This window comes from Kitasatospora sp. NPDC088346, assembly GCF_044740765.1.
Taxonomy (GTDB): Bacteria; Actinomycetota; Actinomycetes; order Streptomycetales; family Streptomycetaceae; genus Kitasatospora.
Genome location: NZ_JBIURH010000025.1, coordinates 56,358 through 110,277, shown reverse-complemented (window position 1 = coordinate 110,277; position 53,920 = coordinate 56,358). Strand labels below are relative to the sequence as shown.

Below are 53,920 nucleotides of genomic sequence, written 5' to 3'. Positions count from 1 at the left end.
ATCGCCCAGGCCCTCCTCCCCGCCTTCGACGACGCCAAGGCCACCGCACTCAAGGCCCGCGTCACCGCCCTGGCCGAGAAGTACCCGCTCTACCCCGCGCTGTAGCTCTACCCCGCGCTGTAGGCGGGCCGTCCGCCGGTCCGCCCCGCGCGGGCCGGCGGATCAGGCGTTCCCGCCGTGCCGGTAGAACGCGGTGCGGTCGGGTTCGAGCGGGGTGTTGCCGAGGATGAGGTCGGCGGCCTTCTCGGCGAGCATCATCACGGGCGCGTAGATGTTGCCGTTGGTGACGTACGGCATCGCGGACGCGTCGACCACGTGCAGCCCCTCCAGGCCGTGGACCTCCAGGGTGGCCGGGTCGAGCACCGACATCTCGTCGGTGCCCATCCTGGCGGTGCACGAGGGGTGCAGGGCGGTCTCACCGTCCTTGGCGACCCACTGCAGGATCTGCTCGTCGGTCTCGACCCCGGGGCCGGGCGAGATCTCGCCGTCGCTGAAAGGGGCGAAGGCGGGCTGGCCGAGGATCTTCCGGGTGACCCGGATCGCCTCCACCCATTCCCGGCGGTCCTGGGCGGTGGAGAGGTAGTTGAACCGGAGGGCGGGGTGCTCGCGCGGGTCCCTGGACCTGATCTTCACCGAGCCGCGCGCGTCGGAGTACATGGGGCCGATGTGCACCTGGTAGCCGTGCCCGCCGGCCGGCGCGGAGCCGTCGTAGCGCACCGCGATCGGCAGGAAGTGGAACATCAGGTTGGGGTAGGCGACGTCGTCGTTGCTGCGGACGAAGCCGCCGCCCTCGAAGTGGTTGGTGGCGCCCGGCCCTTTGCGCAGGAAGAGCCACTCGGCGCCGATGAACGGCCGTCGCCACATCTTCATGGCCGGCTGCAGGGAGACCGGCTGCCGGCACGCGTGCTGGACGTACACCTCCAGGTGGTCCTGGAGGTTCTCGCCGACGCCGGGCAGGTGCTGGACGGTCTCGATGCCGAGCGCGTCCAGCTCCGCCGCGTTGCCGACGCCGGAGAGCTGGAGGAGCTGCGGGGAGTTGACGGCGCCTCCGGACAGGATCACCTTGCCGCCGCTCACCCGGTGCAGCGCCCCACCGCGGCTGTACTCCACGCCGACCGCCCGCCTTCCGTCGAACAGGACACGGCCGACCAGGGCCCGGGTCTGCACGTCGAGGTTGCGGCGGTGCATCACCGGGTGCAGGTAGGCGCGGGCGGCGCTGAGCCGGCGTCCGCGCCGGAGGTTGCGGTCGAAGGCGGCGAAGCCCTCCTGGCGGTAGCCGTTGACATCGTCGGTGAGCGGGTACCCCGCCTGCTGCACGGCCTCGAAGAAGGCGGCGAACAGGGGGTTGGTGACCGGCCCGCGCTCCAGGACGAGGGGGCCGTCGTGTCCGCGGAAGCCGCCGCCGCCCGCTGCCGCGCCGCGGGCGTCCCGGTCGGCGAGACAGGTCTCCATGCGCTTGAAGTAGGGAAGGCAGTGGGCGTAGTCCCAGTCCTTCATGCCGGGGTCGGCGGCCCAGCGCTCGTAGTCGAGCGGGTTGCCGCGCTGGAAGATCATTCCGTTGATGCTGCTGGACCCGCCGAGGACCTTGCCGCGGGCGTGGTAGATCCGCCGGTCGTTCATGAAGGGTTCCGGCTCGGACTCGTACTTCCAGTCGTAGAACCGGCTGCCGATCGGGAAGGTCAGCGCCGCCGGCATGTGGATGAAGACGTCCCACGGGTAGTCCGGCCGGCCCGCCTCCAGCACCAGCACCCGGTTGGCCGGGTCGGCGCTGAGCCGGGCCGCGAGCGCGCAGCCGGCCGAACCCCCGCCGACGATGATGAAGTCGTACTGCTGCAAGGTCATGGTGTCCTGCCGTTGCTCTCGGGGCGGTGACGCCGGTTCTGCGAGTCTGGCGAGGGTGCTGCTGCAGGGTCTGCGAGGGCCTGGCGGCGCGGTGCGGCCGGCGCGGACATGGACGGCGTGTTTCGCTAGGGGAAACCGCTTTCACAGTGCGCAACAGTTTCCGGACCGATTCGGGCCCCGTCAAGGCCCCCTCACCACCCCCTTGCCCGACTGTTGTGTTTGGCGCAACCCTGTGCGTAGTCTGAAACAGCATCGGCACCGTCGCCCTCGACTCACACCAGCAACGACTGGCCCAGACGCCGCACCTCTCCAGGAGTCCCGCGATGTCCCACCAGCTGCCCGAGCACCCCGACTGGCTGTGGCGCACCCCCGACCCCAAGCGCTCCTACGACGTGGTCATCGTCGGCGCCGGCGGTCACGGTCTGGCCACCGCCTACTACCTCGCCCGCAACCACGGCATCACCGACGTCGCCGTCCTCGAACGCGGCTGGCTGGCCGGCGGAAACATGGCCCGCAACACCACCATCATCCGGTCCAACTACCTCTGCGAGGAGAGCGCGGCGCTGTACGAGCACGCGCTGAAGCTCTGGGAGGTGCTGCCCCAGGAGCTGGACTACGACTTCCTGTTCAGCCAGCGCGGCGTGCTCAACCTCGCGCACACCCTCCAGGACGTCCGCGAGGGCACCCGGCGGGTGAACGCCAACCGGCTCGGCGGCGTCGACGCCGAATGGCTCGACCCCGACCAGGTACGCGCGTTCTGCCCGATCGTCAACACCTCCCCCGACGTGCGCTACCCGGTGCTCGGCGCGACGCTGCAGCGCCGGGCCGGCATCGCCAAGCACGACCACGTCGCCTGGGCGCTGGCGCGCAGGGCCGACGAGTACGGCGTCGACCTGATCCAGGGCTGCGAGGTCACCGGATTCCTGCGCGACGGCGACCGCGTGGTCGGCGTGCAGACCAACCGGGGACCGATCAGCGCCGGGAAGGTCGCGCTGGCCGCCGCCGGGCACAGCAGCGTCCTCGCCGGCCTGGCCGGACTGCGACTCCCCGTGCAGAGCCACCCCCTCCAGGCGCTCGTCTCCGAGCTGCTGGAACCCGTGCACCCCACCGTGGTGATGTCCAACCACGTGCACGTGTACGTGAGCCAGGCCCACAAGGGCGAGCTGGTCATGGGCGCGGGCGTGGACTCCTACAACGGCTACGGCCAGCGCGGCTCCTTCCACATGATCGAGCATCAGATGGCCGCCGCGCTCGAACTGTTCCCGATCTTCGCCAGGGCCCACGTGCTGCGCACCTGGGGCGGAATCGTCGACGTCACCCCCGACGCCTCGCCGATCATCGGTCCGACACCGGTCGAGAACCTCTACCTCAACTGCGGTTGGGGAACCGGCGGTTTCAAGGCGACGCCCTCGTCCGGGTGGGTGTACGCGCACGCGATCGCCACCGGGGAACCGCACCCCCTGGCCGCGCCCTTCGCGCTGGAGCGGTTCACCACCGGCGCGCTCATCGACGAGCACGGCGCCGCAGCCGTGGCCCACTGACCCCGACCCCCACCCGGCAGGAGTTCCCCATGCTGCTGATCGCCTGCCCCTGGTGCGGCGAACGCGAAGAACTGGAGTTCCACTACGGCGGCCAGGCCCACGTCGCCCACCCGGCGGCCCCGGAGCTCCTGTCCGACGGCGAGTGGGGCGAGTACCTGTTCGTCCGCGACAACCCCAAGGGCCCCTTCGCGGAACGCTGGTCGCACGCCGCCGGATGCCGGCGCTGGTTCACCGTGGTCCGCCACACCGTCACCCACCAGATCCTGGCCGTCCACCCGGCCGGCGAGCCGAAGCCGGTGATCTCATGACCCAGTCCCACCGCCTCCCGTACGGCGGACGGGTCGACCGCTCCGCTCCCCTGCGCTTCACCTTCGACGGGGTGGAGTACACCGGCCTGCGCGGCGACACGCTCGCCTCCGCCCTGCTCGCCAACGGCGTGCTGCACGTCGCCCCCGGCCTGTACCGGAGGCGGCCCCGCGGCATCGCCACGGCCGGGGTGGAGGAGCCCAACGCCCTGGTCCAGCTCGACGGCCCCTGCTCCGAGCCGATGCTGCTGGCGACCACGACCGAGCTGTACGAGGGCCTCTCGGCGACCGGCCTCGCCGGCCTCGGCCGCCTCGACCCGGGCCCGGACGAGGCCGTCCACGACAAGACGCACACCCACACCGACGTGCTGGTCGTCGGCGGCGGCCCCGCCGGACTCGCCGCGGCCCTCGCGGCCGGGCGTTCCGGCGCCCGGACCGTCCTGGTCGACGACCAGCCGGAACTCGGCGGATCCCTGCTCGCCGGGCGGGAGTCGATCGACGGCCGCCCGGCGCTCGACTGGGTGGCGGACGTCCGTGCGGAACTCGCCGCGCAGGCCGACACCCGGATCCTCGGCCGGTCCACGGCGATCGGCTACTACGACCACAACTACCTGCTCGTCGCCGAGCACCGAACCGACCACCTCGGCCCGGCCCCCGTCCCCGGTGTCTCCCGGCAGCGCCTGTGGCACATCCGGGCCCGGCGGGTGGTCCTGGCGACCGGCTCCCACGAGCGGCCGATGGTGTTCGCCGGCAACGACCTGCCCGGCGTCATGTCCGCCGCCGCCGTGCGCACGTACGTGAACCGGTACGCCGTGCTCCCCGGCCGCCGGGCCGTGGTCCTCACCACCAACGACCACGCCTACGCCACGGCGCTCGACCTGGTCGCGGCCGGGGCCGAGGTGGCGGCACTCGTCGACACCCGGCCCGAGCCGCCCGCCGACCTCGTCGACTCGGCGCGCGGCGCCGGGATCGAGGTGATCACCGGATCGGCCGTCGTCGGCACCCGGGCGGACCGGGCGACCGCCCGGCCCGGGGCCACGGGGAGGATCTCGGCGGTCCGCGTCGCCGGGCTCGACGCCGACGACGCGATCGACGGCCCGGTCCGCGAGGTGGCCTGCGACCTGCTCGCCGTCTCGGGCGGCTGGAGCCCGGCCGTCCACCTGTGGAGCCAGTCCCAGGGCACCACCCGCTACGACGACGGCCTCGCCGCGTTCGTCCCCGCACAGGCCGCCCAGCACGTCGACAGCGCCGGGGCCGCCCGGGGCGTCCTCGACCTCGCCGGGTGCCTCGACGGCGGGTTCGCCGCCGGAGCCGAGGCGGCCGCCCTGGCCGGCTTCCCCGCCGCCGCACCGGCCACACCCCCCAGCTCCGGTGACCGCCCTCCCGCCCCGCCCCGACCGGTGTGGATCGTGCCCGGTGAGAGCGGCGAACCCGCCGAGTGGCACGACCACTTCGTCGACCTCCAGCGCGACGCGACCGTCGCGGACGTGCAGCGCGCGATCCGGGCCGGCATGCGGTCGGTCGAACACATCAAGCGCTACACCACCATCGGCACCGCGCACGACCAGGGCAAGGCGTCCGGCGTGAGCGCCACCGGCGTCATCGCCCGGCTGCTCGGCGCCCGCTCACCGGGCGAGGTCGGCACCACCACCTACCGCGGCCCGTACGTGCCCGTCTCCTTCGCCCTGCTCGCCGGGCGCGAGCGCGGCGCCCTCTTCGACCCGGTGCGCACCACCGCGATCCACCCCTGGCACGTCGGGCACGGCGCGGTCTTCGAGAACGTCGGCCAGTGGAAGCGCCCGTGGTACTACCCGCGGCCCGGGGAGTCCATGGAGGCGGCCGTCCTGCGCGAGTGCCGCGCGGCGCGCGAGGGCGTCGCCGCCATGGACGCCAGCACCCTCGGCAAGATCGACGTCATCGGCCCCGACGCGGGCGAGTTCCTCAACCGCGTCTACACCAACGCCTTCGCCAAACTGGCCGTCGGCTCGGCGCGGTACGGCGTCATGTGCCGCGCCGACGGCATGGTCCTCGACGACGGCGTGACCGTGCGCCTGGCCGACGACCACTACGTCATGACGACCACGACCGGGAACGCCGCCGCCGTCCTGGACTGGCTGGAGGAGTGGCTGCAGACCGAGTGGCCCGACCTTCGCGTGCGGGTCACCTCGGTGACCGAGCAGTGGGCCACGGTCGCGGTGGTCGGCCCCCGGTCCCGCGAGGTCGTCGCCGCCCTGGCCCCGGACCTGGACGTGTCGAACGACGCCTTCCCCTTCATGACGGCCCGCACGACACACCTGGCGGGCGGCGTACCCGCCCGCGTCTGCCGGATCTCGTTCTCGGGCGAGCTGGCCTTCGAGATCAACGTCGCGAGCTGGTACGGCCTGGCCGTCTGGGAGTCCGTCATCCGGGCCGGCGAGCCCCTGGGCATCACCCCGTACGGCACCGAGACCATGCACGTGCTGCGCGCGGAGAAGGGCTACCCAATCGTCGGCCAGGACACCGACGGCACGGTCACCCCGCAGGACCTCGGCATGGAGTGGATCGTCTCCACGAAGAAGGAGTTCATCGGCAAGCGCTCCTTCCGCCGCGCCGACACCGCGCGCGGCGACCGCAGGCAACTGGTCGGCCTGCTGCCCGTGGACCCCGCCGTGCTGCTCCCCGAGGGCGCGCAGCTGGTGGCGGACGCCGAGGGGGTCCCGCCCACGAAGGCCCTGGGACACGTCACCTCCAGCTACCGCAGCGCGGCGCTCGGCCGCACCTTCGCGCTGGCCCTCGTCTCCGGCGGGAGGGCGCGGCACGGCGAGACGGTGTACGCGCCGCTGCCGGGCGGCACGATCGCCGCCACGATCACCGACACCGTCCTCTACGACCCGAAGGGGACCCGCCGTGACGGCTGACACCCTGCGCCACACCCTGCGCCGCAGCCCGCTCGGGCACCTCGACGACGTGCTCGCCGCGCACTCGACCACCGGCGAGCGGGGGGTGCGGCTCGGCGAGGTGCCCTTCCTCGCCCAGCTGGACCTCCAGCTGAGCACGCGCGACGCAGCCGCACGGCGCATCGCCTCGGCGCTCGGCACGCCGCTGCCCACCGACCCCGGCACCGTCGGCGAGGCGGGCGACCTGCGGGTGCTGTGGCTGGGTCCGGAGGAGTGGCTGGTGGTGGGCCCGGACGGCTCCGCACCCGCCACGGCCGAACTGCTGCGCGCGGCGCTGAGGGACGAGCCCGGGTCCGTGGTGGACGTCTCGGCCAACCGCACCACGCTCGAACTGTCCGGGCCCGCCGCCCGCCCGGTTCTGGAGAAGGGCTGCGCTCTCGACCTGCACCCACGCGTCTTCGGGCCGGGCCGCTGCGCGCAGACGCTGCTCGCCGGGGTCAACGTGATCATCCAGCAGGTCGACGCGGAACCGACCTACCGGCTGCTGGTGCGGGGTTCGTTCGCGCAGCACCTGACGCACTGGCTGCTCGACGCGATGGAGGAGTACCGCCACCCCCCGCTCACGGTCTGACGCTGTCGGCGGGTGCTCAGGCGTCCCGGTCCCCTGCCGCTGCGACCACGAACCAGCGGGCCGGCAGGGCGACCCGGGTGCCGTCCGGGTGGCGCTCGCTCATCGCGAGGCCGGTCTCGCCCTGGTCGAGGATCTCCAGCCCGGCGCCGTACAGCAGCGCGGGCAGTTCGTCCGAGGCGACCTCGGCCGGGCGCAGCTGGTGCCTGCGGACCCGGCGGAGCTTCTCCGGCGGGCCACCGGGCCGTTCGGCGACCTGGTGGAGCACCGCCTTGGCGGCGGCGGTCGGTTCGACCACGAACCCCCGGCCGCGCCGGCCGAGCAGCAGAGCGACGGCGGCCGCGACCGGCGCCCGGTCCGCCGGGTCGCTCTGGTGGAGCACCGCCCGCAGGTAGGCGTTGGACTCGCCCAGCCGGTCGCCCAGTCGCCGCACCGCCACCAGGTCGGTGAGGTCGAGCTGTTCGAACTCGGCCACCGCGTCGCCGTCCGTCCGACGGGCGTGCGCGACCGCCGCGGCGGACAGGTCGACGCCCACCGCGCGCGGGAAGTACCCGGCCAGGTAGCGGGTCTGGGTGCCGTTGCCGCAGCCGAGGTCGACGATCGGCAACGTGCGGTCGGCGTGGGCGGCGAGCAGTGCCGTGTGCGGAGCCGCCGTCAGCGTCGCGTCCGCGTCCCAGAACGCCTCACCCGGCTCCCCCGTGCACTCGGCCCAGAAGCCCTCCCACGCGCGCACGTAGCGCTCCGAAACACCCATCAGCACTGTCTCCCGAATTCCGTGGCACCGACAACGACCTCCATACCGGCACCCGCCCGGGCGGAAACTCGTACAGACCGACCCTTCACACCACGTTCGACCCCGCACCACCGCCGGGTCGGCACCGTCGTGGGCCGCCAGGTCGTCGACCCCGTCGGGGGAAGACCCCGGTGGGCCACGACGTGACGATCGGGCACGAAGGGTGGCCCCACCGGGACCCGGCCGACACGCTACTCGCCGTCCCAGGCGGTGGCGATCAGCACGGCGCCGCCCGCGTGGCGCGCGTAGCGGCAGCTGACGGGATGGTCGAACACCACCCGGGCCGGGCCGTGAACGGGCCGCAGGTCGGCGAGCAGCGCGTCCGCGGGCAGGCCGGCGGCGGCCTCGCGCAGCAGGGGGTCGGGCCCGGCGCCGGCCTGCGCCGCGGTGACGGTTCCGACGTCCGTGGGGTGCTCGTCCAGGGCCGCCCAGGCCTCGGCGAAGCGGTTGCCGAAGGCCCGGACGGCGGCTGCCCCCTCAGGCCCGGACGGGACGGCGGTTCCCGCGACCGTCTCCTCCAGCGCGCCGCGAAGGCAGCCGGTGAGCGCGTCGAGCCAGACCGGAAGCGAGGGTGCGAGCCGTACCGTGTCGGTGGCGTCCCAGAACCGGAACACCGCTCCCCACGACCCGGTGGCCGGGTCGACGTCGACGTAGTCGTGGCCGTCACCCGTGTCCGTGTGGACGAACCAGTGGGTCCCGGCGCCCCCCGCGTGGTCCAGGTACCAGCCGGCACCGGCGTCCGCGACGTTGTACGGGTGGGCCAGGTCGACGTGCTCGACCGACTCGTGACCGTTCAGGGCGGACCGCGAGACGGTGATCCGCACCCCCGCGACGGAGCGGAGCAGTACCCGGATCTCCTCCGGCACGGGGACCGGCCAGCCGTCCATCACCGCGTCCGGCAGGCCCGGGTCGAGCACGACCAGCCCCGCGGAGGCCCGCGCGACCTCGCGCAGCGTCGCCGCCGTCCGCGCGCTGTCGAACCGCGCCGCCGTGTCCTCCATGTCCCCTCCCGTTCCCGGCTCCGGTGACGTGGGACCGGGGCCGACGGTTCCCGACCCTAGGCCGTGCCCCCGACAGGCCGGCCCCGCAGGCCGGCCCCGCAGGCCGCCGCCCGGCGGCGGCCCGGTCGTCACCGTGCGGCCGACCGCGCTCGCCGGGCGTCAGACGCGCAGGGCGGCGGCCTCGGCCTCGGGGGTCAGGCCGAGGACCGGGCGGTCGGGGCGCTGCGGCGAGACGCCGTCCAGGGTCTTCAGCCACTCCCAGGTGTCGGCGACGGTCTCGGTGACGGGTCGGCAGTGCAGCCCGGCCGCGAACGCCTTGGAGGTGTCGGCGCCGTACAGGAACTCGTGGAGTTCGCCCGGCGGTGCCCAGATCGGGAGCTCGGTCCACGGCGCGATCTTGGCGGCGGCGATCCGTCCGGGGTCGGTCCAGCGGAGTTCCGCGTCCGATCCGGTCGCGGCGACGCACGCCTCCAGGAGTTCGCCCATGCTGGCGTGGCCCGGCCGGCTGACCAGGTTGTACGGGCCGGACAGGCCGCGTTCGGCGGCGTCCAGGGTCCAGCTCGCGAGGTCGCGGGCGTCGACGTACTGCAGCGGCAGGTCGCGGGGGCCGGGGGCGAGCACGGGGCCGCCGCGGGCGATCCGGCCCAGCCACCAGGTCAGCCGGCCGACGTCCTCGCCGGGGCCGAGGATCAGCCCGGCCCGCACCAGCAGCGAACGGTCCTCGCCGAAGGCGCCGGTGACGGCGAGTTCGCCGCCGCGCTTGGCCTGCGGGTAGGAGACGTCGCCGTCGTCGGGTGAGCCGTCCAGCAGGAGGCCGTGCTCGGCCGCACGGTGGTCGACCGGGTCGGCGTAGACGGAGCCGCTGGAGACGTACACGTACCGGCCGGCGCGCTCGGCGAGGGCCGCCGCCGCATCGCGGACGGCCGACGGCCGCGCGGACCAGGTGTCCACCACCAGGTCCCATGCGCCGTCGCCGAGCGCGGCGAGTCCGTCGGGGGCGGTGCGGTCGCCCCGCAGGACGGTGGCTCCGGCCGGCGGGCGGCGGCTGCCGCGGTGCAGGAGGGTCACGTCCCAGCCGCGGGACAGGGCGTCGTTGACAAGGGCGCGTCCGACGAAGCCGGACCCACCGAGCATGAGAAGTCGCATGCAGGCCACTGTTCCCAGGGTGGAGCCGATCGGTCCACCCCCATCCGCCGTCAGCGGAATCGCCGTCAGCGGAACTCGGGGGGACGGCTTCCGGCGGTACGCGACTGCTGCCCGGGCTCGTGAACGGACGGGACCCCCGGGCCTGCGGTCCCACCCCTCCCCGTGTGGCCTACATCCGGGGTCGTACCTGCGAGCCGCCCGAATGGATCGTACTCGATCCGTCATGGTCGGTAGCGAACCGTCCGCCCGCACCAGCCCTCGGTCGTGGCCGCCGTCCGCTGCTGCGGGCGGCGGCGACAGCGCCGAGGCCGCCGTGCGGACGGAGCGCACCCACGACCCATCCAGCACCTGCACGAGCCCTGCCCAGGAAAGGACAGTGAGCCCGATGACCGACGAGATCGCCTACGCGAAGATCCACCCCGCGATCGGGGTGGCCCGCGTCGGCAACAGCAGCCGCGAGGACGGCTGGTTCCACGGCCCCGAGACGCCCTCACCCGAACCGGCGCCGGTCGGCTTCTACAAGGACGGCACCGGCGCGATCAAGCGCGAGGCCGCCCGCTTCCGGATCTACGGCTACGACGGCTCCGGCCGGGTGGTACGGGAGCTGAAGCCCTCCGAGGCCGGGGTGGAGGTCGCGTGGACCGTGCACGTCGCCAACCGGAAGGCGGCCTGGTACAACTTCGACCTCGCCCTCGACATCCCCGACATGAAGGGCAAGGCCTCCGCCCGCCGCAACAACAAGGTGGACGGCCCGGCCGCCCGCAACGCGCTGGTCATCGACCCCGGCCGCAAATCCCTGGTTCCCGGCGGCGCGGAGGTCGTCGAGTTCACCGGCGGCACCTTCCTCGGCGTCGACGTCCCCCTGGGCCGCATGCAGACCGACGAGGAGGGACGGCTGGTCGTCCTCGGCGGCCACGGCACCTCCGGCGCGCCCGGCGGCGAGGAACTGCACTCCTTCGGCAACAACGACGGCTGGTACGACGACACCTCCGACGGGCCGGTCACCGCCACCCTCAAGCTGAACGGCAGGGACGTCGAGGTCAAGGGCGCCTGGGTGGTCGTCGGGCCGCCCAACTACGCCCCCGACGTGAAGACCCCGCGCACCCTGTGGGATCTGCTGCACGACGTCTTCCGGCCGCAGCCGCCGGGGGGAGCGACCGAGGAGGTGTCGTTCGAGCGGGACATCAAGCCGATCCTGTACCGCTTCTGCGAGCTCCAGTGGGTCAACAAGGGCTACGCCACCCACCACGGCTTCGGCGGCCCCGAGGACTTCATGGCCCCCGCCCTGCTCGGCCGGCTGTCCAGCACCGCCGAGCGCAACCGCGAGCTGCGCCGGCAGGTGTTCACGGCGATGCGCGACCACGAGCGTGACGGGCTGTCGCCGCAGCCCTGGCCGTGGTTCTACGGCGACGGCATGGCCAGCAAGCCGAAGTCGCAGCTGCAGTACATGACGCTGTCCGACACCCAGATCGCGCAGTTGGAGAAGTGGGCGTCCGGGGAGTTCAGCACCGCCGCGGTGCCCGGCTTCCCGAGCCGGCTGGAGGACGCCCCGGTCGCCGACCAGCCCGGCCTGCTGGACCGCGCCGCCCTCGACTTCTGCCTCGCCGACGCCTTCCACCCCGGCTGCGAGGTCACCTGGCCGGTCCGGCACACCACCATGTACCAGGAGCCGTTCCGGATCCTGCACCGCGCCGACAACACCCCGGAACCCGACTACGGCCCGCAGCTGAGCGCCGAACGGGCGCTGGGCGCGGACGGCCCGCTGCACGCCCAGCCGCCCGGCGGGCTGACCCGCTGGATGGCGATCCCGTGGCAGACCGACACCGCGAGCTGCCGATCCGGTTACGAGTCCAACGCCCTGCCCAAGGGCCGCTACGACCCCCACCTGCCGACCTTCTGGCCCGCCCGGGTGCCCAACCACGTGCTCACCGAGGACGACTTCCGGATCGTCAACAAGGAAGCCGGCGGCGCGGGTTCGCCGGAGGAACGCGAGGACGCGTTCGCCCGCCGGGCCTCCTGGCTGCGCGGCCTGCACGGCGAGTACAAGCAGCAGCTCGCCCAGGCGGCCGAGGAGTGGCACCACTTCGGCATCGTGGAGACCCGCCGCTACACGGTCGGCGACGGCAGGTTCCCCGACGTCGTCCAGGTCGAGTCCGTCCCCGGCTTCCCGCTGGACGGCGTCTCGCCGAACCGCAACCTGGTGACCGTCCACGTCCCGGAGGCCACCGCGCTGGACAGCAGCGCCTACGGCGACGTGCTCGGGGACGTCGCCGAACGGACCGGGTACGCCACCGACGAGATCACCATCGGGTACATCGACAAGCTCGACCCGTTCGGTGAGGAGTCCGCCAACGGCGGCGGCGCCCGCGCCGCGGACGGCGGCTCGTGAGGCCCGCCGCACCCGCCGGGCCTCCCCCGGCCGGCGGCGCCCGCTACGACGTGGTCGTGGCGGGCGCGGGCCCGGCAGGTGCGGCCGCCGCGCTCGCCCTGGTCCGGGCGGGCCGGACGGTGCTGCTGGCCGACGCCGGCCGCGGACCGGCCCCGGTCGGCGAGGCGCTGCCCGCCGCCGCCCGGGTGCTGCTGCGCGACCTCGGCGCGGACCGCGCCCTGACCGGCGGCCACCTGCCGTGCCGCTCCAACCGGTCCGCCTGGGGCAGCGCGGCACTCGGATCCCTCGACAGCATCCTGGACCCGCACGGCCACGGCTGGCACCTCGACCGGCAGCTGTTCGACCGTCAACTGCGGGCCTGCGCCCGGGCACAGGGCGCACGGCTCGCCACCGGGACGGCGGTGCGGCCCCGGGCCCGCACGAGCGACGGCGGGTGGACGGTCGAACTCCGCGGCCGGGGCACGGCCCACTGCCGATGGCTCGTGGACGCCACCGGCCGCGGGGCCCGCATCGCCACCGTCTGCGGTGCCCGACGGCTGGTCCGCGACCGGCTGCTCGCCGTCCACCTCACCCTCGGTGCCGCCGCGCCGCCCAGCGCCGACACCACCACCACCGTCGAGGCCGCCCCCGACGGCTGGTGGTACACCGCGCCACTGCCCGCCGGCCGCCGTCTGCTCGCCTGGTACACCGACGCCGACCTGCCCGCCGCCCGCGGACCGCTCGCGGACCGGCTCGCCGTGACCCGGCACATCCGTCCCCTCACCGGCGGCCACCCGTGGCCCCGGGATGTCACGCCCCGGCGCGCGCCCGCCCACACCGCCCGCCTCGACACCTTCTCCGGCGACGGCTGGACCGCCGCCGGGGACGCCGCCGTCGCGTTCGACCCGCTGTCCTCGCAGGGCATCCTCACCGCCCTCTTCACCGGCATGAGCGCCGGCCAGGCGGTGCACGCCCACCTGGCCGGTGACCCGGCCGCGCTCGACGAGTACGCGCACACGGTCGCCGCGGTCGGCACCGCCTACCTGCGCAACCACCGCACCCACTACGCCGCCGAACGGCGCTGGCACGACCGGCCGTTCTGGCAGCGCCGGCACACCCCGACACCCGAGGAGATCTCCGCATGAGCATCCACCCCCTGCCCGACACCGTCAGCGCCACCGCCGACCGGCACGGGCACCGCTTCCTGCTGATCGGCAGGAGGAACGTCTTCAGCTACCACCTGGGCCTGTACCACGTCCCGATCCACGCCTTCCAGATGATCACCAGGTTCGGGCTGCCCGACGGCCTGCGCGAGACGTACCTGACCGACCTGGCCGCGCACGAGGACCAGCAGGTCTACTACTCGCTGTTCACCGAGGGCCACTGGCCGCTCCAGGACATCGTGGACGGCAGTCGGACCTCGCTGCCCGTGGAACTGGAGCGGGTCACCGTCGACGCCCAGGGCAACCGGACGTTCACCCCGCTGCTCCCGGTCACCGACGCGACCTGCCGCAAGGAGGACGTGGTGCACTACCGGCCGCTCGAAGCCGATGCCGGCTACCCCGACTACGTGACCGCCCTGTCCTTCGGCCAGGGCGACGAGGTGCACCTCGCCCACCGGCTGGCCGGCGCCCCGAACTGGGACGAGGTCATCACCACCGTCGACCCCCGGGGCTTCCAGCCCGGCGACCTCGCCCCCGCGGCGACCGTCACCGTGCCCACGGTCAAGGACCCCCACGGCGCCGCCCCGAAGAGCCCGCTGACCACCGGCACCGGCTACGAGGGGAAGATCGGCGACCGGACGGTCACCTTCACCGCCGGACGCCAGGGCTGGTGGAACCACACCTCCCTCAACACGGCCTGACCGCGCGAGCGGCGCCGCCCACTCTTGGGAGCAATGGACCGACCTGCCGGTCGGTCCATTGCTCCTTTCGGTCGATCTGATGTACGTTGGGGTCGTTCCACCGGACGGTAAGGAATGACCCGTGATCGCTCTGCTGCTCGCCCTCGGCAGCTCCGTCGCCTACGGCTGCGCGGACTTCCTCGGCGGCCTCGGTTCCCGCAAGGCCCACGTGCTGCGCACCGTGCTGATCGCGGCGCCCGCCTCCCTCGCCGTCGAACTGCTGCTCTGGCCGGTACTGGGCGCCTCGTTCAGCCCCGGGGCGATCGGCTGGGGCGCCGCCTCCGGTGTCGCCTCGGCCGCCGCCTTCGTGCTGCTCTACCGCACCCTGGCGATCGGCCCGATGAACGTCCTCTCCCCCGTCACCGCGCTGGTGTCCGCCGCGCTGCCGGTGGCGGTCGGCCTGCTCCAGGGTGAACACCTGGGCGCCGCAGGGCTGGTGGGCCTTCCGCTCGCCCTGCTGGCCGTGGTGCTCGTCAGCGCCGGCCCCGGCACCGGATCGGCCCGGCCCTCCCGCACCGCGCTGCTGCTCGCCTTCGGCGCGGGAGCCGCCATCGCCCTCCAGCTCGTGTTCCTGCACCAGGCACCCGACGACAGCGGCGTCGCCCCGCTGATCGTCGGACGGGCCGTCTCCTCCGCGGTCACGCTGGCCGCGGCCGTCCTGCTGCGCCACCGCCTCGGACCGGAGCGGCCCGCGTACGCGATGTCCGCGGCCGCCGGCGTCCTCGACTCCGTGGCGAACCTGCTCTTCCTGCTCGCCGTCCGCAGCGGTGACCTCACCGTCGTCGCCGTCATCACCGCCCTCTACCCGGCCGGCACCGTCCTGCTCGCCCGCGCCGTCCTGCACGAGCGCATGCACCGCGGCCAACTCGCCGGCCTCGGCGTCGCCGCACTCGCCGTCAGCCTCCTCGCCCTCGCCTGACCGCCCGCTGCGCGCTGCCCGCTGCCCGCTGCCCGGGCGACCACACCCCCGTTCCCGCCCCCGAGCCCCCGGGCCGCCGAGCCCGACACCCCGACACCCGATCACGAGGAGAAGACCACCGATGCCCCTCCTGCGCCTCGACGCCGCCGTGGCCACCGCCTTTCCCGACACCCTCATCGCCCTGGTCACCGCCACCGGACTGCGCGGCCACCACGCCTGGCCCGCCACCACCGCCGCCCTGGAGGACCTGGAACGCCGGGTCGCCGACGGCACCTGGCACCCGGCGGACGAGACCCACCCCCACATCGAGGCCTGGCACACCGCCTACCGCGCCTTCGGCACCAATCCCCGCCGCACCCGCCCCAGCGTCGACGCGCTCGGCCGCCGCCTCGCCAAGAAGGGCACCCTGCCCCGCATCAACCCCGCCGTCGACTCGTACAACGCCGTCTCCGTCCGGCACGGCCTGCCCGCCGGCGCCTTCGACCTGGACCAGGTCACCGGCGACATCGTCATCCGCCAGGCGGACGGCACCGAGTCCTTCACCCCGCTCGGCGAACCCGACACCCTCGAACACCCCAGGCCCGGCGAGATCATCTACACCGACACCACCAGCGTCCTCACCCGCCACTGGAACCACCGCGACGCCCACCGCACCCGCGTCACCGAGAGCTCCACCCACGTCACCTTCGTCCTCGAAACCCTGCACGCCACCCGCGACCGCGACGCCCTCGACGCCGCGGCCGACGAACTGCGGCACCTGCTCGCTCCCCACACCGAGCACACCACCCTCGACCACCTCGGCCCGGCCCACCCACAGGCCGCCGTCTGACCGGGCCGCCCGGCCCGGGCGGGACCGCCGCTCGGACGCCCGCCGGTCGGCTACGGCTCGGCGGGCCCGCCGCCCCCGGCCCGGACCGTGGTCCCCAGTCGCCACGCCTCGATGTCGCGGTAGTGGATCGGCCCGGGCCCGCGGCCGATGTTGCTGCCGACCAGGTGGAGACGCTCCGCCCGCCACGGCCGGCCCACGAACCCCGTCAGAGCGGCCACGGCCCGCGGCACGCTGGTGGGATCGTCGCGACGGGAACGCGCCAGGGTCAGATGAGGGCGCAGCGGACGGTCCCTGAACTCGATCCCGCAGGACCGGACCGTCTCCCGGACGTCGGCGGCGAGCCGGTGCAGTCCCTCCAGGTCCCCGTCGATCCCGCTCCATAGCAGTCGCTCGTCGAAGTGGCCGCCGCCGCGCAGGCCCAGCTGCGGGGCGGGGTGCGACGCCGCCAGGCCGGCCAGCACCGACCGCAGCGACGGCACCGCCGTGGCGGGCAGCTCACCGAGGAAGGCCAGGGTGATGTGCCAGTCCTCGATCCGGTTCCACCGCAGCCGCGGGTACCCGGCACAGGCGGGCCGCAGGACCCGGGCCAGCTCGTCCTTCGCGTCGTCGGGCGGGGCCAGCGCCACGAACACGCGCAGGGTCGAGGCCTCGGGGGGAACGTCCACCAGGGATTTCTAGCACTCCCCGGCCCTCCGGGTCGCGTCGACCCCCTGGGCCCCGAACGCCCCGGCCGCCCCCGGCAGCGGCCGAGCCGGGACGGTGCGGCCGTCCGCCCCGGGTGAGCGGTCGGCCGCAGCGGTGTCGACAGGGCCCGCTCCGCCCCGCAACGGGTGACCCGCTCAGGCGGTGGTGTGCTCGCCCGCGCGCCGGGCCCGCTCCTGCCGGTAGGCATCGGCCCGGGCGAGGTAGTCCCGGTGCTCCTGCTCGGGGTCCGGCGGCAGGTCCGGCACGTCGGTGGTGGCGAAGAACTCCACCAGGGCCTCGTTCGCGCCCGCGGCCAGCTCTCCGCAGCGGGCGAACATGTCCGACTCGTAGCGGGCGACCGCCCGGTCGAGGCCGACCGCCGGGTCGGGGCCGACCGCCCGGTTGATCGCGTGCGCGAGTTCCGCGCCGTCCAGCATCGCGAGGTTCGCGCCGTGGCCGCCGAAGGGCGCCATGAGGTGGGCCGCGTCACCGATCAGCGTGACCCCCGGGACGTGTTCCCAGGTGAGCGGGGCGGGCAGCGCCCAGAAGGACCGTGGCACGTAGTCGCCGTCGTTGCGGACGGTCACCGCACGCATGGCCGGGGACCAGTGGCCGAACTCCCGCGCCAGGTGGGCGCGGATGCTCTCCCGGTCGGTGAGGTCCACGCCGGCGCCGACGTGCCAGTCGGGTGCGGCGCGGAACGCCAGGTAGCCGCGGACCACACCGCCGCCGTTGCGCTGGAGGATCACCGCGCGGCCGTCGTTGTCGTTGGCGAACATGTGGCCGGCGCCGACGATCTCGGCGACCTCGGGGTGGCGGCTGTCGACCTCGTCGAACCGGGCGTCCAGGAAGCAGACCCCCAGGTGGTGGGGGGCGGCGTCGCTGACCAGCGGGCGGACCTTCGACCAGGCCCCGTCGGCGCCGATCACCAGGTCGGCCTCCACCGTGCTGCCGCCCGCGAACTCCAGGCGGTGCCCGCCGTGGCCGAGCGGGGTCGCGCGGACGAGACGGTGGCCCCAGCGGACGGTGCCCGGCCGCAGGTGGTCGAGGAGCAGGCGGCGCAGCCGGCCGCGGTCGATCTCCGGTGCGGCCACGTCGCCGGGGCCCGGGGTGAACTCCGCCAGGACCGTGCCGTGGTGGTCGCGCCGGGTGCTGGCCTGCCCCTCCGGCCTGGCCTGCGCCAGGAAGGCGTCGAGCAGCCCGGCGTCCGCGAGGGCGATCTGTCCGGAGTCGGCGTGCAGGTCGAGTGTGCCGCCGGGGTCGCGGGAGTCCACGGTGTCGTCGGCGTCGTACACGGTGACCTCGATGCCGTGGCCTTGCAGGACGCGGGCGCAGGTCAGACCGGCGGGTCCGCCGCCGACCACGCAGATCCGGGGTGTGCTGTTCGTCATCGGGACCTTCCCTGGGGTGGTGCGGATCGCGAAAGGGTCGCGACGGCACCCCCTTGGGTGCATCCGCTCAAAAAGCGTAACAGCTCAACTTTCTGAGTCGCTCCACGAAAGGGGTAAGGTGACCGGGTGACCGAGATGGGGCGCCGAGAGCGCAAGAAGGCAGCCACCCGCCAGGCCCTCGCCGACGCGGCGCTGCGGCTGTTCACCGAACGGGGCTACGACGAGGTCGGGGTCCGCGAGATCGCCGACGCGGCCGACGTCTCGGTGACGACGCTCTTCAAACACTTCCCCGACGGCAAGGAGGCACTGGTCTTCGACCAGGACGTGGACCGCGAGGCCGCCCTGGTCGCCGCCGTCCGCGAGCGCCCCGCCGACCGGAGCGTCCCGCAGGCCCTGCACCGGATGCTGCTGAGCGAACACTCCCGGCGGGTCCGCACCGACCCCCGGTTCGACGACTTCCTGCACCTGATCGACACCACCCCCGCCCTGCGCGAGTACGCCCGCCGCATGTGGCTGCGGCACGAGCACTCCCTGGCCGCGGCGATCGCCGACGACGCCGGTCTGCCCGCCGACGACCCCGGCTGCCGGGCGCTGGCCCACTTCGCCCTGGAGGCCCCCCTGCTGGTCCGCGGGTCCCACGACCCCGACGCCGCCCTCGACCGGGTCTTCGACCTGCTCGCCAACGGCTGGACCGGCACCCGCACCGGCTGACCCGACGCCGGCAGCACGGGCCGTCCGCCCGTTCCAGGGGTCGGACGGCCCGGCCGCGGTTCACTCCCGGTGGGTGACGGCCGCGCGGGCCCGTTCGCGGACGTCCGCCGAGGGGTGGCGGCGCAGTTCGCGCAGGAGGGCGCGCCACTCCTGTGGCCAGCCGAGGCGGTCCCCGAACACCTCGGTCAACGCGGTGGCGAGGAGTCCGGCGGCCGGTCCGGTGTCCCCGCCGCGCCGGGCGGTCCGCGCCAGCGCCTCGACGGTCCCCGGCGGTGGCAGCGGGCCCGAGGTGTGCTCCCGCAGCAGGGCCAGCGCGGTGAGCGCGGCCGCCGCCGGGCGGCCGTGGTGGGCCTCGGCGAGCGCGCCGAGCGCGGCCGCGAGCGCCTGCGGCCCGGCCGCGGGGTCGACCAGCCGGCGCAGTGCGGCCGTCCTGAGGTCCGCGAGCTCGGGTTCGGTGGAGAGCAGGTCGGCGACGCCGGAGAGCAGCGGCCGGTGGTCGTCGTCGGCCGGGAGGTCGACGAGGTGGGCCAGCCTGCGGCGGGCCGGCAGATCCCGGTCGTCCCCGGCGTCGGGGTCGTCCGTCCGCGCCGCGGAGACGAGTTCGGCGAGGGTGCGGTGCAGCAGGCTGCCGGGGGCGGCGCCGCCGAGCGGGTGCGGCAGTCCGGAGGCGGCGAGCGCGCGGACGACGCTCGCGGCCTCCCGCCAGCCGCCGCGGTTCACCGGGTCGGTGACGGCCCGTCGGGCCACGTCCGCGGTCTCCGGGGCCCAGACGGCCCACCGCCGCAGCGCGGCGAGGGCGGGCGCGGCGACCTCCGGGTCCGGTGCGGTGGCGACGGTGGCCACCAGCCGGGCGTAGCGGGCCCGGTGGGTCTCGGGGAGGTGTGGCGGCTCGGCCCGCAGGACGGCGCGGCGTACGGGCGGCTCCCCCTGCCCGGCGGCTTCGGCGAGCAGTTGCCAGACGGGTTCGGCGTCCAGCAGGCCGGTCGCGAAGGCGACCACGGCGGCCCGTACGTCGCGGTGCTGGCCCTCGACGCGGTACGCGGCGACCAGCAGGTCGGCGGCGGCCCGCCGGGGCAGGTGTTCCGCCGCCAGCCGTACGGCCTCCTTGCGGCTGGTCACCTTGACGCCCTGCGCCGCGGCCAGCAGTTCGCCGAGCCGCTCGGCGAGTTCGCCGGGCGGAGCGGACCGGGCGGCCCGGGTGGCGGCGTACACCGCGACGCGGGCGCGGTCGCCGCCCGCGTGGGCCAGCAGGTCGGCCAGTGCGTCGGCGGGCCGGGCCGTCCGGGCGAGCGCGGCGAGCGCCGCTTCGACGAGCACCACCTCGGCGGAGTCCAGCTGGGCGCGGACGACCGCCTCGCCGTGTTCCGGGATCGCGGCCGCGGGGTGGACGGTCGCGGCACGCCCGTACAGCGGCAGGGTGGGGTCGCCGGCCGCCGCGGCGAAGAGGCGTGCGGCGGCCCGCCACTGGCGCGGCGTCCAGCGGCCCGCGGACCAGGTCGGCGGCAGGGGTGCCCGGTGCGGGCGCTTGAGGAAGCGCCCGTACGGGGGGACGGGGGCGAGCAGCGGGTCGAGCAGGTCGGTCCGCCATTCGGCCAGCACGTCCTGCACCAGCGGCAGAACGGCGGCGGAGGGTTCGAGTTCGAGGATCCGGGCGACCCGGTCGCCGCGGGTGCGCGGGTCGTCCAGCCACAGGGCGGCGGCCGTCGTGAACGCGTCGTCCGACCCGAACTGCAGGGCGTGCAGCAGGAGTTCCTGCAGCTCGGGGATGCCGCGGGCCCGTCGGCCGAGCGAGCGGGCCAGGGTGAACAGCAGCCAGTACTCCGCGGTGTCGGCCATCGTGTCCAGCCACGGCCGGAGGGTCGCGAAGACGGCGTGTTCCTGGCCCCGCCGCAGCCGGTGCTCCAGCCGGCCGAGTTCGACGGTGCCGGTCTGCCCGGCGATCCGCTGCAGGCTCCGCAGTGCCCAGTCGACGAGCTCCCTCCCGCCGACGACGGCGTGTTCGCGCAGCACCTCGGCGACCAGCCGTTGCAGGGCGGCGCGGGTCGCGTACGAGCAGTCGCGGGCGTCGACGGCGTCCTGCACGACGACGTCGAGGACGGGCACCGCTGCCGGGGTCAGCAGCCGGGCGGGCACCTCGACGAGAGCGGTCAGCGCCGCGCAGCGCACCGGGTCCTGCTCGTTGCGCAGTCGGGGCAGCAGGCCGAGTGCGTCCTGGACGGCGGCCCGGTCGCCGGAGGCGGCGGCGTTGGCGAGCAGGGCGGTCCAGGTGGCGGCCCGGTCGTCGGCGTCCGGGCGGGAGAGGGCCGCCCGCAGCTCGGGCTGAGCCTGATCGGTGGGCAGGTGTGCCAGGGCGGGGGCGACCGCGGCCCAGGGACGGCCCTCGGCGCGGCGTGCGGCGACCTGCCGCCGCGCCGCGGCGTGCCGGCGGGCGTGCGGGAACAGCGGCAGCAGGACGGGGAGTTCGGCCTCCCGCGGGAGCGCTCCGGCGTACACGACGTCGAGGAACGCGTCGCGCCGGCCCGGAGGGAGGGCGCGCAGCAGGGCGGCGAAGCAGCGGGGCGCGGCCAGCCAGTGGCGGCCGAGGGCGGGGAGCGAGGGCGGGTCGGCGCGCACCAGGCGGCGCAGCGTGCCGGTGGTGGGTGGTGCGGTGTGCGGCCCGACCGCACCGCGCCGCGGGTCGGCGAGGAGCCGGACGGTGCGTTCGGCGTCCGTGGCGGCCAGCGGCGGCAGGTGGTCGCGGCGCAGCGGGAGGTCCGGGCCGAACCGCTCCAGCAGGGCGAGGACCCGTTCGGGGCGGGCCCGCACGGTGGCTCCGAGGACCTCGGTGAGGGCGGGCCACTGCCCGAGCCGCAGCGTCTCGGGGCGCTCGGCGAGGACGCGCTCCAGGTGGTCCAGGACCTCGTCCGGGAAGCGCGCGGCGAGGGGTGCGAGCGGTGCGGCGTGCGCGAGGTCGGGCAGGGCCCGGGCGACGAAGCCGGGGCCGCAGGCGGACAGCAGCCGGGCGGCCTCCGCGTCGCCCCACTCGGCGCCCAGGCGGTCCACCAGCCGCTCGGCGAGCCGGTGGCGGCGGCTCTGTCGGACGGCCCGGGCCAGTTGTCGGCGCAGGGTGCAGGAGGCGCCGACGAACGCCGCCTCGATCGCCTCGTCGGGGACGTCCCGGGTACGGGCGGCGCGCAGGGCGTACCCGCGGACGACCGGGTCGGGGTCGGTCAGCCGCTCGGTGAGGTGGCCGGTGGCGCGGCCGGCCGATGCGGCGAGCGCGGCCAGCCGCCGGCCGTACACCCCGGAGCGCTCCAGGTCGGACAGCAGCCCGGGGAGCTCGCCGGCGGCGGCGAGCTCGTGGGCCCGGCGGGCGAGGAGCCGTTGGCGCTCCGCGTGCGGGAGCGGGTCGAGGTCGGCGAGCAACTGTTCGGTGTCGTGCGGCATGCGGTCATTGTGACCGGGCACGACACGGCTTCCCACCGGATTTCCGCCGTCCGGCAGGCCACGTCCGGGTCCTCCCGACGCCCACCGGTGTCCGGGCGTCCGGCACCCCGACGGAAGCACCGTGACCTTTTCCCGTGCCGGAGCGTGGATGAGTGCGGGGCCGGCCGACGGGGCCGGCACGGACCAAGGGGGAACAACATGCGACGGTGGACCACCGCGCTGGCTGCCGTACTGCTCACCGCGGGGGCGGTGGCGACCGCGGTCCCGACGGCCTCGGCCGCACCCGGCGTCTCGGCCTGCCCGACCGGCTGGGGCAGCGTGGACCGGCAGGACCGGACCGTCCCCTACCAGCCGCAGGCACTGTCCAACGTCCGTACCGGCGCGCAGGAGTGCTTCGACCGTCTGGTCCTGGACGTCCCCGGCACGACACCCGCCAACCCGCTCGCCTACCAGGTGCACTACGTCACCGGCAACGCCGTCCGGCAGGCCGGTTCCGGTACGGCGATCCCGGTGCGCGGCGGCGCCGTGCTGGAGATCGTCGTCGGCGCGGCCACCTACGACCCGGCCACCTGGCAGGTGGTCTACCCGGGCCGGGCCGGGGAGGCACTGCCCGGTGTCGACCTGAACGGCTACCGCACCTTCGCGGACACCCGCTTCGCCGGCAGCTTCGAGGGCGAGACCCAGATCGGTCTCGGGGTCCGCGCCCGTCTCCCGTTCCGGGTCTTCCAGTTGGACAACCGCCTCGTCGTCGACGTCGCCCACACCTGGGGCACCGCCTCCTGAACCGGGGTGGGCCGCTCCACGCCGTGGGAGCGGCCCACCGCGGCTACGGGCAGGCCCGCTCGGTGCCTCCCGGACCCGGGGGCCGGGAGGCACCGGTGGGTGCTCAGACCCGGTCGGCCGCGATCAGCAGGTACTGGAACGAGCCGTCCCGGTACGAGTTGATGAACGCCTCCTCGATACCGGTGACCAGCGAGGACGTGGCCCGCAGCTCCCAGTACGGCAGCGTCGCCGGGGTCAGGTCGATGACGGCCTGCGGGACGAGGCGGTTGTCGGCCATGGACCGCAGGTACTCCCGGCGGGAGTGGATGTTGCACTCGAAGTGCGCGTTGATCTGGGAGACCCACTTCGACGGCTGGCCGTAACGGGGGTTCCAGCAGCCGGTGATGGTCACGTAGCGGCCGCCGACGCCGAGCACCCGGGAGTGCTCGGCGAACAGGTCGTCCAGGTCGACGTACATGCTCGACTCGTTGTTCCAGGAGGCCGCGGCCTGCCCGGTCTCGAAGGGCATGTCGAGCATGTTGCACACACGGGCGTGGACGGAGTCCCCGATCCCCAGCTCCCGGGCGCGCCGGTTCGCGAACTCGGCCTGCTTGGCCGACAGGGTCACGCCTTCGACCGTGGACCCGAACCGCTGGTGCGCCATCACCATCGACCCGCCGCGGCCGCAGCCGGCGTCCACGAGCGTGCTCTCGGGCCCGACGGCACCGAGGTGGTCCAGCAGGACCTCGGCCTGCGCCGACTCCAGACGGTGGAGCTCGGCGATCAGCTTCTTCTCGTAGGTGCTGTCCTCGGGGTCGCCGAGCGCGGCGTGGTCGACGTCACCGATGCCGTAGTGGTGGTGGTAGAGACCGTCGACGTCGCCCAGACGCAGGTTCACCGGCCGAGCCTCGTGGTCCCAGTAACGGGCGATGTCGCCCTGGTAGGGGGTCGCCGGGCCGGGGATGAACGCGGAGGAGGTCGTGGTCGTCAGTTCGGTATTGGTCACAGGTGAATCCGTTCTTACCAGAAGTCGGGCAGGCTGTAGCGGTAGGTGTTGGTCTGGTGCCAGTAGTGGTTGCCGTCCACCCAGACGGCCACGCCGCGGAGGAAGCGCACCAGGCTGGGCGAGGGCAGCTCGGCGGCCAGCTCGGCGGCCTCGGCCTCGAAGGCGTGCATCAGGTCGTTGTGCACCTCGACGGCCTTCAGGTAGGCCTCGCGGACGGGGAGCTTCTCCCGTTCGGCGATCACCACCGGCAGGTTCAGGTGCCGGCCGGGACTGGCCAGCTCCTTGGTGTACGAGTACAGGTCGTTGACGATGGTGGTCGCGTTCCCGGCGAGTGCGATGACCCGCTGCATCGCGGGCAGCGCGTGCAGGTCCGCCGGGAGTTCGTAGCCACCGACGGTGTCGGTGATGGTCGGGCAGGGGCGGAAGTTGTTGAACTGGCGCATCGCCAGGTACTCCCACACCTCGGGGACGTGGTCCGTCTCGGCCCAGGCCGCCTCGGCGAGGTACCCCAGGTGGAGCCGGGCCATGTCGTGCCGGTACCGGTCGGCCTGCGAGTGGCCGGCCTGCTGGACGAAGTACTGCATGGCCGAGCGGTAGGCCCGCCGCGGCGCGTCCTCCTGCAGTGACGCCACCCAGTCCGGGTGGTACTCGGAGGTGGTGTGGAGCGGGTCGAGTGCGGTGTGGGCGAGCAGCAGGCGGCTGCCGAGACCGACCGGCGAGCCGCCGTGGTCCTCGCAGTAGACGTCGTCGAGGGCGTTCTCCGCCGCCATCAGCCGGGTGGCGATCATCAGGTGCTCGACGGTCGGGGCGTCGGGATGGCACGCGACCATGTAGCGGCCCAGGGAGAACCCGTCGAACTGGTCCTCCCAGTCCGGGGGGAACAGCTCGACCTCCTCCACCGCCCACGCCTTGATCCTGCGGCTGACCTCCTCCACCCGCGCGGCGTCGGGCTCCTGCACCGGGTGGTGGTACAGCCCCGGAACCGGGGTGCCCGCCACCGGCCCGGCCGGCCCCGTGGACGCCGCCGGCGCGGGCGGTTCCTGGACCTGACGGGCCAGCTGGAGCCCCGCCGTGCCCAGACCGCTCGGGCCACGCAGGACCCGCTCCAGAACGGGGCTCGGCGGTGGCGCCGCGAAAGCGGCCGGCAGCACCGGGTCGGGCACTGCGGGAACCGGCAGCACCGGAACCGGCGGTGCGGGCTCGGCCACCGGCACGGCGGCCGGCGCGCCGACGGGTACGGCCCCTGCGGCGGGACGGGCGAGAGACGGCGGTCCCGGCAGTCCGGGGCCGCCGGATCCCGGCCGGAGGCCGAGGCCGGGGCGGGCCGCGGCGGGCGGCGGGCCCGGCCTCTCGGGCGGAGGTGGAGGATCGGGCATCCGTGGCTCCTTGGTGAGGTGGTGGGACGTCCCGGGGCACACCGGCCCGGCCCGAGGGGTACGTCCCGCGGTCACGGTCGGGCAGCGCGGGCCGGGGCGTGGAGGACAGGGCGGGGCGTGGGGGGACAGGGGCGGGGCGTGGGGGGACAGGGCGTCAGGGCACGACAGGGCGAGGCACGGTACCTCTGCCGTCGAGGACCGTGCCGGACCGTGCCGCGTCAGCCGCGCCGCTGACCGATCTGCACGTTCTCCAGAACGCCGAGCGCGTCGGGCACCAGGATCGCCGCGGAGTAGTACGTGGTGACCAGGTAGGAGATGATCGCCTTCTCGTCGATGCCCATGAACCGTACGGACAGGCCCGGCTCGTACTCCTCCGCCAGACCCGTCTGGTGCAGGCCGACGACGCCCTGCTTGTCCTCCCCGGTCCGCATCACGAGGATCGAGGTGGTGTTCTCCTCGGTGATCGGGATCTTGCTGCAGGGCAGGATCGGGACACCGCGCCAGGCCGGCACCTGCTGGCCGCCGAGGTCGACGTGGTCCGGGTAGAGGCCGCGGGCGTTGAACTCCCGGCCGATGGCCGCGATCGCCCTGGGGTGGGCCAGGAAGAACCGGGAACCGCGCCGGCGGCAGAGCAGCTCGTCCAGGTCGTCGGGGGTCGGCGCACCGGAGTGGGTCTGGATCCGCTGCTTGAAGGCGGCGTTGTGGAGCAGGCCGAAGTCGCGGTTGTTGATCAGCTCGTACTCCTGGCGCTCGCGCAGCGCCTCGATGGTGAGCCTGAGCTGCTCCTCGGTCTGGTTCATCGGCTCGTTGTAGAGGTCGGCGACCCTCGTGTGCACCCGCAGCACGGTCTGGGCGATGGAGAGTTCGTACTCCCGCGGGTTGAGCTCGTAGTCGACGAAGGCTCCGGGCAGTTCGGCCTCGCCGGTGTGGCCGGCCGACATGGCGATCTCGGCCTCGCCGTGCCGGTTCTGCCGCTGGAGCGGAATCGCGGTGAAGTGCTCGACGTGGGCCCGGAGTTCCGGCGCGGTGGCCAGGACGGCGTCGAAGTCGGCGCGGGTGAGGGTGAGCAGGGTGCCCGCGGTCTCGGCCGTGGCGGTGCAGTCCCAGCGCGCGTCGGCGTCCAGCAGGGCGTTCTCGCCGAAGTGGCCGCCGTCGGCGAGAACGGCGACGGCGACCACGTCGTCGTACTGGCCGACGGAGGTCTGCCGGACCCGGCCGTGGGCGATCAGGTGGATCTGCTCCGCGGGGGCGCCGCGCTCGACGAGCACCTCACCGGCCCGGAAGTCCCGCTGGACGCAGCGGTCGGCGAGTGCGGTCAGCACGGCCACGTCGTCGAATCCACGCAGGACGGCGAGTTCGCCCAGCTCACGGGGGATCACCCGGACCCGGGCGCCGTCCTGGACGAAGTCGATCCGTCCGTCGCCGACGGTGTAGGTCAGCCGCCGGTTCACCCGGTAGGTGCCGCCCCGGGTCTCCACCCAGGGGAGCATCCGCAGCAGCCAGCGGGAGGTGATCTCCTGCATCTGCGGCGCGGACTTGGTGGTGGTGGCAAGGTTGCGGGCGGCCGCGGTACTCAGACTGCTCTGTGCGGTCGACTGCGAGGGCGCTTGCTGGCTGGTGTCCACCGTCATCGGGCGGGCTCCCCTTCGGATAAGGGTTCACAAGGGCGGGGACCGGCCGACATCCATCTCAGCTGTGGCCGGGGGCGGGGCACGACGAAGTCCGGGCAACCGGCGTCTCCGCTCGTCTCCGGGATCAAGCTTGCCGTCGGGACGGCCGGTCGGGCCCGGCATCCGACCCGCGTTAGCCCGATGCGGTGATCTTGCGCGGTTCAAGGTTTGCGAACCGCCCCGGTGGTATCCGACCTGCCGGAAGCCGGTCCGCCGGACGGCGCACCGGGCCGGGACCCGGCCCGGTGCGGCCGGCCCGGCGGGCGAGGCCGCCGGGGACGTTTCCCGGCCGAAGGACCGCGCTCTTCCCGCCGCAGCGCGGAATGACCACCCGTCATGTCTGTTTCACCCATTTCCTCCCCCTGTCTTATTGGCGCCCTGACACCTTGATGACGGGCATCGTGCCTGGTCGGGCGATGGCCCACGGGCAACAATCCAGACATCGGCAGCGAACGCACCGCGTGTCGTGCGCCTCGTCGTTCGTGTCTGCCCCACTCCTTTTGATCCGAGGGATCCTGCCGTGAACCGTCCCGTCCGCGCCGCCGCGGCGTCTGCGCCACGGCGGTGGCCGCCGCCGTCACCGAGCAGCAGGACGACCACCGCGTGGTCCGAGCTGCCGTTGCTCCGCGACCTCGCACGCCAGGACCCGCGGATCGACGAGCGGGCGCCCCACACGGCACACCGGCCGCCCGCGACCGCCGGGCACTGAATCCCACACAACAGAAGAATTGCACGGCCGGTGATTCCGGCCGGAAATTCACGAATTTCCGGCCGGCACCCCCGGCCGTTTCGGCATGCCATTTTCCGGACGCCTGTCGATTTCCGGGAATTGCCGGGCCGACCTTGCATATCCGACTCAAGTGGCTCTATGGTTTTGACATCCGGTCAGCCCGACCGGGAGATGGTGAATAACCGTCAATCTAAGCTTCCCCGAGCCACACGACCTGGTGTTGCCACGGTTCTTGGCCGGCCATGGGCCCCCTGGTGGCCTTTCCGAGGAAATCGAGGAAACAGCCGCATCCGCGGCGGTACCCGATCTGCGGCCGCGGGGAAGCCGCTTCTGAAAGGAACGTCATGAACAACTTCGACGACATCGACATCACCGAGCTCTCCGACGAGGAGCTGGACGACATCGTGGGTGGCCAGTTCGCGATCGCCTCGCACTGCGTCATCTGACGACGGCCCTCCCCGGCCGGGCGGTGACCCCGCCCGGCCCACCGTGGCGGACCTGAGTCCGCCACCTCCGCGCCCCGTCCTCGGGGCGCACCAGCGCCGGCGTGTACCGGGAACTCCTCTCGGCACACGCCGGCGCCGCACAGAGGGCGCCGGGACCGCCGACCGGTGAGACGCACGTCCGGTCCACGGTGCTCGGACACCACCGGCTCGACGACGGCCGGATCGTCGCGGGCGGCCCGTCCGCCCACCGCCCGGAGACCGGGAAGGAACACCCGTGCCCGACCTGAACCCCGCCCGGCCGGCGCCCGGCACCCCCGTGCCGTTCACCTACGAGCAGGACTGGTTCCACGCCAAGACCCGCAGCAGCGGCTGGGCCCACAAGAACGTCCAGCTCGCCTTCGAGATCGTCGGCGAGCTCGACACCGACGCCCTGCTCGCGGCCGTCCGCGCCTTCGTCACCCGGCACGACGCCCTGCACCTGCACCTGCCCCCCGACCCCGGGGCCCGTCCCGAGCAGTGGATCAGGCCCGTCGGCGCGCAGGAACAGGTCGTCGAGTGCCAGCGGGTCGCCGCCACGTCTGCCGACCAGTTCTCCCGCTACGCCTCCGCACTCCTCTCCCGCGACTGCGTCGCCCCGTGGCAGTACGGCGAGCAACGGCCGTTCGCCATCCGGCTGCTGCGCCACGACGCGAACCGGCACGCGCTGCTCGCCACCTTCCAGAACCTGGTCTTCGACGGGCGCGCGCACCACCTGTTCGCCCACGAGGTGTGGCGCGACTACGAGGCCGTCCGGCGTGGCGACCCGGTACCGGACAGCGCACCGTCGTTCGCGCAGGCCGCGGTCAGGCAGCGGGCCGCAACCACCCCGGCCCAGCGGGAACGGGCCCTGGCCTACCGGCGGGAACGCCTCGGGTTCCAGGCCCGCACCCCGTGGGTCCGCCCGGACGGCGCGACGGCCACCGAGAGCGGGTCGCTGTGGGCCGAACTCGACGCCCCCGCCACCGCGGCACTGCGCCACGCCTGCGCCGATCGCCGGCTGGGCGTACTGCAGTGGACGGCCGGCACCTTCGTCCACGCGCTGGCGGTCCGCACCGGCAGGACCGAACTGGGCCTGTGGACGTCCATGGACTCCCGGTCGTCTCGCGACCAGGAGGTGGTCGGGATGTTCGCCGCCTCCTGCCCACTGACCGTCACCGACGCGGCCGGCGACCCCGAGACGGTCCGGGGGCAGGTCCGTGACCAGCTGCTGAACGCACTCAAGCACCAGCGGCTGACCGCGCAGGAGATCACGGCGGTGACGCGGGAGACCGAGGCGCGGTACGGCGCCCCGGTCGGTCGCGACATCTACCTGAACCTGCGCCGGTTCCAGGGCGACTACGCGGTCCACCGGGACACCGGATCGCTGCGGATCACCGCTGACGCCTACCGGCTGCGCCGGGTCGCCGTCACCGACATCCACGCACTGCACCTGCGGTGCTCCGAGTTCCGCGACCGTCTCACCATCGGTCTGCGCTTCGACGGGCAGCGGGTGGGCCGGCCGCTGGCCCGGGCGGTCCTGGACGACGTGCTCGCCGCGGCCGCCGCGCTCGCCCCCGGGCCTCGACCCTCGTTCTGAGCCGGCACGTTCACCGGCCGTACTGGAAGCGCCCTCGCCGGGGCCACCCCGCCCCGTCGACACCCGAATGACAGCAGAGGGAAGAGGAACCGTGCACGCTCCGACTCTGGCCCAGTGGGTCGGCGACCCCACCGACTTCACCGCCGCGTACTGGCGCCGCCGACCGGGCGTCTTCCGGCCGGAGGGGGGCGCGCGAAGCCCCTTCACCCTGGCCGACGTCGACGCCGCACTCGCCACCGGCTTCCTGCACGAGCCGTACGTGGAGATGACGCGCGCGCAGGACCCGCTCGGCCCCGACGACTACCTGACCCCGCGCGCGGTCTACGACGCCTCGTACGGCGGGTTCGCCGACGAGGGGAAGATCCGGGCGCTGCTCGACGACGGCGCGACCCTGCTGATGCGCCGGGTCGACCAGTGGCACGGCCCGACCCGCGATCTGCTCGCCCGGCTCTCCGCCGAACTGCAGCGCGCGGTGGAGGCGTTCTGCTTCGTGACGCCTCCCGGCACCCAGGGGGTGCCCCTGCACCGCGACGACGCGGACGTCCTCGTCATCCAGCTCAACGGCAGCAAGTCCTGGGGCGTCCACGAGGGGCCCGCGGACGGCAACTGGCGGCACGGCCGGATCGACGGCGAGCCACCGGCGGAGGTACTGCGGGCCACCCTGCACGCCGGCGAAGTCCTCTACATCCCCCGGGGGTTCGCCCACCAGGCCGTCGGCAACGAAGGTCTCTCGGTGCACCTGTCGCTGACCATCCGCGAGATCCACCTGGGCGACCTGTTCCGCAGCCTCCAGAAGCTGTCGGGCAGGTCCATGAACGTCGAGACCCGCCCGCTGGACGACGACGCGGTCCTGGCCGCGGCCACCGCGATGCTCGGCCACGTCCGCGCGGCCCTGGCCGACCTGACGCCCGAGGACCTGGTGCACCACGCACGGCACAGGAAGCTGGCCGCCCTGCCCGCACCGCGCTCGCCGATCTCGCTGAGCACGCTGGCGGCCGGGTACGCCGACCCGGCCTGACCCGGCTCGGCGCGGGGGGCTGCCGCCCGTGGCTCCGGGCCCGGTCCGGCTCCGGGCCCGGTCCGGCCTAGTCGTTCTCGGTGACGTCCGCGGCCTTGTCCTGGACCGACTCCTGGACGAAGGACGCCAGCGCGCTGGGGTTGCGGCTCTGCAGCAGGAGCCGGCCGGGCCCGGTGAAGTCGCACACCAGGAACTGCCCGGTCTTGAGCGAGCCGATGGTGCGTCCCTGGACCAGGCGCCTGACGGCCAGGTTGACCGTGGCGTCGTACGCGACGACCTGGCCGGTGGCCACCGTCATCCTCTCGCCGTCGGCCAGGACCACGCTGTCCAGGGCGCCGTAGCACCCGACGACGACCGTTCCGGCGCCCTCCATCCGCAGGACGAACCCGCCCTTGCCGCCGAGCAGGTTCTGCATGCCGGCCCACTTGGTCTGGGGTTCGATCCCCGCCGAGCACCCCAGCCAGTTGCCCTGGGTCACCTGGAGCGGACCGGCCGGGCCGGAGGCCGCGACCTCGACCGCGGCGACGTCCCCGGGCAGCCGGTGGACGAGGTCGACCCAGCCGCCGGGCGCTGAGGCGGTGTAGCGGGTCAGGAAGAGGGAGCTGCCGCCGAGCGCGGCCCGTTTGAGGCCGGAGAGAACGCCCCCTTCGGCCTTCGCCCCCACCTCCAGGCCCTGACTGCAGGCGTACATGCTGCCCGACTGCCCGACGAGCGTCTCGCCGGGGTCGAGTACGCAGCGGGCCACCGCGAATCCGGGCTGGTGACGGGTGTCGACGCGCATCGTGCTGCCCCTTCTCTCGGGACCGGCGCATCCCCGGGCCGACGGCCCCGGGTGCAACGTCCTCGGGTGGGAGCCGGTGACTCCCCTGCGGCTCGATGCTCTCCCGGCGCGGCCGTCGGCGCACACCGTGGCCGCCACCGGCGGCCCGCCACCGCCGGTCGCCGGCCCGAAGTCGTCAGGACCGGCCGTCGCGCGGTCGGCCGCCGGGCAGGGCCCGCCGCGGATCACCGGTACGGCCGTCCGGCGGGTCGACCTCGCGGCACCGCCCCCCGAACCCCTCCGGTCACGGCCGGTCAGCCGGTGGCAGCCGGGTCGTGACGTCCGCTTCGGGGTGCCGCACGACCCGGCCGGCGTGGGCTTCTCAGTAGGGGCGTGCACGGTCCGTTCCACTCCCCCGGATGGACGCCCTCCGGGGGCGGTCCGCCGCGTACCGGCCGTGCAGGTCGGCCCGCCCGGTCCGGTACGGCGGGTCCGTGCCCTCCGAAACCGGCGCGCGGGAGTCCGCCCGCGGGATCCCGCGACACCGGGCGCCACCCGTGCGGCCTTGGCAGGGATCACGACGACGACAGACGCTCTGTGCACGGCCGATCTCCGGTCGTCCCGACCGCCAGCCCCTGGAGGACACCCATGCCGCGCTCGCGCACCCGCATCGCCGTCGCCGCCCTGCTCGTCGCCGGCACCGCCGCCGCCCTGGCCTCACCGGCCCAGGCCGCCGGCGGCCACCGCGCCCTCAGCCACTTCGACGACGGCAGCTTCGAGACGCCCGAGGCCCCGGCGAACGCCTTCACCACGCTGTCCGCCGGTCAGACCCTCGGCCCGTGGAACGTCACCGCCGGCAGTGTCGACCTGATCGGCGCCGGATTCTGGCAGGCCGCCGAGGGCAACCAGTCACTCGACCTCAACGGATCCGCCGCCGGCACCGTCGCCCAGAGCTTCACCACCGTCGCGGGCACCACCTACTCCGTCACCTACGCGCTGGCCGGCAACCCGGAGGGCGGACCTGCCCTGCGCACCGGCCGGGCCCTCATCGACGGCCAGGACTTCCAGGACTTCTCCTTCGACATCACCGGCAGGACGAAGGCCGCCATGGGCTACGTCGGGCACCAGTTCAGCTTCGTCGCCCAGGGCCCGTCCACCACCCTGAGCTTCACCAGCACCCTCGCCGGGGCCTACGGCCCGGTCATCGACAACGTCCAGGTCAAGGAGTGCAAGCCGTGCTGCGGTTGACCGACCCGACCCGCCGAGGAGGTGGGTCGTTCCGTGCCGCGCGCGCAGCTCCGTCGGGAGCAATCCCCAGTGCTTCCGGCACACGGCACCGAAGTGCCGGGCGTCCGGGCAGCCGCAGGAGCGGGCGATCGCCGCGACCGAGGTCGAGCGGTGCGCCGGGTCGGCCAGGTGCTGGGCCGCGACGCCCAGCCGGTAGCCGGCGAGGTAGCCCATGATCGTACGGCCCGAGGCGCGCTGGAACAGCCGGGCCGCGTGCCGCTCGCTCAGGTGCACCTGGGCGGCCACGTCCCGCACCCGGACCGGGGCGTCGAAGTTGTCCTCCAGGTAGCGGACCATGACGGCGGCCAGGGTGCCCTCGTGCCCGTCCGGGCTCACCGGGGTCCGGACCGGGGCCGGCTGGTCGGCGAACGCCCGGGCGCAGCTGAGGACGAGGGCGGAGCCGAGCGCGGCCAGCAGGTCGTCGGCGCCGGGCCCCGGGGCGGCGGCCTCCTCGACGATCTCCCGGAGCAGTCGGGGCAGCGCGGTGTCGAGGACGGGGACCACCTGGCGCGGACCGGTCGCGAGCGATTTGAGGAGGTCGGCGACACCGCCGGGGCGGGCCTGGTGCTTCGTGGCACGGTCGGGCAGCATCGTCCACGACCAGAAGACGATGCCGAGCGGGTCGTCCCGGTCCGCCACGATCTCGTGGACGTCACCCGGTCTGGCCAGGAACAGGTCCCCCGGCCCGACCGGGTGCTCGGTCTCCCCGGTACGGAACACCCCGCGGCCGCCGTACGCGTAGCAGAGTTCGTAGAACGAGTGGCTGTGCCAGTAGTTGCGCCACGGCTCGGGCGGGTAGAACCCCCAGCCGACGAAGTCCACCCGCCTGCCGCCGAGGCCGAGGCCCAGCGGCGCGGAGCTGAGCAGGCGGACGGCTGCGGCGGCCCGAGCCGGATCGGTCATGCGGGATCGGCCTCCTTGCGGCCGGTGGGGTCGATGCCACGCAGCATCATGCCCTGCCCGAGCGAGTCGCGGTGCTGGTCGTCCGTGGGTCGGTCCGCGGGGTCGCGGAACTGCACCAGCACGGTGGTGCGCGCCTCGGCGGAGGTGTTGAGACCCGAACCGTGGACGGTGAGGTAGCCGAAGAACAGCACGTCGCCCGCCTCGGCCGGGCAGGGAACCGCGTCCTCCAGGGGCCACTCGTCGGTCGGCAGGTGCCAGCTGCCGTCCTCGATGTGGGGCAGCGGTCCGCCGAGGTGGCTGCCGGGGACGACGCGCACGCACCCCTTCTCCTCGGGGGCGTCGTCGAGGTGGATGATCGCGGCGGCGACCGCGTGACCCCGGTGCGGGAAGAACGGGTGGTCCTGGTGCATCGGGAAGGGCGAGCCGGTCTCCGGCGGCTTGACGAACATCTTGGTGTGGTGCAGCTGGACGTTCGGGCTGCCGATCACGGCGGCCGCGACATCGGTGAACCGCGGCTCGGTCAGCAGCCGGGTGAACGCCGCCGAGTGGAACTGGACGTCATGGCAGTGCCGGAGCTCGTGCCGCAGGACGGACTCGTCGACGAGCTCGCGGGCGCTCCCCCAGGTCGGGTCGGGGCCGTCGGCGAGCCGGCCGAGGAGGGCGTGGCACTCCTCGCGCAGGGCCCGTGCCTCCTCCTTGCCGATCAGGCCCTTGACCAGGAGGAAGCCGTTCTCACGGTAGGTGGTGAGCGCATCCGCGCCGAGGTGTTCGGTCATGACGGGAACCCTAGGAGCGCGGGACGGGCCGGGCCGAGGGGTGGAGCGGACAGCCCGGTGGGCAATCCGGACCTCGTGCGCGGCACTCGGATTCGGGGCGGAGAGGGCAGGATTCGAACCTGCGCGGGCCCCGAGGGACCCTGCTCGGCCATCACTGGCCAGGCACCCGATGAACCGCTCCGGGCACCTCTCCCGACCGGGGACCCCGCGGCGGCGGCCCCTTGACGTGTGCTCAGCATGCCCGGCCGGCCTGACCCTGTGCTGACCGGCGGCTGACGGCGCCGACCCGCGCGGCGGCCGTGCCGGGGGTTGTGCCGGACGGGGGTCGGCGTGCTGCTGGACCGGCGCCCCCTGCCGACCCGGGGCCGTGGCCGCGGACGTTCCGGAGGTCGGCGGGCGCCTTCACAGGTGGTGTCGCGGCGCTCAGCGTTTGACCGGAGGTCGCGTCGGGCGTGCGATGGAAGGTGGGCGGGGCGGGTCCGGGGTGCCCGTTCCGCGGCGGACCGGGACGGAGGCGCAGCCATGTACGTCCGCACCATCTACCTGACCGGTGATCCGGCGCTGGCCGACGAGGCGCTGGAGGGTTTGAAGGCCGAGTCCGTCGGGCTGCTGTCGGGCCAGGCCGGCTACCGGGGGTTCAGTTGCTTCTCGGACCGGCGGCTCGGGAAGATCCTGCTGGGATCGTGGTGGGAGAGCGAGCAGAACGAGCGGGACAGCTACGCGGCGCTGCGCGACCGGCGCCAGGAGTTGCTGACCGCGTTCGAGGGGACGATCACCGTGGCCCGCTGGGAGGCCGCGGTGGCCCGTCGGGGCGACGCTCGGCCGGGGGCCGGGTTCCGGCTGGTGCGCCTGGAGTTCGACCCGACGGCGGCCGACCGGCTGGTGGAGACGTTCGAGGCGACGGCGCTTCCCGGGCTGGAGACACTGGACGGGTTCGCCGGCGGCGCGCTGTTGATCGACCGGGCGCGCGGGCTCGGGAGCGTCGGCGCGATCTTCCGCGACCGCGCGGCGCTGGAGGCCACCCGGGGGCCGCAGGCGCGGCTCCGCGCCAAGGCGACGGAGGCGTCCGGCGTCCGGGTGCAGGCGCTTGAGGAGTTCGACGTCGAACTGCTCGACCGGCCGTAGGCCCCGTAGGGCTTCGGCGAACCGCGGGTCGTGCGCCGGACGGTCGATCAGGTCGGCGACGGTCCGGGCGCGGCACGGTGAGGCGCGGGAGGTCCCACCGCGCGGATCAGGGCGTGACGGGTGCTCCGGCGGGGAAGCAGAACGGGCCGCCACCGTTGTCACGGTGACGGCCCGTTCCCGGCCGGGTGCTCATGCGGTCAGGCTGTCGAGGGCCTGGCGGGCCCGCTTCTGGAAGCGTTCGGCGCGGTTCTTGAGCCGCAGCGCGCGGACGATGCGGTCCTGCTCGGCCACCCGCAGTCGCTCGTCGATCGTCGCCTGGATCGCCTCGTAGTGGTAACTCATGATGGATCTCCCCCTGGAGTCGGGGGCCGCCCGCATCGTCGTGATGCTCATCCTGCGACCCCCTTGCGCTTCTGATTCTACACCAAGAGAGCGGCGACCGCCTTGCATTAATGGCCCATCCGGATCCAAGCCCTATCGATCGAAGGTTTACCGTGCGTTCAACGGCTGATCATCGGATCGGGGAGCCACCGTCGGCACCCCTGCGGCCCGCCGGGAACGCCGCCCGGGGTACGGCTGCGCGCGCCGTGCCTCCGGGGCGGCCGCCGCGCGGGGTCAGGGGGCGGTGATGCCCGGCTGGGAGCCGGCGCCGAAGGCCCGTCCCTCGACGTCGCCCGGCGCCGGGTCGTAGCTGCCCGCGCCGAGGGTGCTGTAGCTCCACGGGCCGCCGTGCGCGGCGTGCCAGTACGACCAGTACGCGGTCACCGGCGCGCCGTTGCACGGGTTCGGGAGCGCGTTGATCCGGCAGACCATGCCCGGGAAGCGCGGGTGGAAGGCGTAGCCGAAGCCGGCACCGGTGAGGGCGGCGAGGCCGCTGGTGGGGTCGCCGGGGGCGCAGCCGGTCTGGACGCCACCGCCGAGGGCGGTGAAGTCGACGACGACGGTGACGCCGGAGGTGCCGGTGCAGGCCGCGGCGCTCGCAGGCGGCGCGGCCGTGGTGGTGGCGCCGACCAGGGCGACGGTGAGGGCGGCGGCCGCGGTGAGGGCGGCGAGGAGTCTGCGGCGGGGTCGGGGGCGGCTCACGGTCTGCTCCAGGGGTGTTCGGTGACGGTCGGGCGGTCGGGAAGGGTCGGGGACGGGTCAGGGGCAGCTGAGGGTCGGGGTGTCGGGGCGGGCCCCGTGGGCGGTGAGGTGCGCGAGGCCGGTGCCGGCGAGGCCGAGGACGGCCTGCGCGGTGGCGCGCTTGGCGGTGGCCGGGTTCGGGCCGGTGGCGTCGTAGGCGACGGCGCCGCGGTCGGCGGTGGGGGCGGTGCAGCCCGCCTGGAGGCCGGTCAGAAACGTACGGGCCTTGAGGCCGGCCGGGAGGTGGGCGCCCGAGAGCAGGGCCTGGGCGGCCAGGCCGGTGGTGTTGGCGTTGCCGTTCACGGCGCCGGCGGCGGCGAGGCCGCCACCGGGGAGCTGGTGGCCGGCCAGCCAGGTCAGTCCGGCCCGCGCCTTGGCGTGGCGTCCGGTGACGGCGAGGGCCTGGGCGGCGAGGGCGGTGGCGTCGGGATCGCTCGCGCAGGTCGGCTGGCCGAAGTTCAGCGGGAAGCCGCCGTCGGCGCACTGGCTGCCGGCGAGGAAGTCGACGGCGGCGGCCGGGGCTCCGGCGGGCGTGCGGTCGAGTGCGAGCAGCGCGTAGGACTGGCCGAAGGCGTTGCTGTAGTCGCCCCACTGGGAGCGGTCGGAGAACCGGCCGGCCGGGGTCTGCAGGGAGCGCAGCCGGGCGGGCAGGTCGACGCCGCCGAAGGTGGTGGGGTCGGTGCCGCGGACCTCGGCGGCGAGGAGGAGCTTGGCGGTCGCGCCCGCGTACGCCTCGGTGGCGCCGTCGCCGATGTAGCCGGTGAGGACGTCGGGCCTGGCCAGCCAGCTGGTGGCCCTGGCTGCGGCGCCGTCGGCGGTGCGGGCGGCGGCGAGGGCGAGGACGGCGTCGACGGTGAGCCCCTGGTCGGGGTAGGCCGTGCCGTCGAAGACGGTCTCGAAGTGGTCGCCGTCGACGAGTTGGCGGGCGAGCCAGCCGGCTGCGGCGGCGTCGGGGCGCCGGGTGCCGCCGGGAGCGGGGGTGTCGGCCGACGCGGTGGTGGCGGGCAGGAGCGCGGTGACGGCGAGGGTGCCGGTGGCGAGGAGGGCGGCGGCGCGCTGGCGCAGCTGCATGGGGTGGCCTTTCCGGGCCTGCGTCCGGACGCACCCGGTCGCGCCGGCGGCGCGCCGCGCGGGGCGCGGCCGGGGGACGGTCGGGGCTCCGACCCGCAGTCCGCGACGGGTGGAAGGACGGTGCCTCCGGGGGCGGGTGTTCGGGCTCGCCTCCGCGCGGGATCGCGTGGTGGCCTACCGTTGCGGGTCAGCGCCGGATTTCGACCGGTCTTCCCCCATTGCCGGAGTTGTCAGCTTTTCTGACGGTTCATCATCCTGGGTGAACGGAGGCGCGGTCAAGGGTTCGGCCGGTGGGGCTTGGGACGGCCGCGTCACCTCCGGGCGCAGGATCCGGATCCGGGTGCCGAAGGCGGCCCGGTCGACGGAGCGGCGCAGCGCGGCGAGCAGGCGCGGTCCGGCGAGGACCACCAGAGAGGCGTTGAGGATGCCGCGGGGGACGTCCCAGCCGAGCGAGGTGGTGGCGTAGAAGACGGCGTACCGGTGGAGGTTGCCGAGCGGCCCGGCCCCGGGGTCGTAGGCGACCGTGGAGGAGGGATCGATGCTCAGCGGCCAGAACCAGAGGTTCATGACGATGCCGTAGGCGAAGCCGGCGGCGACGGTGTAGGCGGCGAGCATCGCGGTCTCGGGACGGCCGGTGGGGCGACGGGGCAGCAGCCCGGCGCCGAGGCCGACCCAGGAGGCGGTGAGCATCTGGAACGGCAGCCAGGGGCCGATCCCGGCGGTGAGCAGGGCGGAGGCGAACATCGCGGTGGAGCCGAGCGCGAAGCCGAAGGCCGGGCCCATCACCCGGCCGCCGAGGACCATCACGACGAACATCGGTTCCAGCCCGGCGGTGCCGGCGCCGAGCGGGCGCAGCGCCGCGCCGACGGCGGCGAGGACGCCGAGCAGGGCGACGGCCTTGGCGTCGGCGGCGCCGTCCAGCAGTGCGGTCAGCACCACCGCGAGGACCAGCACGGTGAGCAGGGCGAACAGCCACGGGGCGTCGGTGTCGTGGGCGACGGCGGAGGTGTGGTCGGCGAGGAAGGGCCAGCCGAACCCGGCGATGCCGACCAGGGTGACGAGGACCAGGGCGAGGACGGAACGGGGGCCGAGGCGGGGCAGGTCCGGGGTGCGGGAGGACAGGTACGGGACGGTCATCGGGTGCCTCCGGCGAGGGCGAGCCGCACGTCGTCGACGGTGAGCAGGGGCGCGGGGGCGAGGACCTTGGCGATCTGCGGGGCGAAGGCGGGCGAGGCGGCGAGTGCGGCGGCGGCGGGTTCGTCGGTGACGAGCTCGCCGTCGGCGAGGACGGCGACGGTGTCGGCGCAGGCCGCGGCGAGTTCCACGTCGTGGGTGACGAGCAGGACGGCGTGGCCGTCCGCGGCGAGTTCGCGCAGGATCTCGGTGGTGCGCTGCTTGGCCGGGTAGTCGAGGCCGCGGGTGGGCTCGTCCAGCAGTAGCAGTCTGGGGCGGCGGACCAGCAGGACGGCCAGGGCGAGGGCGAGGCGCTGGCCGCTGGAGAGGGCGCGCGGGTGGGCGGCCGCCTCGATGCCGGGCACCAGCCGGGCCAGCAGGGCCGCGGTGGCTCCCGGGGTGGCGGCGGCCTCGCGGTCGGCTGCGGCGCACTCCTGGTCGACGCGGTCGTGCAGCAGCAGGTCCCCGGGGTCGGCGGGCACCATGCCGACCAGGGTGGCCGCCTGCCGTCGCCTGAGCCGCGCGGGGTGGTGGCCGGTGACCTCGACCGTGCCGGCGCTGGGCCGGTGCAGGCCGGCGAGGCAGCCGAGCAGGGTGGACTTGCCGGCGCCGTTGCGGCCCATCAGGGCGGTGATCCGGCCGGCGTGCAGGGTGAGGTCGACGCCGCGCAGCGCCGGGACGGGCCCGTGGTGCGCGACCAGTCCGCGTACCCGGGCCACCGGCGCGCCCGGCTCCGAGGCGGGCCGGCGGACGGGGGCGGCGTCGCGCAGCGGGTGGCCGGCGGCCCGGCGGCGGGCGTCGCGGACGCTGAGCGCGACCGGGTCCCAGCCGAGCAGCCGGGAGAGCTCGACCACCGGGGGCGCCACCGGTGAGTCGGCCAGGATCGCGGCGGGGCCGCCGTAGCGGACGGGCCTTCCCCCGCCCGGGACGAGCAGCGCGCTGTCGGCGTACTGGGCGACGCGTTCCAGCCGGTGCTCGGCGAGCAGGACGGTCGTACCGAGGTCGTGGACGAGGCGGGTGAGCGCGGCGAGGACCTCCTCGGCGGCCGGCGGGTCGAGGGCACTGGTGGGCTCGTCCAGCACCAGCAGGGCGGGCTGCGCGGCGAACGCGGCGGCCAGCGCCACGCGCTGCTGCTGTCCGGCGGAGAGCGCGGTGAGCGGCCGGGCGCGAAGCTCGGCGAGGCCGAGCAGGTCGAGGGTCTCCTCGACCCGCCGGCGCATCACCTCCGGCCGGTACGCCAGGCACTCCAGGCCGTAGGCGATCTCCTCCTCGACCGTGTCGGCGACGAACGCGTCGGCCGGGCGCTGCGGGACCACGCCCACGGTGTCGGCGAGTTCGCGCGGCGGATGGTCGGCGGTGTCGCGTCCGGCCGTGCGCACCCGCCCGTACAGGGTGCCGCCGGTGGCGTGCGGGACGGCGCCGTTCACGGTGCGCAGCAGCGTCGACTTGCCGCTGCCGGTCTCCCCCAGGACGAGGACGAGTTCGCCCTCCGGGACGGCGAGGTCGACGCCGGCGAGGACGGGGTGCTCGGCACGGGGGTAGTGGAAGGCGACCTGCTCCCAGTGGACGGCGTTCACGGCTGCAACCTCGCAGGGTCGTTCGATGCGGTGACGGCCTTTGCGGGGCCGGGTGTTCCGGGGTGGGGGCGCCGTGCGTCGGGCCGCTCCGCGACCGCTGGTGGCGGCGGTGTCAGATGGGCGGGCAGCAGTGCGAGGACGAGCCCGGCGACGGCGGGCAGCGGCAGGCCGGGGATCTCCAGGCTCCACGGGTCGGGGGCGAGTCCGGAGTCCGGTCCGCCGGAGAGGACGAAGCAGAGCGCCGTTCCCGCGCCGGCGAGGGCGGTCGTCCACTCGGGCCAGGTCCACGGGTCGGGCCGGTACCGGGTGTGCCGGACGGCCGCCCCGCCCAGGCGCAGCCCGACCACGCAGCCGGCCAGGCCAACCGCGAGCAGCACGGGCCCCGCGCCGCCGGTGGTCACCTCGCCGAGCGGTCCGACCGGGATCACGGTGGACGCGTCGAAGACCCCGTACAGGCCGACCACCACACCCAGCAGGCCGCCGAGGGTCAGCACGTGGACCGTTCGTCGGCGGCCGGCCGGGAGCGTGGCGCGGCGGCCGTAGCCGCGGGCGTCGAGCGCGGCGGCGGTGGTCAGCGCCCGGTCGAGCGCCTCCTCCAGGACGGGGACCACGATCGACAGGGTGCCGCGCAGCCCCTTCACCGGCAGGGCGCGCAGCCGCCGGGCACGCCGCACCCGGGCGACCGCGGCGACCAACTGCGGCGCGGCGCCGAGCGCGACGGTGACCGCGACGCCCAGCTCGTGCAGCGCCCGCGGCAGCGCCCGCAGCAGCCGGGCCGGGCTCGCCAGCGCGTTGGCCGCGCCGAAGCACAGCAGCATGGTGGCGAGCCGGGCGCCGTCGTCGAGTGCCGCGTAGGCGGCCTCGGCGGTCACCGGGCCGCCCAGCCGCACCCCGGCCATCCATCCGGGCAGCGGGATCTCCGGCAGGTCGAGCAGGACGGTGGTGCCGCCCGAACCGACCAGCAGTGACTGGAACACCACCCGGATCAGCACCACCGTGATGCCCAGCCGCAGGAACACCCCGTACGCACCGGCCCAGGGCGCCTCGGTGCGGCGCGCGGACACCACGTACCCGGCGGCCGCCGCGAGCAGGGCGAGCAGCAGCACGTTGGTGGTCCGCCCGGCCGCGGTCGCGAGACCCAGCGCCCACAGCCACCAGGCGAAGGGGTGCAGCTGACGCGGCAGCAGCACCCGGCGCAGGCTCACGGCAGGTCCCCGGCCGGGCCCCCGCGCCCGCTGCGGCGGCGCCGCACCGCCGCCCCGGCGAGCGCCACCACGGCGGCCCCGCCGAGCGCCACGGGCAGCCACGCCCCCGCCCGGTGGGCGGCCGGCTCCGCCGCGTCGGCGCGGCCGGCCGACGGCGGTGCGGCCGACGGGCCCGAGGTCTCGGGCGATCCGGTGGCGGCGCCGTCACCGGCGGATGCGGAAGCCGGATCCGCCGGGGTCGCCGATCCGGTGGCGGATGACGGCGGGACCTCGGCCGCCGCCGGATCCGGGACAGCCGGCGCGGGGCCGCCCGCGGGACTGCCGGGGCCGGTCGTGGCCGCGGCGGGGGGCCGGGTGGTGGGTACCGCCGGCGGCCGCGTGGCGGGTGCCGTCGGTCCGCCGCCCGTCGGCGGGCGGGTGGCGGCCGGCGGCGGTGTCGGGGCCGGGGGCGCCGGCGCCTTGGCGCTGCGCGGGCCGGGCGGCTCGTTGTCGCCCCCGTCCTGCCACACCCAGCCCTCGACGCTGCCGTCCGGCGGGACCCGGTTGCCCGCGCCCATCGCGCTGTACACCCAGGTGTCGGTGCCCGGCAGCATGTACCAGTACGACCAGTACCGGTCCTTGGTGACCGCCCCGCAGCCGGCCTTCGGCGCGCCGTCCAGCGCGCAGACGAACCCGCCCGCGTACGGGCCGGTCCCGAGCCGCACGGCGAACCCGGCCTGTTGCAGCGCCTGGATGCCACTGCGGGGTGCCGGCGCGCAGCCGGTGCGGGTCCCGTAGCCCGGCCGGTCGGGGACGCTCCTGGTCTCGACGACGACCAGCACCCCGTCGCAGCCCTCCGCCGCCCGGGCCGGCGCGGGCAGCAGCAGGGTGCCGCCCACGACCGCCGCGGCCGCCACGGCGGCGGCGCCGCGGCGGATCACCGGTGACTGCCCTGGCGGAGCCGGCAGGCCGTCAGCACACCCGCGACGCCGAGCACCAGCATCGCGATCGCGGCGACGACGAGCGGCAGCGGGTCGAAGCCGGTGGAGGCCAGCGGGCCGGAGACCGCCGCGTCCCCGTCATCCGTCCCGACCGGGAGGGCCGCACCGGAGGCGGTCGCGGTGGCGGGCGTGCCCGGCGCGTCGCTCGGCCGGGGCGACGGCGAGCCGGACGGCGACGGCGAGGCGGTCACCGATCCGGACGCGGACGCCGCGGCGGACGCCGATGTCGAGGCCGAGGCCGAGGTTGAGGGGCTGCCGCTCGGCGAGCCGGACCCGCTCGGGCTGGAGCTGGGCGAGGCGCAGTCGAGCACCGGCAGGCCCGCCGCGGCGCCGCGGCCGTCCGCGACGGCGAGCGACACACCGGCCAGCGCCGGGACGGCCTGGGCGGTGGCGCGCAACGTGGTGTCGTCCACCTCCGGCTTCTGGTAGCCGACCGCGCCGCGGTCCGCCACCGCGCCCCCGCAGCCGACCTGTCGGCCCTTCAACCAGGAGACGCCCTTGTCCGCGGCCGCCGTTCGGCCGCCCGCGCGCAGCGCCTGGGTGGCCAGCGCGGTGGAGTTGGTGTTGGACGCGGCGGTCGGACCGGACCCGCCGAAACCGCCGTCCGCGGCCTGGCGCCCCTGCAGCCAGTCGAGCGCCTTCGCCGCCTCGCCGGTCCGCCCGACGGCCAGCAGGGCCTGCACCACCATGCCGGTGCCGTCGGCGTCCGAGGCGCAGTCGGCCGGCTTGTCCGGGTAGGCCACCGGGAAGCCGCCGTCGGCGCACTGGTTGGCGGTCAGGAAGTCGACCGCCTTCGCCGGAACGGCCTGGGCGCCCCGGCGCTGAAGGGCCAGCAGGGCGAACGCCTGGCTGAAGGTGTTGGAGAAGTCCGAGACGTCCGGCCCGCCGAAGGTGGCGTGATCGGTGTAGCGGCCGTCCGACTGCAGGCGGGCGGCGAGCTCGGCCAGCAGGTCGTGGCCGCCGAAGGCCGCCGGGTCGCGGTGCTGGACCTCCGCGACCAGGGCGAGTTTCGCGGCCGAACCGGCATAGATGTCACCGGGGGTGTCGCCGGTCAGGTAGGAGGTGGCGTTGGCGGCCAGCCAGTCGGTGGCGGCCTTCGCCTCGCCCTCCCCCTGCCCGGCGGCCGACAGTGCGAGCACCACGTCGGCGGTCAGGCCGAAGTCCGCGCCCCACGCCCCCTCGACCCGGTTGCCGTCCTTCAACTGGCGACCGGCCCACCCGGCGGCAGCCGACGCGTCGGTGACGGTCGGCGCCGCACCGGCGGACGGCGCGACGGCGGTCAGCGCGGGCAGAACGACGACGGAGGCGGCGAGCAGGACGGCGGCCGGCCGGAACGATGTGCGCAAGGTAACTCCTGGGGCGTCTCGTGGAGACGCACCGCAGGGCAGGGCCACCGCCGCAGGGCGGGGCACGACCTCTGGGCATCGTCCCGTAGACCACGACGGATGAGAGCCGGACAAGCCCCTGCCAGGCGATCGGGCTCACCACCGACAGCACGTCGACGGCCTACCGTTGCGGGTCAGCGCCGGACTTGGACCGGACTTCCCCTGCCAGAGGCGATCGGCACCATACCGCCGCCCGCACACGCACCTCAACAGCCCGGACACAGAATGTGACCAGCGGCACCCGGGGAGGCTGGCGAGACGTCAGGGAGGTCGCCGACGGATGCCGGGAACCGCTTCCGGGGGTCACCGTCGGCGGTGACGCACCGGCCGGCCGTGCGGTGGAGCGACAGCGGTACGCGGCGGGGTCCGCCTCCCGACATCATGGGGCGGGCGGTCGCACGTCTGTGCTTCAATGCGCTGTCACACCGTCCACGCACCGCCTGTCCGAGTGCGACTCACCACCGGGAGCAGTACCGGCCGATGAACGCTGAATGCCCCCGGTGCACCGAGGCCGACCAGGCCGTGAGCGTGCCGCTGGCCCTCGCCGACACCACCCACCCCCTCGGGGAGCCCGAGCGCAGCCTGCTCCTGCCGCCACCTCCGCCGGCTCCGGCGGTGGTCGGACGCAGCAAACCCGCCGTCGCGCTCTACGCCGTGGCGGCTGTGATCACCGTCCTCGGGCTGAAGAGCATGGCCGACGGACTCTCCGGCCCGCAGGACGCCGACCTGGCCTACCGTCTGGGCGCGATCCTCGGCCCGCTGTTCTTCTCCGTGCCCCTGGCGCTGGCCGGGATGGTCGTGCAGCTGACGACGAGACGGCGGCGGGTCCGGGCGGCCGAGGCCGGGGCCGAGGCGCGGCGCGCGGTCTGGGAGCGGTGCCACCGGGTCTGGCAGGCGGCCTGGCTGTGCCGGCGGTGCCGGACGGCGTTCTTCCCGAAGGGGTCGGTCACCCCGGACTTCCCCGCCTCGCCGGCCATCGCGGTCGCGCAGGTCCCGAGCTGGGTGACGGCGACGGCGGAACGGGCGCTCGGCGTACCGGAACCGGCTGCGGTCCGCCCGGTGCCGTCGGGCGACAGGTCCTCGTAGTGCCCTGTGCGGTCTGGGCCTCGGCCTCGGCCGGAGCGCCCTCCTCCTGGTGGGCGACCGCGACCGGAGACCTCGCGGTACCGGTCGGGGTACTGCTCCGGGTTCCGCCGGTGAACAGGGCCGCCGCTTCGCGGCTCCCGGCCACGTCGCGCTGCCGCACCCCGGTGACGCCCAGACCCGGGTGGAAGCCGACCGTGGCGGCCGGGGCGCGGGGGTGGCGCCGCAACCGGAGGTGACGGTGCCGTTGGCCGACCGGTCGCCCGGCCCGGGAACCGGGTCGGGACGCTCGGTCAGAGGTTCTGGTGACCGACGGGGTGGTGTTCGGTGTCGTACTCGTCGAGGGCGCTCTGGTGGGAGGCCGCGGGCACGGGGATGACGTACGCGGTGAAGGCGGTGCCGGGAATGGTGACGGTGGTGGCGGTGGTGGGTGCGGCGTTGCCGAAGCTCATGGTGGCAGTCGCCACGTTCGCCGCGGGCTGGGCGACGAACAGATCGGCGCCGTTGGGAAGGGTGTGCTGGCCGTACATCCCGATCGGGCCGGTGTCGGTCGGGCCCTTCACCCCCGCGCAGTCACCGTACGGGCTGGTGACCCGCCCCTCGAAGGCCGTCCGCAGGCACACCAGACTCCCCGCGGTCCGCTCCCCCGGCGCGTAGTCGGCAGGAACCACGGGATAGTACGTCAACGTCACCGACCAGTCGGCACCGTCCAGCACACCACTCCCCACCACCTGCGACAGCTGGCCCGCCACCGGGGGCGGGGGCGCGGCGCCGAACTGGACCCGGGGTGGGCCCGCCGGGCCCCGCTGGTCCGAGGTGAGCGCGAGGGCTCCGGCCAGGGCGCAGGTCAGGGCGCAGGCCGCGACGCCGGTCAGGGCCCGGCGGCGGGTGCGTCTGGCCCGGCCCGACCGCAGGATCTCGGTGACCGGTGCGGGCGACGGGGTGATGCGCCCGGCCGCACGGGCGAGGGCGTCGTGGAGTCGATCGGTCACGGGGTCGCTCCCACCAGGTCGGCGGCGTGGTCGAGCAGGGTGGGGTCGGAGCGCAGCCTGGCCAGCGCACGGGACGCCTGGCTCTTCACCGTGCCGATGCTGCAGCCGAGTTCGTCGGCGACCTGCTCCAGGCTCAGGTCCTCCCAGTACCGCAGTACCACCACGGCCCGCTGGCGTTCGGGCAGCCCGGCAAGGGCCGCGACCAGCAGGTCGCGGTCCTCGCCGCCGTGGGTGACCGCCGGGGCCGGGGTGTCCGGCAGGAAGGGCGTCAGCAGGTGGCTGACCCTTCGCCGCCGGTGCCGGCTGCGGTTGTTGTTCACCAGTGCGCGTCGCAGATAGCTCGCGGCGGTGTCCGGCTCGATCCGCCGCCAGTGCGGATACGCCTTCGCAAGGGTGGTCTGCACCAGGTCCTCGGCGTCGTGGAAGTCACCGGTGAGCAGATAGGCGGTCTGCACCAGTGCCCCCCACCGGGCCACCACGAACTCGCTGAAGCCGGCGTCCTCGCCGGCTCGCTCTCGGCCGCTGCGCACGGAAATGGGAATCCTTCGGGTCGGTGAGGGGGTCAGAACTTCTGGTGGCCGACGGGGTGGTGTTCGGTGTCGTACTCGTCGAGGGCGCTCTGGTGGGAGGCCGCGGGCACGGGGATGACGTACGCGGTGAAGGCGGTGCCGGGAATGGTGACGGTGGTGGCGGTGGTGGGTGCGGCGTTGCCGAAGCTCATGGTGGCAGTCGCCACGTTCGCCGCGGGCTGGGCGACGAACAGATCGGCGCCGTTGGGAAGGGTGTGCTGGCCGTACATCCCGATCGGGCCGGTGTCGGTCGGGCCCTTCACCCCCGCGCAGTCACCGTACGGGCTGGTGACCCGCCCCTCGAAGGCCGTCCGCAGGCACACCAGACTCCCCGCGGTCCGCTCCCCCGGCGCGTAGTCGGCAGGAACCACGGGATAGTACGTCAACGTCACCGACCAGTCGGCACCGTCCAGCACACCACTCCCCACCACCTGCGACAGCGGCGCGGCGTCCGGCCCCGAGGAGACGGGCGCGGCGGTCGGGCCGGGCGCGGGGGTGGAGTCGGCGCTGGCGGACGTGCTCAGGGCGAGGCCGGCCAGCGCGGCTGCGGCCGCGGCGCCCGCGAGGAGCTTGGTCCGTGCTCGGGTCATGGTTTCTCCTTGGATCGTGCAATGGGTGAACGGCAGGAGCGGCGCCTCTCCACCCGTCAGTACTCCCGCTCCGCCGAACGGGTTGCACGCATCGACCGGAGCGGTACGGGAGGGCGCCCACGCGGTCCGGACCCGCTTCGCGCGAGCTCCGGGCCACACGGGTGGACGCCGTGGGGTCGGCGGCGAGGTGTCCGAGGGGCCCACGACCAGGGACGACGGGCCGAAAAGCATCAGTAGACTGCTCGCCGGTTGTCGACGTCCACGATCGGAGAGCATGCGCCATGGGTCACAGGCGTGCCGTGCGAGGGACCAGGAGAACGCGGAGAGCCCGGAGACCGCGGCGGCTGGCGGCGACCCTGCTGGTCGCGGTGGCGGTGGCCGCGGCGACGGGGGTCGCGCTCGGCGGTGGTTCGCACTCCGACGACCACGTCACGGCGGGGACCGTACCGGAGCCCGTCACCGACCCCGGTGGGCCGGTGGACCAGGGCGAGATCTCGGCGCTGGCCGGGCCGAGCGCCGCCGCCGTACCGTCCCCGAGCCCCTCCCCCTCGCCCAGCGGCAGCCCCAGCCCCGGTGCCGCGCTGGGTGAGAGCCCGGCGCTGGACAGCCCCCGGATGAAGGACATCGCCCAGCAGCTCGTCTCCAGCGCGGAGAACTCCTCGCTGGACTGGCGGGCCCAGTACAAGTACATCGAGGACATCGAGGACGGCCGCGGCTACACCGGCGGCATCATCGGCTTCACCTCGGCCACCGACGACATGCTCCAGCTGGTCCGGCACTACCAGACCCTCAGCCCCGGCAACCGGCTGGTCCGCTACCTGCCCGCGCTGCAGCAGGTGAACGGCACCGACTCGCACGAAGGGCTCGACCCGACGTTCACCGAGGACTGGCGGGCCGCCGCCCAGGACCCCGCCTTCCAGCGGGCGCAGGACGAGGAACGCGACCGGGCCTACTTCACCCCGGCGGTCCGCCAGGCCAAGGCGGACGGCCTGCACGCGCTCGGCCAGTTCGCCTACTACGACGCGCTGGTGATGCACGGCCCCGGCACCGGACCGCGGAGCTTCGGCGGCATCCGCGCGGCCGCCCTCGCCAAGGCGCTGCCGCCGTCCCGGGGCGGCGACGAGACCGCCTACCTGACCGCGTTCCTGAACGCCCGCCGGTCGGTGATGGCCGCTGCGCAGCACGACACCGACCGGGTGGACTCCGTCCAGGCGGCCTTCCTGCGCGCCGGCAACCTGACCCTGGCCACCCCGTTGCGCTGGACCATCCACGGCGACTCGTACACCATCGCGCACTGACGGGGGCGAGCGGCGCAGCGTTCCCGGGCGCCCGTCGGAGGCACCCGGGCTCGTGCTCGGTGGCGGGACGGGCACCGCGAGCGTGCGCAGTGACCGGCCTGTCGCTCGCGTCGACTTCCACCGGTGGAGGACGGCGTCCTGCTCCGACGGGCTGAGACCGGCCGTGAGCTGACGGGCGATCACGATGACATCGGCGTGGCCGGCCTCCAGGGTGCACACCGGCCGGTCGGAGCCGGGTACGTCGCCTCGGTCAGGCCCATGCCGTGGCGAGTTGGCGAGCCATCGAGCGCAAGGCCGGGCGTGCGGGCGCGGGCATGCCGGTCAGCACCATCAGGACGAGCGGTCCGCACAGGCCGGCGACCGCGAACCGGTCCTCCGGGACGGCGTCGAGACGGGTCCTGACGTGATCCACGACGGCACGGGCCGGTGCGGCCAGCAGGTCGGCTTCGGCGACGAGCCGACTGACCTCGGGGTCGTGCTGAGCTTCACCGAGCAGCGCCCGGTAGGCCGCGCCTGCGGGTGAGGCCGTGAGAAAGGTGGCCAGCTTGACCAGGAAGTCGGTCATGGCGCGGACCGGGTCGGCGTGCGGGGTGAAGGCCAGCTCGCTGCGTGCGTCCTGATCGCAGGCTTCGATCAGGATGTGCGCCTTGGTCGGCCACCACCGGTAGACGGTCATCCGTCCGACCCCTGCACGCTCGGCGATGCCTTTGATGGTCATCGCGGCGTAGCCGACCTCGCCGAGCAGGTCGTCGATCGCCTGCAGTACGGCGACACGGGCATCCTCGCTGCGGGGGCGCCCGGGGGCGGCGGAACCGGTCATATCCCCAGCATATCGAGACGTTCCGTAGCCCTCCCCCGTGAATCAGGGACCGGGCGGCCGCCTTCCTCGGGGGGGACGGAGCCGTCCAGAACACCTGGACGCCATGCCGACCACTCGGCTGCGCGCGGGTTCCGTACCGACCTCACCCCGCCTTCTCCGCCGTGCAGTTGCGGGCCGTCACACCAGCGGCGACCCCGGCTCAGGGTGTGGTGGCCTCCCATGCCGCCTCGATCATCCGGAAGACCTCGTCGACCGTGGCCCCGGGATCGGCCGCCCGGCAGGCGAGCGCGTAGGCGTCGATGGTGAACCGCGCGGTCGCCTGGCAGGCCGTCACGCTCCGGGACAGGTGCGGATCGGCGGCCAGAGCCGACGCCAGCGCCTGCGCGTGACGCAGTTGCATCGACTCCTCGTACTGGCACAGGGCGGGTGACCCCTCGATCATGCGCCGGACCGGGGCTGTGCCCTCTGCCGTGCAGTGCCGCACCAGAGCCCGGATCTCCCGACGCAGCGCCGGGACGAGTCGCTCGTGCGGGGCCCGGTCGGTGACCGCCCGCAGGAGGCGCTGCTCGAAGTCCTGGTCGCGCTCGAACACCAGGGCCTCTTTCGAGGCGAAGTGGGAGAAGACCGTGGTGACGGCCACGTCGGCCTCGGCCGCCACGTCACGGATACCCACGGCGTCGTACCCGCGCTCCAGGAAGAGCCGCAGCGCGGTGTCGGCGATCTTCTGACGGGTCGCGGCCTTCTTGCGTTCCCGACGTCCTGGCGGCTCGATCATGGCATGACACTACCAGATGCAAATAGCTAACCGTTGTGAAACCCTAACGGTTAGGGCTATCGTGGCCGCATGAGAAAAGTGAGCTTCGCCGAGTTCGGCGGTCCCGAAGTCCTGCGCCTGGTGGAAGCCGAGGAGCCCCACGCGGGCCCCGGCCGGATACGCATCGCCGTACGGGCGGCGGGTGTGAACCCCGTCGACTGGAGGATCCGGGAGGGCCAGGTCCTGGGAGCCCACCCGGTCGAGCTGCCTGCCGGGGTCGGGCTGGACGCCGCCGGGGTGGTGGACGAGATCGGCGAGGGCGTCGAGGGGATCGAGATCGGCGACCATGTGTTCGGTGAAGGCACCGACACGTACGCCGAGTTCGCCGTGCTGTCGGCCTGGGCCCGCATGCCCGAGGGACTGGCCTTCGAGGAGGCGGCCGGGTACCCGTCCGTGGTGGAGACCGCGCTGCGCATCATCCGCGAGGTCGGCGTGGGGCCCGGGCAGACGCTGCTGGTCAGCGGTGCGTCCGGCGGCGTCGGGTCGGCAGTGCTGCAGATCGCCCGCGAGCGCGGCATCACGGTGATCGGCACGGCCGGGGCCGCCAACCAGGACTACCTGCGCGGCCTGGGTGCCCTCGCCACGACCTACGGCGAGGGCTGGGTCGAGCGGGTGCGGCACCTCGGCCGAGTCGACGCGGCCCTCGACCTGGCCGGCTCGGGCGTGATCCGCGAACTCGTCGAGCTGACCGGGGACCCGCGCAAGGTCATCTCCATCGCCGACCTCGGCGCGCCGCGGCTGGGCGTCCGGTTCTCCGGCGTGGCCGGGAGCGTGCCCGACGCGCTCACCGAGGCCGTCGACCTCATCTCCCGGGGAAGGCTGCACATCCCGGTCGACAGGTCGTACCTGCTCACCGAGGCAGCGGCGGCGCACGCCGACAGCCGCGCCGGCCACACCCGGGGGCGCCGGGTCCTGGTCGTCTGAGCCGCCGCCCGCCCGTCGCCCCCTCCCGGACCGACCGGTGAAGCGCGTCGGACGAAGCCGGAGCGGCTACGCCTCGTCCACGCGACCGCGGCGTCCTGCGCGACCGGGTCGCTCGCCCACCGCCTTCCGGGCGAGGTCGAATCCGGCCCGGTCCGCAGGCGTCGCGCCGGTCGGAGGCATGTGCTTCACGAGGCGTTCCGGGCCGGGAGCCGGTGCGGCCCGGGGGGCCGGAGCGGGAGGGAGACGGGCGGCCCGCGCGGTGGCCAGGCCGGCGGCAAGGCCGAGCGGCAGGGCGAGTAGCCAGACCAGGACCGGGGAGCCGACGCGACCGAGGGCGAGCCCGGAGGTGGGCCCGATCGCGGTGCCGATGTCCTGCGTGGTGGAGAGAGCCGCCTGATAGGTGGCGGTGCGCCCCGGCGTGGCACGGCGGCTGACGAACGCCGAGGTGGCGGGGCCGGAGATCATCATCCCGAGGGAGACGACGAGGACGGCCACGACCAGGACGGGATAGCCGAGCCCGGCGGCGGCGAATCCCGCGAGGCCCGCACCTTGGAGCGCGGCACCCAGGAAGAGCAGCCAGGGGGTGCTGCGGTGGCGGCTCCAACGGCTGACCGGGATCTGGAACAGGACGGTGGCGACGGCGTGGACGGCGAAGAGGATCGCGTAGGCGGTGGCTCCCAGGGAGTCGAGTGGGCGCAGCAGTACCAGGCCGTCCGCCTCCCACCAGGTGAAGGTGATGCTGAGCAGGCCGCCGCCGAGGACGAGCAGAGCGAGCCTGCGGTCGCGCAGGATCTGCGCGAGTGCGCCGGCCGCCTCCTTCTCCCCGGGGTCCTCCTGAGCCCTCTCCGGCCCGATCGTGCGGTCGGACGGGACCGCGGCGAACACCGCGAGGACGGCGCCGGCGAGCAGGACGCCCGTCGTGGCGAACACGCCGCACAGCGAGAAGGAGACGACCACCGCCCCGAGGATCGGGCCGACGACGCTGCCGATGCTGGCGACCACGCGGGTCAGCCCGTAGGCATGGTGGAGCTCCTCGTCGGCGTGCAGGTCGCCGACGAGGGCCGCGATGGTGGGGTGGAACGCTGATTCGAACAGCCCCGCGAGCAGGAAAAGGCCCAGGGCGAGGGGCGCGTGGTGGACCAGGGACAGGCTGCCGTAGCCGACTGCCATCCCGGTCGTGGAGATCAGCAGCGTACGGCGGTGGCCGATCCGATCGGCCAGGAAACCTCCGGCGAGTCCGCCGGTGAACTCACCCACCGCCTGGACCAGGAAGAGCGCGCCTGCCGCTGCTCCGCCCAGTCCGCCGACGCGGTGGGCCCACAGGATGACGAAGGGCAGCATGACGCCGTCGGCGAGGGCGCCGAGCAGTCGTGCGGCCAGGAGGCCCCGGAAGGCCGACCTGGTCCGACGGCTCGTCAGTGCGTCGCGGAGTTCGGGTTCGGCCTCCTCGGCGCGCGCCGTCACGCCGGGGTGCCTGGGGCCACGGCGGGCCGGGCGTCCGCGGTCCAGTAGCCCTTGGCGAACACGCACTCGGGGCGGACGCCGGCGCCGTGCACCAGTTCGCGGACCACCCGGGTCACCCGCGCCTCGGCGAGGACGTAGACCTGCCCGTACCGCCTTGCCCGCAGTTCCCGCTCGACCGCCGTGAGCAGCGACTCCGGATCGCCGGGCGGGCGGCCGGAGCGCTCCAGCCAGCGGACGCGGCCCGCCGCGACGGGGAGCCGGTCGGCGCCGGAGTCGGTCTCGATGACGGCGGTGGTGTCCTGGTCGCTCGACAGTGCCTCGGTCAGGGCCGCGATCGCCGGCAGGGAGGCTTCGTCGCCGACGAACAGATGGCCGTCGGCCGGCCGCAGTTGCAGCTTTCCGCGGGGGCCGACGACTTCCACGGGCGAACCGGGCTCCGCGTGTGCAGCCCAGGTGCTGCCCGGTCCGCCGTTCGCGTGCAGGACCGCGTCGACGTCCCACTGGCCGTCCTGCGGGCGAGCGTGACGGATCGTGTAGCGCCGCTTGACCCGGCTCCCGGGCGCGGTGGTGAGCAGCACCTCGATGTCCTGCGCCGGGTGGGGCCTCAGTCCGATGAGGCTCGGGCCGCTGATGGTGAGTCTGACCGTGCGGGGAGTGAGGTGGCGTCGGCCGAGCACGATGCAGCGATGGATTGCTTTCATGGCTTCCCAGTTCCTATGGCGTCCGGGGCGGTCAGGCGCATCTGCGGCCACCCACCCCCATTACGAGGCAACGTGCCTCGTAATGAGAGTAGCATCATTACGAGACACCATGCCTCGTTAAGCTCGCGCAGTGCCGGGCCCGACTCCGGCCCGACCGCGCCCGGTACGTGATGAGCGACAACGCCGAAGCCGCCCGCTTTCGGCCGATCAACGCTCCCGGGGGTGGGGCCTGCGTGACTCGGGCGACCCGGTACGCCCCGCCGGGCGCACCCGCGGCGCCGACACGGGCGAACCGGCAGCGCACGACTGCCGTGG

At 74.5% G+C, this 53,920-nt stretch carries 44 protein-coding genes, 3 pseudogenes and 1 riboswitch; of the genes and pseudogenes, 18 read left to right on the top strand and 29 right to left on the bottom strand.

The window, feature by feature from the left end; all coding sequences use genetic code 11:
* Nucleotides 1-162: 162 nt before the first annotated feature.
* Nucleotides 163-1,842, bottom strand: a complete 1,680-nt coding sequence (betA, locus tag ACIOFR_RS27145) for a choline dehydrogenase (protein WP_401001675.1) — start codon at nucleotides 1,840-1,842, stop codon at nucleotides 163-165.
* A 323-nt stretch (nucleotides 1,843-2,165) separates the two neighbouring features.
* On the opposite strand from betA, the gene ACIOFR_RS27140 reads away from it, so the two are divergent.
* From ACIOFR_RS27140 to ACIOFR_RS27125, 4 genes are read left to right on the top strand one after another with little or no spacing between them, the layout of a single operon-like run.
* Nucleotides 2,166-3,383, top strand: coding sequence for a sarcosine oxidase subunit beta family protein (locus tag ACIOFR_RS27140; protein WP_401001673.1), 1,218 nt, complete (start codon nucleotides 2,166-2,168; stop codon nucleotides 3,381-3,383).
* A gap of 29 nt (nucleotides 3,384-3,412) precedes the next feature.
* Nucleotides 3,413-3,691 carry a sarcosine oxidase subunit delta gene (locus tag ACIOFR_RS27135; RefSeq protein WP_401001672.1) on the top strand — a complete coding sequence of 93 codons (279 nt, stop codon included), beginning with the start codon at nucleotides 3,413-3,415 and terminating at the stop codon, nucleotides 3,689-3,691.
* The gene (locus tag ACIOFR_RS27130) at nucleotides 3,688-6,585 is read left to right on the top strand and encodes a sarcosine oxidase subunit alpha family protein (RefSeq protein ID WP_401001671.1); all 2,898 of its coding nucleotides are present in this window, start codon (nucleotides 3,688-3,690) and stop codon (nucleotides 6,583-6,585) included. The genes ACIOFR_RS27135 and ACIOFR_RS27130 overlap by 4 nt, the downstream gene beginning before the upstream one ends.
* Nucleotides 6,575-7,195 (top strand): sarcosine oxidase subunit gamma, encoded by a 621-nt coding sequence (locus ACIOFR_RS27125; RefSeq protein WP_401001669.1) that lies wholly within the window; start codon nucleotides 6,575-6,577, stop codon nucleotides 7,193-7,195. The genes ACIOFR_RS27130 and ACIOFR_RS27125 overlap by 11 nt, the downstream gene beginning before the upstream one ends.
* A gap of 16 nt (nucleotides 7,196-7,211) precedes the next feature.
* Here the strand turns inward: ACIOFR_RS27125 and ACIOFR_RS27120 are convergent, their stop codons facing one another.
* The 3 genes from ACIOFR_RS27120 to ACIOFR_RS27110 all read right to left on the bottom strand — a co-directional run bounded on the left by ACIOFR_RS27120 (nucleotide 7,212) and on the right by ACIOFR_RS27110 (nucleotide 10,132).
* Complete coding sequence (locus tag ACIOFR_RS27120; RefSeq protein WP_401001668.1) at nucleotides 7,212-7,946, bottom strand: class I SAM-dependent methyltransferase; 735 nt, start codon at nucleotides 7,944-7,946, stop codon at nucleotides 7,212-7,214.
* A gap of 230 nt (nucleotides 7,947-8,176) precedes the next feature.
* A complete protein-coding gene (locus ACIOFR_RS27115; RefSeq protein ID WP_401001667.1) occupies nucleotides 8,177-8,986 on the bottom strand; it encodes a hypothetical protein in 810 nt (269 codons plus the stop codon).
* Between the two features lie 159 nt (nucleotides 8,987-9,145).
* Entirely contained in the window at nucleotides 9,146-10,132 is a 987-nt protein-coding gene (locus tag ACIOFR_RS27110) for an NAD-dependent epimerase/dehydratase family protein (RefSeq protein WP_401001665.1), read from the bottom strand.
* Between the two features lie 385 nt (nucleotides 10,133-10,517).
* On the opposite strand from ACIOFR_RS27110, the gene ACIOFR_RS27105 reads away from it, so the two are divergent.
* The 5 genes from ACIOFR_RS27105 (at nucleotide 10,518) to ACIOFR_RS27085 (ending at nucleotide 16,151) form a co-directional block, all read left to right on the top strand.
* Nucleotides 10,518-12,521 (top strand): LodA/GoxA family CTQ-dependent oxidase, encoded by a 2,004-nt coding sequence (locus ACIOFR_RS27105; RefSeq protein ID WP_401001663.1) that lies wholly within the window; start codon nucleotides 10,518-10,520, stop codon nucleotides 12,519-12,521.
* Nucleotides 12,518-13,645 carry an NAD(P)/FAD-dependent oxidoreductase gene (locus tag ACIOFR_RS27100; RefSeq protein WP_401001661.1) on the top strand — a complete coding sequence of 376 codons (1,128 nt, stop codon included), beginning with the start codon at nucleotides 12,518-12,520 and terminating at the stop codon, nucleotides 13,643-13,645. Before ACIOFR_RS27105 ends, ACIOFR_RS27100 begins: the two co-directional genes overlap by 4 nt.
* Entirely contained in the window at nucleotides 13,642-14,364 is a 723-nt protein-coding gene (locus ACIOFR_RS27095; RefSeq protein WP_401001660.1) for a hypothetical protein, read from the top strand. The genes ACIOFR_RS27100 and ACIOFR_RS27095 overlap by 4 nt, the downstream gene beginning before the upstream one ends.
* 121 nt (nucleotides 14,365-14,485) lie before the next feature.
* On the top strand, nucleotides 14,486-15,322 hold the full coding sequence (locus ACIOFR_RS27090; protein ID WP_401001659.1) for an EamA family transporter: 837 nt from the start codon (nucleotides 14,486-14,488) through the stop codon (nucleotides 15,320-15,322).
* A 121-nt stretch (nucleotides 15,323-15,443) separates the two neighbouring features.
* The gene (locus tag ACIOFR_RS27085; protein ID WP_401001658.1) at nucleotides 15,444-16,151 is read left to right on the top strand and encodes a B3/4 domain-containing protein; all 708 of its coding nucleotides are present in this window, start codon (nucleotides 15,444-15,446) and stop codon (nucleotides 16,149-16,151) included.
* A gap of 50 nt (nucleotides 16,152-16,201) precedes the next feature.
* Here the strand turns inward: ACIOFR_RS27085 and thpR are convergent, their stop codons facing one another.
* Both thpR and ACIOFR_RS27075 read right to left on the bottom strand, forming a co-directional pair.
* Nucleotides 16,202-16,816: an RNA 2',3'-cyclic phosphodiesterase gene (thpR, locus tag ACIOFR_RS27080; RefSeq protein ID WP_401001656.1), complete on the bottom strand. Its 615-nt coding sequence runs from the start codon at nucleotides 16,814-16,816 to the stop codon at nucleotides 16,202-16,204.
* Nucleotides 16,817-16,990: 174 nt separating this feature from the next.
* Nucleotides 16,991-18,226 carry an FAD-dependent oxidoreductase gene (locus ACIOFR_RS27075; RefSeq protein WP_401001655.1) on the bottom strand — a complete coding sequence of 412 codons (1,236 nt, stop codon included), beginning with the start codon at nucleotides 18,224-18,226 and terminating at the stop codon, nucleotides 16,991-16,993.
* Between the two features lie 135 nt (nucleotides 18,227-18,361).
* Here ACIOFR_RS27075 and ACIOFR_RS27070 point away from each other — a divergent pair, with 135 nt between their 5' ends.
* Nucleotides 18,362-18,937: a TetR/AcrR family transcriptional regulator gene (locus ACIOFR_RS27070; protein ID WP_401001677.1), complete on the top strand. Its 576-nt coding sequence runs from the start codon at nucleotides 18,362-18,364 to the stop codon at nucleotides 18,935-18,937.
* A gap of 60 nt (nucleotides 18,938-18,997) precedes the next feature.
* On the opposite strand, the gene ACIOFR_RS27065 is transcribed toward ACIOFR_RS27070, so the two are convergent.
* On the bottom strand, nucleotides 18,998-22,363 hold the full coding sequence (locus ACIOFR_RS27065; RefSeq protein ID WP_401001653.1) for a hypothetical protein: 3,366 nt from the start codon (nucleotides 22,361-22,363) through the stop codon (nucleotides 18,998-19,000).
* A 198-nt stretch (nucleotides 22,364-22,561) separates the two neighbouring features.
* Here ACIOFR_RS27065 and ACIOFR_RS27060 point away from each other — a divergent pair, with 198 nt between their 5' ends.
* Complete coding sequence (locus tag ACIOFR_RS27060) at nucleotides 22,562-23,146, top strand: hypothetical protein (RefSeq protein ID WP_401001651.1); 585 nt, start codon at nucleotides 22,562-22,564, stop codon at nucleotides 23,144-23,146.
* 103 nt (nucleotides 23,147-23,249) lie between these two features.
* Here ACIOFR_RS27060 and ACIOFR_RS27055 read toward each other — a convergent pair whose 3' ends face one another.
* From ACIOFR_RS27055 to ACIOFR_RS27045, 3 genes are all read right to left on the bottom strand, one after another.
* Nucleotides 23,250-24,131, bottom strand: coding sequence for a geranyl diphosphate 2-C-methyltransferase (locus ACIOFR_RS27055; RefSeq protein WP_401001649.1), 882 nt, complete (start codon nucleotides 24,129-24,131; stop codon nucleotides 23,250-23,252).
* A gap of 14 nt (nucleotides 24,132-24,145) precedes the next feature.
* Nucleotides 24,146-25,507: a family 2 encapsulin nanocompartment cargo protein terpene cyclase gene (locus ACIOFR_RS27050; RefSeq protein ID WP_401001647.1), complete on the bottom strand. Its 1,362-nt coding sequence runs from the start codon at nucleotides 25,505-25,507 to the stop codon at nucleotides 24,146-24,148.
* A 218-nt stretch (nucleotides 25,508-25,725) separates the two neighbouring features.
* Complete coding sequence (locus tag ACIOFR_RS27045) at nucleotides 25,726-27,138, bottom strand: family 2B encapsulin nanocompartment shell protein (protein WP_401001645.1); 1,413 nt, start codon at nucleotides 27,136-27,138, stop codon at nucleotides 25,726-25,728.
* A gap of 1,489 nt (nucleotides 27,139-28,627) precedes the next feature.
* Between ACIOFR_RS27045 and ACIOFR_RS27040 the strand changes: the two genes are divergently transcribed.
* Together ACIOFR_RS27040 and ACIOFR_RS27035 are read left to right on the top strand one after the other, a co-directional pair.
* Nucleotides 28,628-29,968 carry a condensation domain-containing protein gene (locus tag ACIOFR_RS27040; RefSeq protein WP_401001643.1) on the top strand — a complete coding sequence of 447 codons (1,341 nt, stop codon included), beginning with the start codon at nucleotides 28,628-28,630 and terminating at the stop codon, nucleotides 29,966-29,968.
* 91 nt (nucleotides 29,969-30,059) lie between these two features.
* Complete coding sequence (locus ACIOFR_RS27035; RefSeq protein ID WP_401001641.1) at nucleotides 30,060-30,986, top strand: JmjC domain-containing protein; 927 nt, start codon at nucleotides 30,060-30,062, stop codon at nucleotides 30,984-30,986.
* Nucleotides 30,987-31,053: 67 nt separating this feature from the next.
* Here the strand turns inward: ACIOFR_RS27035 and ACIOFR_RS27030 are convergent, their stop codons facing one another.
* Nucleotides 31,054-31,767, bottom strand: coding sequence for a TIGR00266 family protein (locus tag ACIOFR_RS27030; protein WP_401001639.1), 714 nt, complete (start codon nucleotides 31,765-31,767; stop codon nucleotides 31,054-31,056).
* 627 nt (nucleotides 31,768-32,394) lie between these two features.
* Between ACIOFR_RS27030 and ACIOFR_RS27025 the strand changes: the two genes are divergently transcribed.
* Complete coding sequence (locus ACIOFR_RS27025; protein WP_401001637.1) at nucleotides 32,395-32,994, top strand: choice-of-anchor C family protein; 600 nt, start codon at nucleotides 32,395-32,397, stop codon at nucleotides 32,992-32,994.
* Nucleotides 32,995-33,042: 48 nt separating this feature from the next.
* Here ACIOFR_RS27025 and ACIOFR_RS27020 read toward each other — a convergent pair.
* The 3 genes and pseudogenes from ACIOFR_RS27020 to ACIOFR_RS27010 all read right to left on the bottom strand — a co-directional run.
* Nucleotides 33,043-33,936: pseudogene (locus tag ACIOFR_RS27020) on the bottom strand (helix-turn-helix domain-containing protein); the annotation flags it as partial.
* Complete coding sequence (locus ACIOFR_RS27015; protein WP_401001636.1) at nucleotides 33,933-34,712, bottom strand: phytanoyl-CoA dioxygenase family protein; 780 nt, start codon at nucleotides 34,710-34,712, stop codon at nucleotides 33,933-33,935. The gene ACIOFR_RS27015 and the pseudogene ACIOFR_RS27020, both read right to left, overlap by 4 nt.
* 98 nt (nucleotides 34,713-34,810) lie before the next feature.
* A pseudogene (locus tag ACIOFR_RS27010) lies at nucleotides 34,811-34,905 on the bottom strand.
* A 329-nt stretch (nucleotides 34,906-35,234) separates the two neighbouring features.
* Between ACIOFR_RS27010 and ACIOFR_RS27005 the strand changes: the two are divergent.
* Nucleotides 35,235-35,837: a hypothetical protein gene (locus tag ACIOFR_RS27005; RefSeq protein ID WP_401001635.1), complete on the top strand. Its 603-nt coding sequence runs from the start codon at nucleotides 35,235-35,237 to the stop codon at nucleotides 35,835-35,837.
* A 189-nt stretch (nucleotides 35,838-36,026) separates the two neighbouring features.
* Here the strand turns inward: ACIOFR_RS27005 and ACIOFR_RS27000 are convergent, their stop codons facing one another.
* The 8 genes and pseudogenes from ACIOFR_RS27000 to ACIOFR_RS26965 form a co-directional block, all read right to left on the bottom strand.
* The gene (locus ACIOFR_RS27000) at nucleotides 36,027-36,179 is read right to left on the bottom strand and encodes a hypothetical protein (protein ID WP_401001634.1); all 153 of its coding nucleotides are present in this window, start codon (nucleotides 36,177-36,179) and stop codon (nucleotides 36,027-36,029) included.
* Nucleotides 36,180-36,452: 273 nt separating this feature from the next.
* The gene (locus tag ACIOFR_RS26995) at nucleotides 36,453-36,920 is read right to left on the bottom strand and encodes a flagellar hook-length control protein FliK (RefSeq protein WP_401001633.1); all 468 of its coding nucleotides are present in this window, start codon (nucleotides 36,918-36,920) and stop codon (nucleotides 36,453-36,455) included.
* 57 nt (nucleotides 36,921-36,977) lie between these two features.
* The gene (locus ACIOFR_RS26990) at nucleotides 36,978-38,030 is read right to left on the bottom strand and encodes a peptidase (protein ID WP_401001631.1); all 1,053 of its coding nucleotides are present in this window, start codon (nucleotides 38,028-38,030) and stop codon (nucleotides 36,978-36,980) included.
* Nucleotides 38,031-38,143: 113 nt separating this feature from the next.
* Nucleotides 38,144-38,298: riboswitch (cobalamin riboswitch) on the bottom strand.
* Nucleotides 38,299-38,363: 65 nt separating this feature from the next.
* Nucleotides 38,364-39,167: pseudogene (locus tag ACIOFR_RS26985) on the bottom strand (ECF transporter S component); the annotation flags it as partial.
* Nucleotides 39,164-40,780 carry an ABC transporter ATP-binding protein gene (locus ACIOFR_RS26980; RefSeq protein WP_401001629.1) on the bottom strand — a complete coding sequence of 539 codons (1,617 nt, stop codon included), beginning with the start codon at nucleotides 40,778-40,780 and terminating at the stop codon, nucleotides 39,164-39,166. The gene ACIOFR_RS26980 and the pseudogene ACIOFR_RS26985, both read right to left, overlap by 4 nt.
* Complete coding sequence (locus ACIOFR_RS26975) at nucleotides 40,777-41,985, bottom strand: energy-coupling factor transporter transmembrane protein EcfT (protein WP_401001628.1); 1,209 nt, start codon at nucleotides 41,983-41,985, stop codon at nucleotides 40,777-40,779. Before ACIOFR_RS26975 ends, ACIOFR_RS26980 begins: the two co-directional genes overlap by 4 nt.
* Entirely contained in the window at nucleotides 41,982-42,905 is a 924-nt protein-coding gene (locus ACIOFR_RS26970; protein WP_401001627.1) for a hypothetical protein, read from the bottom strand. The genes ACIOFR_RS26975 and ACIOFR_RS26970 overlap by 4 nt, the downstream gene beginning before the upstream one ends.
* On the bottom strand, nucleotides 42,902-44,311 hold the full coding sequence (locus tag ACIOFR_RS26965) for a prenyltransferase/squalene oxidase repeat-containing protein (protein ID WP_401001626.1): 1,410 nt from the start codon (nucleotides 44,309-44,311) through the stop codon (nucleotides 42,902-42,904). The genes ACIOFR_RS26970 and ACIOFR_RS26965 overlap by 4 nt, the downstream gene beginning before the upstream one ends.
* 519 nt (nucleotides 44,312-44,830) lie before the next feature.
* Here ACIOFR_RS26965 and ACIOFR_RS26960 point away from each other — a divergent pair.
* Complete coding sequence (locus ACIOFR_RS26960) at nucleotides 44,831-45,436, top strand: hypothetical protein (RefSeq protein ID WP_401001624.1); 606 nt, start codon at nucleotides 44,831-44,833, stop codon at nucleotides 45,434-45,436.
* Nucleotides 45,437-45,726: 290 nt separating this feature from the next.
* Here the strand turns inward: ACIOFR_RS26960 and ACIOFR_RS26955 are convergent, their stop codons facing one another.
* From ACIOFR_RS26955 to ACIOFR_RS26945, 3 genes are read right to left on the bottom strand one after another with little or no spacing between them, the layout of a single operon-like run.
* A complete protein-coding gene (locus tag ACIOFR_RS26955; protein WP_401001623.1) occupies nucleotides 45,727-46,425 on the bottom strand; it encodes a hypothetical protein in 699 nt (232 codons plus the stop codon).
* Nucleotides 46,422-46,955 carry a SigE family RNA polymerase sigma factor gene (locus ACIOFR_RS26950; RefSeq protein WP_401001622.1) on the bottom strand — a complete coding sequence of 178 codons (534 nt, stop codon included), beginning with the start codon at nucleotides 46,953-46,955 and terminating at the stop codon, nucleotides 46,422-46,424. Before ACIOFR_RS26950 ends, ACIOFR_RS26955 begins: the two co-directional genes overlap by 4 nt.
* A gap of 32 nt (nucleotides 46,956-46,987) precedes the next feature.
* Nucleotides 46,988-47,584 (bottom strand): hypothetical protein, encoded by a 597-nt coding sequence (locus ACIOFR_RS26945; RefSeq protein WP_401001621.1) that lies wholly within the window; start codon nucleotides 47,582-47,584, stop codon nucleotides 46,988-46,990.
* A gap of 368 nt (nucleotides 47,585-47,952) precedes the next feature.
* On the opposite strand from ACIOFR_RS26945, the gene ACIOFR_RS26940 reads away from it, so the two are divergent.
* Entirely contained in the window at nucleotides 47,953-48,882 is a 930-nt protein-coding gene (locus tag ACIOFR_RS26940; protein ID WP_401001619.1) for a chitosanase, read from the top strand.
* A gap of 250 nt (nucleotides 48,883-49,132) precedes the next feature.
* Here ACIOFR_RS26940 and ACIOFR_RS26935 read toward each other — a convergent pair whose 3' ends face one another.
* A complete protein-coding gene (locus tag ACIOFR_RS26935) occupies nucleotides 49,133-49,702 on the bottom strand; it encodes a TetR/AcrR family transcriptional regulator (protein WP_401001618.1) in 570 nt (189 codons plus the stop codon).
* 199 nt (nucleotides 49,703-49,901) lie between these two features.
* Nucleotides 49,902-50,477: a TetR/AcrR family transcriptional regulator gene (locus ACIOFR_RS26930; protein WP_401001616.1), complete on the bottom strand. Its 576-nt coding sequence runs from the start codon at nucleotides 50,475-50,477 to the stop codon at nucleotides 49,902-49,904.
* A 69-nt stretch (nucleotides 50,478-50,546) separates the two neighbouring features.
* On the opposite strand from ACIOFR_RS26930, the gene ACIOFR_RS26925 reads away from it, so the two are divergent.
* Complete coding sequence (locus tag ACIOFR_RS26925) at nucleotides 50,547-51,440, top strand: NADP-dependent oxidoreductase (protein WP_401001615.1); 894 nt, start codon at nucleotides 50,547-50,549, stop codon at nucleotides 51,438-51,440.
* Nucleotides 51,441-51,506: 66 nt separating this feature from the next.
* Here ACIOFR_RS26925 and ACIOFR_RS26920 read toward each other — a convergent pair whose 3' ends face one another.
* Complete coding sequence (locus ACIOFR_RS26920; RefSeq protein WP_401001613.1) at nucleotides 51,507-52,904, bottom strand: MFS transporter; 1,398 nt, start codon at nucleotides 52,902-52,904, stop codon at nucleotides 51,507-51,509.
* Nucleotides 52,901-53,605: a siderophore-interacting protein gene (locus ACIOFR_RS26915; RefSeq protein ID WP_401001611.1), complete on the bottom strand. Its 705-nt coding sequence runs from the start codon at nucleotides 53,603-53,605 to the stop codon at nucleotides 52,901-52,903. The genes ACIOFR_RS26920 and ACIOFR_RS26915 overlap by 4 nt, the downstream gene beginning before the upstream one ends.
* Nucleotides 53,606-53,920 lie beyond the last annotated feature (315 nt).

Excerpts from the sequence above, each read along its gene's own strand:
- betA (WP_401001675.1), bottom strand. The coding sequence starts at position 1,842 with ATGACCTTGCAGCAGTACGACTTCATCATCGTCGGCGGGGGTTCGGCC.
- ACIOFR_RS27140 (WP_401001673.1), top strand. The coding sequence starts at position 2,166 with ATGTCCCACCAGCTGCCCGAGCACCCCGACTGGCTGTGGCGCACCCCC.
- ACIOFR_RS27135 (WP_401001672.1), top strand. The coding sequence starts at position 3,413 with ATGCTGCTGATCGCCTGCCCCTGGTGCGGCGAACGCGAAGAACTGGAG.
- ACIOFR_RS27130 (WP_401001671.1), top strand. The coding sequence starts at position 3,688 with ATGACCCAGTCCCACCGCCTCCCGTACGGCGGACGGGTCGACCGCTCC.
- ACIOFR_RS27120 (WP_401001668.1), bottom strand. The coding sequence starts at position 7,946 with ATGGGTGTTTCGGAGCGCTACGTGCGCGCGTGGGAGGGCTTCTGGGCC.
- ACIOFR_RS27115 (WP_401001667.1), bottom strand. The coding sequence starts at position 8,986 with ATGGAGGACACGGCGGCGCGGTTCGACAGCGCGCGGACGGCGGCGACG.
- ACIOFR_RS27110 (WP_401001665.1), bottom strand. The coding sequence starts at position 10,132 with ATGCGACTTCTCATGCTCGGTGGGTCCGGCTTCGTCGGACGCGCCCTT.
- ACIOFR_RS27105 (WP_401001663.1), top strand. The coding sequence starts at position 10,518 with ATGACCGACGAGATCGCCTACGCGAAGATCCACCCCGCGATCGGGGTG.
- ACIOFR_RS27095 (WP_401001660.1), top strand. The coding sequence starts at position 13,642 with ATGAGCATCCACCCCCTGCCCGACACCGTCAGCGCCACCGCCGACCGG.
- ACIOFR_RS27085 (WP_401001658.1), top strand. The coding sequence starts at position 15,444 with ATGCCCCTCCTGCGCCTCGACGCCGCCGTGGCCACCGCCTTTCCCGAC.
- ACIOFR_RS27075 (WP_401001655.1), bottom strand. The coding sequence starts at position 18,226 with ATGACGAACAGCACACCCCGGATCTGCGTGGTCGGCGGCGGACCCGCC.
- ACIOFR_RS27070 (WP_401001677.1), top strand. The coding sequence starts at position 18,362 with ATGGGGCGCCGAGAGCGCAAGAAGGCAGCCACCCGCCAGGCCCTCGCC.
- ACIOFR_RS27065 (WP_401001653.1), bottom strand. The coding sequence starts at position 22,363 with ATGCCGCACGACACCGAACAGTTGCTCGCCGACCTCGACCCGCTCCCG.
- ACIOFR_RS27060 (WP_401001651.1), top strand. The coding sequence starts at position 22,562 with ATGCGACGGTGGACCACCGCGCTGGCTGCCGTACTGCTCACCGCGGGG.
- ACIOFR_RS27050 (WP_401001647.1), bottom strand. The coding sequence starts at position 25,507 with ATGCCCGATCCTCCACCTCCGCCCGAGAGGCCGGGCCCGCCGCCCGCC.
- ACIOFR_RS27045 (WP_401001645.1), bottom strand. The coding sequence starts at position 27,138 with ATGACGGTGGACACCAGCCAGCAAGCGCCCTCGCAGTCGACCGCACAG.
- ACIOFR_RS27030 (WP_401001639.1), bottom strand. The coding sequence starts at position 31,767 with ATGCGCGTCGACACCCGTCACCAGCCCGGATTCGCGGTGGCCCGCTGC.
- ACIOFR_RS27025 (WP_401001637.1), top strand. The coding sequence starts at position 32,395 with ATGCCGCGCTCGCGCACCCGCATCGCCGTCGCCGCCCTGCTCGTCGCC.
- ACIOFR_RS27015 (WP_401001636.1), bottom strand. The coding sequence starts at position 34,712 with ATGACCGAACACCTCGGCGCGGATGCGCTCACCACCTACCGTGAGAAC.
- ACIOFR_RS27005 (WP_401001635.1), top strand. The coding sequence starts at position 35,235 with ATGTACGTCCGCACCATCTACCTGACCGGTGATCCGGCGCTGGCCGAC.
- ACIOFR_RS27000 (WP_401001634.1), bottom strand. The coding sequence starts at position 36,179 with ATGAGTTACCACTACGAGGCGATCCAGGCGACGATCGACGAGCGACTG.
- ACIOFR_RS26990 (WP_401001631.1), bottom strand. The coding sequence starts at position 38,030 with ATGCAGCTGCGCCAGCGCGCCGCCGCCCTCCTCGCCACCGGCACCCTC.
- ACIOFR_RS26960 (WP_401001624.1), top strand. The coding sequence starts at position 44,831 with ATGAACGCTGAATGCCCCCGGTGCACCGAGGCCGACCAGGCCGTGAGC.
- ACIOFR_RS26945 (WP_401001621.1), bottom strand. The coding sequence starts at position 47,584 with ATGACCCGAGCACGGACCAAGCTCCTCGCGGGCGCCGCGGCCGCAGCC.
- ACIOFR_RS26935 (WP_401001618.1), bottom strand. The coding sequence starts at position 49,702 with ATGACCGGTTCCGCCGCCCCCGGGCGCCCCCGCAGCGAGGATGCCCGT.
- ACIOFR_RS26930 (WP_401001616.1), bottom strand. The coding sequence starts at position 50,477 with ATGATCGAGCCGCCAGGACGTCGGGAACGCAAGAAGGCCGCGACCCGT.
- ACIOFR_RS26925 (WP_401001615.1), top strand. The coding sequence starts at position 50,547 with ATGAGAAAAGTGAGCTTCGCCGAGTTCGGCGGTCCCGAAGTCCTGCGC.
- ACIOFR_RS26915 (WP_401001611.1), bottom strand. The coding sequence starts at position 53,605 with ATGAAAGCAATCCATCGCTGCATCGTGCTCGGCCGACGCCACCTCACT.